We start from the raw sequence: 55,120 nt of genomic DNA, 5'->3' as shown, positions 1-55,120 counted from the left end.
AACGAGGCGGCGATGGTCGCCCTCGCCTTCGTGCTGGCCTATGCGCTGGGTCGGTTCGCGTCGGTTGCCTTCAACAATATCCGCAATATCGCGTTCGAACGTGTCGGTCAGGACGCAACCCGAACGCTGGCGCAGGACGTGTTCGCGCGCCTGCACCGCCTGTCGCTGCGCTTTCACCTGTCGCGCCGCACGGGCGAGGTGACCAAGACCATCGAACGCGGAACCAAGAGCATCGATACCATGCTCTATTTCCTGCTGTTCAACATTGCCCCTACGGTGATCGAGCTGATCGCGGTCGGCGTGATATTCTATGTGAATTTCGGCTGGACGCTGGTGATCGCCACGGGCCTTGCCGTCATTGCCTATATATTGGCGACGCGCTGGATCACCGAATGGCGCACCAAGCTGCGCATGCAAATGAACGCCCTCGACGGGCAGGCGCTCAGCCGCGCTGTCGATTCGCTGCTCAATTATGAAACCGTCAAATATTTCGGCGCCGAACAACGCGAGGAGGAGCGCTATGGCCGCTCGGCCCGCGCCTATGCGGATGCCGCGGTGAAGAGCGAGAACTCGCTGGGCCTGCTGAATATCGTGCAAGGCTTCATCACCAATGCACTGATGGCAGGCGCGATGGGCTATACCGTCTGGGGCTGGAGCAAGGGGCAGCTGACCACCGGCGATCTGGTGCTGGTCAACACCTATTTGACCCAACTTTTCCGGCCGCTCGATTTGCTGGGCATGGTCTATCGCACGGTGCGTCAGGGCCTGATCGACATGGCCGAGATGTTCGCACTGGTCGATACGCCGGTCGAGGTGGCCGATGCTCCGAACGCCCCTGCCCTGATCATGCGCCAGCCGACCGTGCGGTTCGATCAGGTCCGTTTCGGCTATGATCCCGACCGGGAGATCCTGAAAAGCCTGTCCTTTCGGATCGAAGCCGGCGAGCGGGTCGCCATCGTCGGCCCGTCAGGCGCTGGCAAGTCGACCATCGGGCGATTGCTGTTCCGCTTTTACGACCCGACGGGGGGCCGCGTGCTGATCTCAGGCAAGGATCTGACCACGGTGACACAGGATTCGCTGCGCGCGCAGATCGGTATCGTTCCGCAGGACAGCGTGCTGTTCAACGACACGATCGGATACAACATCGCCTATGGCAAGGAAGGCGCAACCCGCAGCGAGATCGAGGCCGCCGCGCGCGGGGCCGCCATTGCCGATTTCATCGAAAGCCTACCCGACGGTTACGAGACCGAAGTGGGAGAGCGCGGACTGAAACTGTCGGGCGGAGAGAAGCAGCGCGTGGCGATCGCGCGCACCTTGCTGAAAAACCCGCCGATCATATTGTTCGACGAAGCGACCAGCGCGCTCGACACGCGGACCGAGCAGGACATCATGCAAACGATCCGCGCCGTTGCCGCCGATCGCACGACGCTGACCATTGCGCATCGCCTGTCGACCGTGGTCGATGCCGATCGCATATTGGTGCTCGATCACGGCAGGCTGGTCGAAAGCGGCAGCCATGGCGAATTGCTCGCGCATGGCGGGCTCTATGCCGAAATGTGGCAAAGGCAGGCCAGCGAAACCGGCGATCAGCCCGAAACCGTCTAGTCACCCGCCCGGATAGCGGTCGAAGCGCGGCAATTCATGCGCCGTCGCTTCCCATGGCAGCGCTTCGGCCATCTGTATATGCGCCGAGGGCGGGTGATCGCCTGCATCGTCCAGCGTGGCCGACTGGATATCGACCAGACCGGGCAGCACACCCTCGTTATAATAGTACAGGCCTGTGCCGCAGTTGGGGCAAAACTGCCTTTCCACCCCTTCGGACGAGGCATAGCTCCTCACCTCTCCGTCAAAGCGCAAGCCTTCGGCAGGGAAGCATATCCACGACACGCCCGCCACGCCCGCGCTGCGCCGGCAATCGCTGCAATGGCAGATCGCGTGATGCGCGACCTCTCCCGAAATCTCATAGCGGACAGCCCCGCAATGACAGCCACCTTTCAGCATCGTCGATTCTCCCCGAATTCCGCATTGGAACATATAGCGAACACGGTGTGCCGGCAAGCCTTGCCTTGTCATTCCGCCGCCTATCCTGCACATGCGGCGCGAACCGGCGGGACGAAACCCGTCCATCGACAAGCATAGATGTCAGGCAGGATCCGACCATGATCGATACAGCCACGCTGCGGCGCGACTGGCTCTCCAACCCGCGCGGCGATATTCTGGCGGGCATCGTCGTCGCACTCGCGTTGATACCCGAGGCGATCGGTTTTTCGATCATCGCGGGCGTCGATCCGCGCGTCGGCCTCTATGCCTCGGTCGCCATCGCCATCGTGATTTCCTTTACCGGCGGACGCCCCGGCATGATCTCGGCCGCGACAGCCGCCGTTGCGGTGGTCGTGGTGCCTCTGGTGCGCGACCACGGGGTCGAATATCTGTTCGCCGCGACGATCCTGATGGGCATATTTCAGGGGATCGCCGCGTTGCTGCGCCTCGACCTGCTGATGCAGTTCGTCTCGCGCTCGGTCATTACCGGTTTCGTCAATGCGCTGGCGATCCTGATCTTCATGGCGCAGCTTCCCGAACTGACCAACGTGACATGGGTCACCTATGCGATGGTCGCAGGCGGTCTCGCGATTATCTATCTGTTCCCCAAAATCACCACCGCCGTCCCCTCGCCGCTGGTGGCGATCATCGTGCTGAGCGTCCTGTCGATCGCGCTGCACGCGCCGGTCAACACGGTGGCCGACATGGGCGAACTGCCCGAAGGCCTGCCCTATTTCATGCTGCCCGACGTGCCGCTGACATGGGAAACACTGACGATCATCACGCCCTATGCGCTGACGATGGCAGCGGTCGGCCTGCTGGAATCGATGCTGACGGCGCAGATCGTCGACGATATGACCCACACCGATTCCAACAAGCAGCGCGAATGCGCGGGCCAGGGCAGCGCGAATATCGTGGCGGCCCTGCTGGGCGGGATGGGCGGCTGTGCGATGATCGGGCAGTCGGTGATCAATGTCACTTCGGGCGGGCGCGGCAGGCTGTCGACCTTTACCGCGGGCGCGGTGCTCCTTCTTCTGCTGGCGGTGCTGGGCCCGTGGGTCGGGCAAGTGCCGATGCCCGCGCTGGTGGCCGTGATGATCATGGTGTCGATCGGCACGTTCAGCTGGAATTCGATCCCCAACCTGCGCCGCCATCCGTGGCAGTCCAGCGTCGTGATGCTGGCGACCGTCGTCGTCGTCGTGGCCACGCATAATCTGGCACTGGGCGTGCTGGTCGGCGTGGTGCTGTCGGGCATCTTCTTCGCGCAAAAGGTGATGGGGATGTTCGGCGTGGTCCGTACGCGCGATGCCGATACGGCGACCTATACGGTCACGGGCCAGATCTTTTTTGCCAGCGTCGACCGGTTTCAGGCGGCGCTTGGACCCGAAAGCGAACAGCCCGATCCGGCGGGCCATGTGGTGATCGATGTTTCGGCGGCCCATTTCTGGGACATCTCGGCCGTGGGCGCGCTGGACAAGGTGGTGGAACGCATGCGCCGCAATGGCCGGTCGGTGCAGGTCATCGGCCTCAATACGGCCAGCGCCGATCTGGTCGACAAATATGCGCTGACCGACAAGACGGGCGTAGAGATCGGCCTTGCCCCCCACCCCTGATCTTGCAGCCCGCATAAAAAAGGCGCCGTTCCGAACCGAACGGCGCCTTTTTTCGTATCAGTCGGAATAGCCCGGCCAGACCACTGCCTGCGCGACGATCACCTGCTCTCCGTTAAAGGTCAGCGCTGGCGATCCGTGCAGCTTCCACCCTTCGTCCAGGGCCTTGGACACGCGCTCGCAAAACGCATGATCGTCGGGGCCGGTCAGGCAGCGATAGGGAAGTCGGCCATCGGGGGGCGAAGTCTCAGCCATGGATCGGGTCCTTACAGGATGTATTTCGAAAGATCGCTGTCACCCGCCAGCTCCCCCAGCCGGTCCTTTACATAGGCGCGGTCGACGGTGACGGTAGTGCCGGTGCGTTCCTCGGCGTCGAAGCTGACTTCTTCCAGCAGCTTTTCCATCACGGTCTGCAAACGGCGCGCGCCGATATTCTCGACACTCTCGTTCACTTGCGCCGCAGTAGAAGCGATTTCCGCGATGGCGTCGGGCGTGAAGTCCAGCGTCACTTCCTCGGTCGCGATCAGGGCGCGATACTGGTCGACCAGATTGGCGCGCGTCTCGGACAGGATGCGGACGAAATCCTCTTCGGTCAGCGCGCGCAATTCGACGCGGATCGGCAGGCGGCCCTGCAATTCGGGCAGCATGTCGCTGGGTTTCGACACATGGAACGCGCCCGACGCGATGAAGAGGATATGGTCGGTCTTCATCGGCCCGTACTTGGTGGCGACGGTCGTCCCTTCGATCAGCGGCAGCAGGTCGCGCTGAACACCCTCGCGGCTGACGGTGCCCCCGCGCTGGTCGGACACGGCGATCTTGTCGATTTCGTCCAGAAACACGATGCCATTCGCCTCGGCATTGGCCAGCGCGACGCGGGCGACATCGTCCTGGTCCATGCGCTTTTCCGATTCCTCATCGACCAGCTTGTCCCATGCCTGCGCCACGGTCAGCTTGCGGCGCTTCATGCGGTTCTGGCCCAGCGCCTTGCCCATCATGTCCGACAGGTTGATCATGCCGATATTGCCGCCCATGCCGGGCAGTTCCATGTTCATGTTCGGCTGGTCCTCGACCTCGATCTCGACTTCCTTGTCGTTCATCGTATCGTCGACGACGCGTAGGCGGAAACTTTCGCGCGTGGCCTCGCTGGCGTTTTCGCCGACCAAAGCGTCCAGCAAGCGCTTCATCGCCGCCTCGCTCGCCGCTTCGCGCACGGCTTCGCGGCGGCGGTCCTTTTCAAGGCGGATCGCTTCCTCGGCCAGATCGCGGGCGATCTGTTCGACATCGCGTCCGACATAGCCGACCTCGGTAAACTTGGTCGCCTCCACCTTGACGAAGGGCGCATCGGCCAGCTTTGCCAGACGGCGGCTGATCTCGGTCTTGCCGCAGCCCGTGGGGCCGATCATCAGGATATTCTTGGGCGTCACCTCGTCGCGCAATTCGGGGGCAAGGCGCTGGCGCCGCCAACGGTTGCGAAGCGCCACGGCCACCGCGCGCTTGGCGTCTTTCTGCCCGACGATATGTTCGTCCAGAGCGGCCACGATGGCCTTGGGGGTCAGGTTTTTCATAAGGGGCTCGTCAATCAGGCGGTGACGGTTTCGACCGTCACATTGTCATTGGTAAAGACGCAGATATCGGCGGCGACCTTCATCGCCTTGCGCGCGATCTTCTCGGCGTCATCCTCGTAATCGGCCAGCGCCTTCGCGGCGGAAAGGGCATAATTGCCGCCCGAACCGATGGCCGCGATCCCGCCTTCGGGTTCCAGCACATCGCCATTGCCGGTGATGACCAGCAGCACATCCTTGTCCGCCACGATCATCAATGCTTCCAGATTGCGCAGATATTTGTCGGTCCGCCAGTCCTTGGCCAGTTCGACCGCGGCGCGCATCAGCTGTCCGCGATATTGCTCCAGCTTGCGCTCCAGCCGTTCGAACAGGGTAAAGGCATCGGCAGTCGCTCCGGCGAAACCGGCAATGACCTTGCCCTTTTCGGGCCCGCCCTCGCCCAGACGCCGGACCTTGCGCGCATTGGGCTTCATCACGGTATTGCCCATCGAAACCTGGCCATCGCCCGCAATCACGGTGCGGTCGCCGCGTTTGACGCCGATGATGGTGGTGCCGTGCCACGGGGTCAGCCCGTGGGCGCTGTTATGATGTGAAAATCCGTCCATGCGGGGCGATATGGGGCCGCGCGAAACGGGTTCAATAGAGGCCGGTTCGATAGAGGCGGGCGATCAGCTGCCGTTCGGCCCCGGACCCGAAGGCCCGCTGGCACCCGCGCCGCCAACCGTACCGATATTGCCGAACAGATCCTGCAGGAAGCTGCGGTCGCGGCCCATCGTCTCGGTCTCGTCACCGTCGGGGCTGATCTTGCGCACGTCTTCCATGCCGGTCTGCGACACGCTGGTCACCGTACCGCTGGCATCGAACGCCACCTTCAGCACCTTGTGCTCTTCGGTCTGCGGAACGCCGAAAACGCGCTGTTCGGTGGTGGAGGACACATAGTAATAGACCGGATCGCCATACTGGCTGGCAAAGCTGGGGTGGCCCAGTGTTCCCTCTACCGACTGTTTGTTGTCGATGCCGGGCTGGATCGCGCCGGTCAGGGCGGGATCGAACAGATAGCCGCGATGGTCGCGGATCGAAGTGCATCCGCCGGTCGCCAGCGCCGCTGCCGATACGGCCGCCAGAACGGCCATTTTGGAAAACTGGAACTGGCGCGTGGACTGCATGATCCGCCTTATCTGTCTTGGTCTTACACGGCAGGCTTCCGCTTCCCGTGCGTTCTTACTATATGCTGCGTGGCAAGCCTTTAGAGCCTGACCCGCAGCCACACAAGTTCGCGCACAGCTTATCACCGCATAGCGCCGCGCGAACAGGGCTGGCAAAGCCGTTGGGGGCCTGCCTTTTGCCGATTTAATCCCCGATGAACGGCGCGCGCGTATTTGGTATCAGCCCCGCGCCCGTATCAGGAGCCTGTCCTTTGAAATCCCTGCTTTCCCGCCTGTTCAAACCCGCAGAGCCCAGCGGCATCCCCGCCTTGTGGCATCAGATCGTCGCCATCGCGCGGGAGCCGGAATGGTATCGGGACGCAGGTGTCGCCGACACGATCGAAGGCCGTTTCGACATGGTCAGCGCCGTGACCGCGCTGGCGATGGCGCGGCTGCAGGATTCGGGCAAACCGCAATATGGCGTGCAACTGACCGAATTGTTCATCACCGATATGGATGGCCAGCTGCGCGAGGAAGGCGTGGGCGATCTGATGGTCGGCAAGCATATCGGCAAGCTTGTCTCGGCGCTTGGCGGCCGCATTTTCGCCTATCGCGAGGGGTTGGACAGCGACGATCCGGCCCTGCTGCAACAGGCGGTGGACCGCAATGTCACCCTGCTGGACGGCGCTTCGCCCGCACCCGTGGCCGAACGCATGCGCGCGCTGTGGGCCGATCTTCGGGCAACGCCGATGGACGATCTGATCGAAGGGCGGGTCGCACGATGAGCGGGGCCGCTTCCGAACTCACCCGCTGGATCGCGGTGCGCCAGTGCGAGGGGCGCACGATCGAAGTCATCGCCAGCGATGCCGAACGCGCCGCGTTGGCCGAACGTTTCGCGCTGGTCTCGGTCGACCGGCTCGCCGCCACGCTCACCCTGTCGCGCGACGGCGAAAAGGTAAGCGCCGAGGGCACATTGAAGGCCGCCATCGTGCAAAGCTGCGCCGTTTCGGGTGAGGATCTGCCTGCCGAAATCGACGAAAAGCTTGTCTTTCTGTTCGTCCCCGCGAAAGGCGACTTCAATTCGGACGAGGAAGTCGAGCTGGACGAAAGCGATCTCGACGAGATCCCCTATGAAGGCGACCGTTTCGATCTGGGCGAGGCCGTGGCCCAAAGCCTCGCCCTCGCCATCGATCCATTTGCCACCGGCCCCGATGCGGACCGCGTGCGCAGGGAAGTCGGGCTGGACGAACCCGAAAAGGAGAACCCCTTCGCCAAGCTAAAGGGGCTCGACCTTAACTAGAGCCGTTCGAGCGCGACGGCCGTCGCTTCGCCGCCGCCAATGCAAATCGCCGCGATCCCGCGCTTGAGGTCGCGCGTTTCCAGCGCGCCCAGCAGCGTCGTCATGATACGCGCGCCCGAAGCGCCGATCGGATGGCCCAGCGCACAGGCCCCGCCATTCACGTTCAGCCTTTCGCGGTCGATGCCCAGTTCCTTTTCCGCGATCAGCGCGACCACGGCAAAGGCCTCGTTCACTTCGAACAGATCGACATCGTCCATGGTCCAGCCGATCCGCTCCATCAGATTGCGCGTGGCATAAACAGGGGCGCTGGTGAACTTGCCGGGTTCGTGTGCAAAGGCGGCATGGCCGACCACTTTGGCAACCGGCTTCATGCCCAGCTTTTCCGCCGTGCTGGCGCGGCACATCACAAGCGCGGCCGCACCGTCCGAAATCGACGAGCTGTTGGCCGCCGTGACCGTGCCATCGGGCACGAAAGCGGGGCGCAGGGTCGGGATCTTTTCGACATTGGCCTTGCCCGGCTGCTCGTCCTGCGTGACCGTTTCCACACCCTTGCGGGTCTTCACCTCGACCGGGGTAATCTCGCGGTCGAAAGCGCCGGTTTCCTGCGCCTTCTTGGCCAGCGTCAGCGACCGGATCGCATATTCGTCCTGCGCCTCGCGCGTGAACTGATATTCCTGCGCCGCGCGATCGGCGAACACACCCATCAGCGTGCCTTGCTCATAGGCGTCCTCCAGCCCGTCGAGGAACATCGAATCCTTGACGACATCATGGCCAAGGCGCGCACCGCCGCGATGTTTTGGCAGCAGATAGGGCGCGCCCGTCATGCTCTCCATCCCGCCCGCGACGACGACATCGGCACTGCCGCCCGCAATCGCGTCATAGGCCATCATCGCTGCCTGCATGCCCGAACCGCACATCTTGTTGACCGTGGTAGAGGGCACATGCTGCCCCAGCCCCGCATGGATCGCCGCCTGACGCGCAGGCGCCTGTCCCAGACCTGCCGGCAGCACGCAGCCCATAATCACCTGATCGACGACACTGCCCTCGATCCCCGCCCGCTCGATCGCGGCCCTGACGGCCGTCGCGCCAAGGTCGGTGGATTTCACATCGGCAAACGCACCCTGCAAACCGCCCATCGGCGTGCGGGCATAGGATGCAATCACGATCGGATCGGTCATGGCATTTTCCTTTTGATTACTCTTGAGAATATAACTTACGTATTGGTATGTCTTGTGACGAAGCGATTATCAGGAGGACGCTTGGCCCAGAACCCCTCGCCTTTCAGGAATGCCGAACAGCGCAGCCGCGACCGGCAGGCCAAGAAACTGGCGCTGATGGAAGCGGCGGTGCGCATGTTCAACACGCGCGGCTTTCACGCGACCTCGCTTGACGATGTGGCCGGATCGCTGGGCGTGACGAAGCCGACCGTCTATCACTACCTTGGCAACAAGGAGAGCGTGCTGGTGGAATGCCTGCGCTTCGGGCTGAAACAATTGCTGGATGCGGCAACCGCCGCCCGCGCCGAAAAGGGCATTGCGGCGGACCGGCTGCGCAGTTTTCTGATCGTCTATGCGCAAGTGAATATGAGCGATTTCGGACGCTGCGTCATCCGCACGCCGGACGAGGCGTTGAGCGAGGAAAGCCGCGAGGTTCTGCGCGGACTGAAGCGCCAGATCCACAATGAAATGCGCAGCCTGATCGCGGAAGGGACCGCCGATGGCTCGATCGCCTGCGACGATCCCAACCTGCTCGCCTTTACCATTGCCGGCGCGCTGAACTGGCCCGCCCGCTGGTACGAAGAAGGCCACGGCCATTCGCCAGAGGAAACCGCGCGCCGACTGGTCGACAATCTCGCCGCGGGCTTCCTGCCCCGCCCCTAAGGGCCCCGATGGCACGTGGGCTTTCACCTCACAACTTGCTCGTAAGCTCGGGCACGGCCTTGTAGAGATCGGCGACGAGGCCGATGTCTGCGACCTGGAAGATGGGTGCGTCTTCGTCCTTGTTGATGGCGATGATGGTCTTGGAATCCTTCATGCCGGCAAGGTGCTGGATGGCGCCGCTGATGCCGATGGCGATATAGACTTCGGGGGCGACGATCTTGCCCGTCTGCCCGACCTGATAATCGTTGGGGACATAGCCCGCGTCCACCGCAGCGCGCGATGCGCCGACGCCCGCGCCGAGCTTGTCGGCAAGCGGCATGATCGTGGCCTCGAACGTCTCGGCATCCTTCAGCGCGCGGCCGCCCGATACGATGATCTTCGCGCTGGTCAGTTCGGGACGCTCGGACTTGGCCAGTTCGGCAGAAACGAAGCTGGACTTGCCCGCATCGCCGGTGGAGGCGACGGCTTCGATCGCGGCGTTGCCGCCGGTGGGTTCCGCCTTGTCGAAGGCGGTGCCGCGCACGGTGATGACCAGCTTTGCGTCAGTGCTCTCGACGGTGGCAATGGCGTTGCCCGCATAGATCGGGCGGGTGAAGCTATTCTCGCTCTCGACCGACACGATATCGCTGATCTGCATCACATCGAGCAGGGCCGCGACGCGCGGCGCGATGTTCTTGCCGGTGGTGGTGGCGGGGAACAGCACCGCGTCATGGGTTTCCATCAGCCCTTGGATCAGCGGCGCGACATTCTCGGCCAGCTGGTGTTCATAGGCAGCATCGTCAGCGACATGGACCTTGCCCACGCCTGCGATCTTGGCGGCGGCTTCGGCAACAGCGCCGCAGGCAGCGCCCGCGACCAGCAGGTGCACTTCGCCCAGCTTCGAGGCCGCGGTCACCGTGGCCAGCGTCGCATCGCCCAGATGGCTATTGTCGTGATCGACATAAACAAGCGTCTTCATCTTACGATTCCTTTGTGGCTTCGCCTTCGCATCCGCTCAGGCGACGCCCATTGCTTTGAGTTTGGCGACCAGCTCGTCGACATCGGCGACCTTCACGCCAGCCTGACGCACCGGCGGTTCGGACACGTTCAGCGTCTTGAGGCGCGGCGCGATATCGACGCCGTAATCAGCCGGAGTCTTGGTCTCGAGCGGCTTCTTCTTCGCCTTCATGATGTTGGGCAGGCTCGCATAGCGCGGCTCGTTCAAACGCAGATCCGTCGTGATGATCGCAGGCGTGGACAGCCGCACCGTCTCGAGCCCGCCGTCGACTTCGCGCGTTACCTTCACGTGGTCGCCGTCCATCTCGACCTTCGATGCGAACGTGCCCTGCGGCAGTTCCATCAGCGCGGCCAGCATCTGGCCGGTCTGGTTGCTGTCGTCGTCGATCGCCTGCTTGCCCAGGATGATCAGGCCGGGCTCGACCTCTGCCGCCACGGCCTTGAGGATCTTGGCCACCGCCAGCGGCTCGACCTCCTCATCCGTCTCGACCAGCACCGCACTATCCGCGCCCATCGCCAGCGCCGTGCGCAGCGTTTCCTGCGCCTTGGCAGGGCCGATGCTGACCGCGATAATCTCTTCGACCTTGCCCGCTTCCTTCAAACGGATCGCTTCTTCCACCGCGATCTCGTCGAACGGGTTCATGCTCATCTTCACATTCGCAAGATCGACACCCGAACCGTCCGCCTTCACACGCGGCTTCACATTGTAATCAATCACCCGCTTCACGGGCACAAGGGCTTTCATGGGCTTGGCTCCTTCCCAAAAATCGCTGCGACCATGCGCCGGCCTTCCAGCGCGCGATCAGTGTTTCTCCATCACATCCCGCATCGGCGCGGGCCAGACCCGGCGTGCGTGAAAACCGCGGTGCGGGTGCGGCCTGCATGCGCCCTGCGACGTCGATATAGGCGCCGCGTTCGCGCATCTGGGGATGCGTTTTGGCTTCGTCCAGCGTCAGAACGGGCACGACACAGGCGTCACTACCGTCAAACAGGGCAATCCAGTGCGCCTGATCCTGTTCCGCGAAACGCGCCGTCAACGCCGCCTCCAGCGCCTGCGCCCTGTCGGGACGTTGACCGTCGGCAAATTCGGGCAGGTCGAGCAAGCGGATCATTTCGGCGAAAAACGCCGGTTCCAGCGGACCGACGCTCATTTCGCGCCCGTCGCTGCATAGATAGCTGCGATACCATGGCGCCGAGCCGCCCAACAGATTGTCGCTGCGGTCCAACGACAGCTGACCAGTACCGCACAGACCGTCGAAAAACGACATCAGCGTGCCAACGCCGTCGATGATCGCCGCATCCACTACCTGCCCTTCGCCCGAACGGCTGCGCTCGAACAGGGCGGCCATGATGCCCATGGCCAGCAACATCGACCCGCCACCGAAATCGCCGACCAGATTCAGCGGCACGCTGGCCGGTTCGCCCGGCTTGCCCATTGCCGCAAGCGCGCCCGACAGCGCGATATAATTGATGTCGTGCCCCGCCGTGCGCGCCATCGGCCCGTCCTGACCCCAGCCGGTCATCCGTCCGTAGATCAGCCGCGGATTGCGCGCCAGAACCGTGTCCGGCCCCAGCCCCAGCCGCTCCATGACGCCGGGACGCATCCCCTCGATCAGAACGTCGGCATGCGCCAGCGCGTCGAGACAGGCCTCGCGCCCCGCATCGCTGCGGATATCCAGTTCAAGCACCGCGCGCCCGCGATCATTGACCGGATTGGGCCATCCGTTACCCCCATTGCGGTCGATCCGCAGCACATCGGCACCCAGATCCGCCAGCATCATCGCGCAATGCGGCCCGGGACCGATGCCGACGAATTCGACGACTTTCAGCCCCTTCAGCGGGCCCTGAGCAGAGGATGGGGCAGTCGCGTTCATGCCACCGGATCGGCCAGCATCGCGCCCAGCCGGTCGCGCATGACGGTTTCGGCATCGGCAACCATGCGGGTCAGCAAATCCTGACAACTCGGGATATCGTGGATCAATCCCTGCACTTGCCCCGCCCAGACGAGGCCCGCATCGACATCGCCCGTTTCCAGCGCCACACGCCCCCGCGCGCCGGAAACCAGCGGCTGAATATCCTTGAACTCGGCCTCTGGCGCGGCGGAAATCTCGACCACCTCGTCCGAAATCGCGTTCCTGGCAACGCGGCCCGTATTCTTGAACTTGCGGAAGATCAGGTTCGTGCCGCGCTCGTCATTGTCGACTAGGAACTGCTTGATATTGTCGTGTATCGGCGCCTCTTTCGTGGCGCAGAAACGGGTGCCCATGTTCACCCCGTCGGCCCCGAGCGCCAGAGCTGCCGCCAGACCGCGCCCGTCGCCGATGCCGCCACTGGCCAGCATCGGGATTTTCACCTTGTCGGCAGCAGCGGGAATCAGGATCAGGCCGGGAATATCGTCCTCGCCCGGATGGCCCGCGCATTCGAACCCGTCGATCGAAATCACGTCCACGCCCATGCGTTCCGCCGACAGCGCATGGCGCACCGCCGTGCATTTATGCAGCACGATAATGCCGTGTTCCTTGAAATGGTCGACATGTTCCTGCGGCTTGTAGCCTGCCGTCTCGACGATCTTCACCCCGCTGTCGATGATCGCCTGCCGGTATTCGGCATAGGGCGGCGGGCTGACCGAGGGGAGGATCGTCAGGTTCACGCCGAACGGCTTGTCGGTCATGCTGCGGCAACGGTCGATCTCGCGCCGCAGATCGTCGGGCGTGGGCTGCGTCAGCGCGGTCAGAATGCCCAGACCGCCCGCGTTCGATACGGCAGCGGCCAGTTCGGCGCGGCCCACCCACATCATCCCGCCCTGAACGATCGGATGTTCGATCCCCAAAAGTTCGGTGATCCTGGTTTTCAGTGCCATCAAAGCGCCTCCACAATGGTGACATTCGCCATGCCGCCGCCTTCGCACATGGTCTGCAACCCGTATTTACCGCCCCGCTTGCGCAACGCATGGACAAGGGTCGTCATCAGCTTCGTCCCGCTGGCGCCCAGCGGATGGCCCAGCGCGATTGCACCGCCATTCACGTTCAGCTTCGCCGGATCGGCATCCAGCGCCTTCAGCCATGCCATCGGGATCGATGCGAAAGCCTCGTTCACTTCGAACAGGGCAATATCGTCGAGCGACATGCCCGCTTTGGCCAACGCCTTGCGCGTGCCGGGAATCGGCTCTTCCAGCATCACCACCGGATCGCCCGCGCTGACCGAGAAATGATGGATGCGCGCCAGCGGCGTCAGCCCATGGGTCTTCAGCGCCGCCTCGCTTGCCACCAGCACGCCCGACGCGCCATCGGTCATCTGGCTGGCATTGGCGGCCGTGATCGTGCCGCCTTCGGCCAGCGGGTCCATCGAACCCATCTTCTCCAGCGAGGCATCGAAGCGGACACCTTCGTCCTGATCGAACATGCCATGTTCGGTGTCGATCCCGACGATCTCGTCCCTGAAGGCGCCTGCCTCGATGGCGGCAGCGGCCTTGCGGTGGCTTTCCAGCGCGAACCGGTCCATGTCCTCACGCGTGAAGCCGTATTTGTCGGCGATCATCTGCGCACCGGCGAACTGGCTGAACGCAGGCACGCCGTAACGCTGCTGGATCGACGGAGCGAAGGGCCCCGTGCCGATCCCCGCCTTTTCATAGACCGACATATTGGAAAACATCGGCACGCGCGTCATGCTTTCCGCGCCCGCCGCGATGACCAGATCCTGCGTACCCGACATCACCGCCTGCGCCGCGAATTGCAGCGATTGCTGGGACGAACCGCATTGCCTGTCGACCGTTACCGACGGCACGCTGTCGGGCAGCCCCGATGCCAGAACGCAGTTGCGGCCAAAGGCGAACGCCTGCTCGCCGCCTTGCGTGACGCAGCCCATCAGCACGTCTTCGATCGCTGCGGGATCGACGCCCGAACGCGCGACCAGCGCGTCCAGCACGGCCGCGCCCATATCGGCGGGATGCGTGCCTGCCAGCATGCCCTTGCGCTTGCCGCCCGCAGTGCGAACGGCCTCTACGATATAGGCCGCGCTCACTTCGGCGACATCCGGATCGCGCCGTCAAGGCGGATCGTCTCGCCATTCAGCATGGGATTGGCGATGATCGATTCCACCATTTGCGCATATTCGGCGGGGTGGCCAAGGCGGCTGGGGAACGGCACTTGCGCGCCCAGTGCGTCCTGCACTTCCTTGGTAAAGCTTTCCATCAACGGAGTCAGGAACAGGCCGGGCGCAATGGTCATGACGCGAATGCCGTAACGCGCCAGTTCGCGGGCGATGGGGATGGTCATGCCGACCACGCCGCCCTTCGACGCGGAATAGGCCGCCTGCCCGATCTGGCCTTCATAGGCAGCGACGCTGGCGGTGCTGATGATGACACCGCGCTCCTCTCCGACCGGTTCGGCATCGTAAATGCGCGCGGCGAACTTCGACAGCACGTTGAAACTGCCGATGAGGTTGATGTTCACGATCCTGGCGAAATCGCCCAGCGGGATCGGATTGCCTTCGCGATCGATCACCTTTTGCGGCGGACCGATGCCCGCGCAATTGACGAGGATGCGGGCCTTGCCGTTCACCGCCTCGGCCTCTTCGATCGCATTGGCGACGCCGGTGTCGTCGGTCACGTCAACCTTGGCAAAGCGTCCACCGATTTTCGCGGCGTGCGCCTCGCCCATTTCGGCATTGAGGTCGAAAATCGTGACCTTGGCGCCCAGCTTCGCCAGATGCTCTGCCGTTGCGCCGCCCAAGCCCGATGCGCCGCCGGTTACGATGGCTGCCAGCCCTTCCACTTTCATCGTCTCGATCCTTCCCCTGCGTTTCGTAAATTCGGATGTCCGGTCAAAGCGCGCGCGCGATCACCATGCGCTGGATGTCGGAGGTGCCTTCGTAAATCTGGCACACGCGCACATCGCGATAGATTTTGGCGACGCCATATTCTTCCAGATAGCCATAGCCGCCCAATGTCTGGATCGCGCCAGACACCACAGCCTCGGCCGTTTCAGATGCCACCAGCTTGGCCATCGACGCCTCTTTCAAACAGGGTTCGCCTGCATCTTTCAGCGATGCGGCATGCAGCACCAGATGGCGCGCCGCTTCCAGCCTTGCCGCCAGATCGGCAAGGCGGAAGCCCACCGCCTGATGCTGGATGATGGGTTTGCCAAAGCTGCTGCGTTCCTTGGCGTAATCGACCGCGATGTCGAGCGCGGCCTGCGCCATGCCGATGCATTGCGCGGCAATGCCGATGCGCCCGACCTCAAGGTTGGAAAGCGCAAGGCCATAGCCCGCCCCTTCCGCGCCCAGCCGCAATTCATCGGGCACGAACAGATCGTCGAAGCGGATCGCACATGTATCCGACGCGCCCTGCCCCAGCTTGTGCTCGACCTTGTCGACCGAATAGCCTTCACTGTCTGTCGGCACGAGGAAGCCCGTGATGCCCTTCTTGCCCGCGTCGGGATCGGTCACCGCATAGACGATGGCCAGTCCCGCGATCCGGCCCGAACTGATGAACTGTTTCGCGCCGTTCAGCACATAGCCGCCGTCCACCCTGGTCGCGCGCGTCCGCATTGCGGCGGCGTCGGAACCCGCGTCGGTTTCGGTGAGCGCAAAAGCGCCGATCATGCGGCCCGCGATCAGATCGGGCAGGAACCGTTCCTGCTGCGCCTGTGTCGCATCCTTGATCAGGCTGGCAACGATCAGGCTGTTCTGGATCGACAGGATGGTCGACAGCGCACCGTCGGCCGCTGCGATTTCGATCAGCGACAGGGCATAGGATATGAAATCGGCTTCGGCCCCGCCAAATTTTTCGGGCGCGGTCATGCCCATCAGGCCGAGCCCCGCCAGCTCTTCGAACAATTCGGGCGGATAGCCGCCCGCAGCCTCGAAATCGAAGCTGCGCGGCCGGATCTGCTCTTGCGCGAAGCTGCGTACGGCGTCGCAGATGGCGCTTTGCGTATCGCTGAGAATCATGCCTCAATCCCGTTTGTTTACTCGTGAGTAGGTAATAGCCTGATCCGTAGAATGTCAATCACATTGGCCGCTTTACAAGATTAGTCCGGACATTTAAAAAGCGAGTCGATCATGCATCGCGGTGCCGGTGGCGATATCGCCCGGGCGTCGTGACACGGCCCGGATTTCGGGCGGTATTCGGGGCGGGAACATAACAGAAAACCGGCCCGCATCGATCGCTGGAGAGGATCATTGCCATGCCCATTGCAGCACTAGTGACCATGTATCCCAAAGCGGGCCATATCGACGAGCTGGAGGCCAGACTGGTCGACATTCTGGCCGACGTCCGGACCGAGCCCGGCAATCTGGCAGCCATCGCCCTGCGCGATCCTGCCAACCCCGACCTGCTGTATGAATTTGCCATCTATCGCGACCAGCAGGCAGTGGAAGATCACCGGCAGGCCGACCATTCGCTGACCAAGGGACCGGTGGTCAAAGCTTTGTTCGACCGGCCGATGGATGTGCGCCTGTTCGAAACATTGGGTGTGGAACAGGGCGCGGACGGCCGGATCGAAACCGCCGGCCGACAAACTTCGTAAAATCCGGACAAATGGATTGACTTTGTCCGGACATCGCAATTAGTCTGGACAAATCAGCTTCGCGGCATGGATGCGACAGGCGGGAGAGGCCCGTCGTTTGCCGTGAACCCCAACAAGACCGACCAAACAAAAGACGAAACGATCTGAGGGAGTGGGAAAATGCGGCTAAAATATATTCTGGGATCGGCCATCGCATTGGGCGCGATGGTTCAGGCACAGGCAGCCATGGCGCAGGACGCGCCGGACAGCGCCGATGCCGCACAGACACCCGCAACCGCCGCGCCGGAACCGGCGGCGGCGTCGTCCAACGAAATCATCGTCACCGCCCGCAAGCGTGCCGAGACTTTGCAGAATGTCCCCGTTGTGGCGCAGGCCTTCCAGCAGGAATCGCTTGAGCAATACGGCACTGATTCCATTGCCGCGCTGACCACGCGCGTTCCCGATCTGCAGGCTGGCACCGGCGTCAACGCGACCGGCACGCAGATTTCCCTTCGCGGCGTCGGCACCACCGCGCTCAATGCCACGATCGACCAGTCGGTCTCGCTCAATATCGACGGGCTGCCGCTGACGCAGGGCCTCGCCTATTCGATCGCACTGTTCGATCTGGGCCAGCTGGAAGTGCTCAAAGGTCCGCAGTCGCTGTTCTATGGCAAGAACAGCCCCGGCGGTGTGATCTCGATGCGCAGCGCCGATCCGACCGACGAGTTCGAGCTGGTCGCACGCGCCGGATACGAATTCGAAGGCGAAGAAAAAGTCGGCGAGCTGATCGTTTCGGGCCCGATCACCGACAGCCTCGGCTTTCGTCTTGCAGGCCGCTATTCCAGCATGAACGGCTATTTCAAGAACGTGGCCGAAGTGCTGCCCGATCTGGGCACGCTGCCCCCGCTGTCCGACCGTTTTCCCAATGCCGATACGATCATACTGCGCGGCACGCTGATGTTCGAACCTTCGGCGTCCTATTCGGCGCGGCTGAAGGTCAATTACGGGCGTTACGAAGAACAGGGATCGGCCACCGCGCTCGACGTCGGCTATTGCCCCGACGGCACCGGCGGCGTGCCGCCCACGGGCCTGCCCTTTATCGGCGGCGACAATTGCAAGATCGACGGAAAGTTCCGCGTACCCACGCCCGATCCCGACGCCTTTGCCATCGCGCGCAACAATGCCGTGCCCTTTTTCCTTGCCGAACAATGGTTCGGCACGCTGGAACAGACGCTGGCGCTGGGCGACGATGCCAGCCTGACCTCGGTCACGACCTATTACAACATCGATTCCTCGACCATCCACCTGGCCAGTTCGACCGGCACGGTGGCAGTAATCCTGCAGGACAACGACTTCTCGAACGAGCAGTTCACGCAAGAATTGCGGATCGAGACCGACATGACCAATTCGCCGTTCAACATGATGATCGGCGCATTCTATCAGGATGCGCAGCTGATGAACCATGTGCGCGTTCCGGCGAATACAGAGCTGATCGATCAGGGCTATATCGCCCTGCCCCCGCTGCTGATGTCGCCGCGCCATTATGTCGATATCGAAAGCTTTTCGGCGTTTGGGCAGGGAATGCTGGACATCACCGACACGCTGGAATTCACCGCCGGTGCGCGCTGGACGGTGGAAGAGCGCAGGCACCGCGAGTTCAACCATTACAATCCCGACGCCCCGTTCGAGGTGCCGCTGCTGGTCCCCAAGCTCGATTCCTCGAATATCTCGCCCGAATTCACGCTGGCCTATCGCCCGACATCCGATCTGACCATTTTCGGATCGTATAAATGGGGCTTCAAATCGGGATCGTTCAACTCGGCCACCTATATCAATTCGACCACCAATGCCTCGTTCAACGACGAAAAGGTGCAGGGTGCCGAACTGGGTGTGAAGTCGCAGCTGATGGACGGCGCGCTGACGCTCAATCTCGCGGGCTATCGCTATATCTATGACGATTTGCAGGTCGGCGCGCTGGAGCTTCAGCAATTGCCCGGCGGCACGCCAACCTATGCGCTGCGCACCATTAATGCGGCAGGGGCCAAGGTGCAGGGTATCGAACTTGAAACAAGCCTGCGTCCGCATGGCATGCCGGGCCTGAACCTGTATGCCGCGGTCAATTACAACCATGCGCGCTATACCGACTTTCCCAACGCGCCCTGCGGCAACGGCCAGCCTGCCAATGCGGGCTGCGACCAGCTGCTGAATCCGTCGACGGGGCGCTATACGGCGCAGGACCTGTCGGGCCGCCGGCTTGTCCGCGCGCCGGACTGGTCCCTGTCGGCCGGTGCCGATTACGAAACGCCGATCGGGTCTGCCCTCACCCTCGTGCTGGGCGGCAATATGTCCTATAATTCGGAATATTCGACCACTCTGGTCGATATGCCGGGCTTCGAACAGGACGGCTTTGCCAAGTTCAACGCCAATATCGCGCTGCGCGGTCCCGACGACCGCTGGGAATTCGCGCTGATCGGCAAGAACCTGTCCGACGAATACACCACATCGCTTTGTTTCAACACCAATCTGCAGAACGCCACCGTGCTGGGCGGGCAGATCAGCGGCGGCGACGTCGGCGGGCCGGCGGGACGCGACGAAGCGGCCTGTGCGGTCGACCGCGGTCGCAGCGTGCTGGCGCGCCTGACTTTCCGGATGTGATTGGACGGACGTGATTGAATGCCTGTCGCCGGTGATCCCTCTTACCGGCGTCAGGCCCAAAGAAGGAGTTTCCAATGAAGGTCAATCTCGGGCTTGGCGCCCATAATTCGCAGGACTGGGAACGGTTTCACGCCAAATCGTGGGACGAGGCGCCCGCCATTCCCGACAGCGAAATCGTGCAGGGCATCATGCGCATCGGCGACATGGCCGAACCGCTGGGTTTCAACGGCATCTGGGCGCCCGAACATTGCGGCACGCCCTATGGGATGACCCCCAATCCGATCCAGATGCTGACCTATTTCGCGGGCCGGACCGAGGAGCTGACGTTCGGCACCATGGTGATCGTCGCTCCGTGGTGGCATCCGGTGCGGCTCGCCCATCAGATCGCCTATCTGGATATTCTGTCGGGCGGACGTTTCGAAACGATCGGCATCGGACGCGGAGTGGCCAAGTCGGAATTCGATGCCGTCGGCGTCCCGCGCGAGGAATCGCGCCAGCGGATGGACGAGACGCTCGACATCCTCGAACTGGCCTTCACGCAGGAACGCTTCGCCTATGACGGAGAGATCTTCAAGATTCCCGAAATGTCGCTGCGACCCAAATTCGTCAGCGACGATCTGGCCACCCGCTTTCACGGCGCATCGTCGACCGGCCCTTCGCTTGAGGCGAACGCACGGCGCGGGCTGACCCCGCTGTTCGTGGGGAACAAGCCGATCGAGCAGGCGGGCGAGGAAGTGAAGCTGGTCAATACCTTCCGCAAGGAAGAGGGGCTTGCCCCATGCCAGCCCAAGAACGTGCTGTTCATGTATTGCACATCGGTCCCCGATGGCGGCGAAATGGCGCAGGAAGTGCTGAACGCCGCGAACCGCGATGTCACGCTGCACTATGGCTTTGGCAATCCCGACAGCTTTGCCGGGGTCAAGGGCTATGAAAGCTATGCCAAGCGCGAAGGCTATGCCACCGCGCCCGATGCGCAGAAACTGTCGGCGCAAAAGGACACGAAAAAATCCCCCGGCTATGACAAGTCCAACCTGCTGATCGGCACGCCCGACCAGATTATCGAGCGGATCGAGGCAGCGCAAAAGGCCTGCTCGTTCTCGGAAATCACGATTCTGCCCAATATCGGCACCATGTCGCTGGATCAGGCGGCCGACAGCGTGAAGCTGTTCGCCAGGGAAGTGCTGCCGGTCGTGCAAAAGATGGATGCGCCGATCCATGCATCGGTCCTGCCCGACGGTGACGGCGACACCCGCACCGCATCGGCAGGCTGAGCCCGGACAACATCGGGAACGATGATGGGCACGCAAGCCATGGAAATGGATCACACAGGGGTAAAGGGCGGCCTGTTGATCGGCGGCACATGGCGCGATGCGCCGCGCTGTATCGCCAATCGCAGCCCGTCCGACATTGACGATGTGATCGGCGAATTCGCGCTGGGCGATGCCGCCGACGTCGAAGAGGCGCTGCACGCGGCACGCACGGCGCTGAAGACATGGGGCCGCAGCAATCCGCAATGGCGTGCAGACATTCTGCGCCGCACTGGCGACATCCTGCTGCGCGAGGCCGGCCGGCTGGGCCGCATCCTCGCGCGTGAGGAAGGCAAACTGCTGGTCGAAGCACGCGGAGAGGTGATGCGCGCGGTCCAGATATTCTATTATTTCTCTGGCGAATGCCTGCGCCCGCCGGGCCAGTTCCTGCCCAGCGTGCGCGACGGTTTCAATGTGACGGTCGCACGCGAACCGGTGGGCGTGGTCGCCGCCATTACCCCGTGGAACTTTCCCATCGCCATACCCGCATGGAAGACCGCGGGCGCGCTTGCCTTTGGCAATACGGTCGTGCTGAAACCGTCCGAAATCACGCCCGCCAGCGCCGCCATCATGGCGGACGCACTGGCAGAAGCGGGCCTGCCCGATGGCGTGTTCAACCTGATCGGCGGTCTGGGCGCAGACATCGGCACGGCGCTGATACGCGGGGCCGATGCCGTCAGCTTTACCGGATCGGGCCCCACGGGCCGCATCGTGCTGATGGAAGCGGCGCGCGCGATGAAGAAGGTGCAGCTGGAACTGGGCGGGAAAAGTCCCATCGTGGTACTGGCCGATGCCGATCTGGACCTTGCCATCGACAATGCGATCGACGGCGCTTTCCGCCAGACCGGGCAGCGTTGCACCGCATCCAGCCGCATCGTGGTCGAAGCGGCGATCCATGACGAATTCGCCGAACGCATGGCCGCGCGCGTTGCCGCGCTGAAAGTGGGCCATGCACTGGAAGACGGGCACGATATGGGCCCCGTCACGACCGAGGCGCAACTGGCCAAGAACATCGCCTTCGTTGGCGAGGCGCAAGGCGAAGGCGCCGAATTATTATGCGGCGGCCATGCGCTGGAACGGCGCACGCGGGGCCATTTTTTCGCCCCCGCCCTTTTCGCGGGCACCGATAATGCGATGCGCCTGAACCGCGAGGAAGTGTTCGGACCCGTCGCTGGCATCATCAAGGTCGGCGATCTGGACGAGGCCATCGCGGTCGCCGCCGACACCGAATATGGCCTGTCCGCCGCGATCTGCACGCGTAACCTGACGGCTGCGGAGAAATTCCGGCGCGAAGTGCCATCGGGCATGGTGGTGATCAACGGCTCCACCTCGGGCTCCGACTATCACGCGCCTTTCGGCGGACGGCGCGGATCGGGTTACGGCATCCGCGAACAGGGCAATGCGGCGGCCGAATTCTTCACCGAGATCAAGACGACATATTTCAACCACGCCCTTGCGCCGCTGGGCGCTGGCGGCGGCGTGAAATTCTAGAAAAAAGGCAGCCAGACCCATGGGTTACGAAACCGAAACACGCGTCTCCAGCAATGTCGATGACGGCGTGTGCACCATCACCATCTGTCGTCCGGAATCGCGCAATGCGCTGACCAAATCCATGTATCGCGCTATCCGCGAGGCATGTACACAGGCAGGCGCCGATCCCGCCGTGCAGGTGATCGTGATCGAAGGTTCGCACGGCTCTTTCGCCAGCGGCGGCGATCTGAAGGAAATTCTGGACGTGCTGGAAAGCGACGATCCGCACGCAATCCTGAATTACGAGGAATTCCTGCCGTTCGATGCCGTGCGCGTGGTGCCCAAGCCGACCATCGCCAAGATCGACGGGCTGTGCATCGGCGGAGGGCTGACCCTTGCCATGATGTGCGACATCGTGGTGGCAAGCGACAATTCGCGCTTTGCCATTCCCGAGGCCAAGGTCGGCATTATCGACGGCCATATGCCACGCCTGCTGCGTGAACAGGTGCCGCCCGCGCGGCTGCGTTACTGGATGTACACGGGCGCGATCTTTTCGGCAGAGGAAGCGCGCGAGGAAGGGCTGGTCACCAAAGTCGTTCCGGCAGAGGAACTGGACGCCGCCGTCGCCAAAATCGCGAACGATCTGAAGAAAAGCTCGCTCGACGCGATTCAGGGCCTGAAGCGCATTTTCAACGAGGTGCGCCCGCTGTCGGAAATGACCGACGCCTATCTCGCCATGCTGAAGCCCGAAGTGCTGGACCGGCTGCGCCAGTTCAAAGCGCGCTGAGGAGGCCCGCGCGATGACGATCTTCCATCGCCTGCTGTCCGACAGGGCCGCCGAACACGGCCCCCGCCCCGCCCTGCTGTTTGGTGCGGAAACCGTGTCCTATGCGCAATTGCTGGCCCGTGCGGAGGGAACGGCGGCGCGGCTGATCGCGCATGGGGTGACGGCGGCGGATAATGTCGCCCTGGTGATGGAAAACTCGATTGCCGCCGTCGATGCGTGGCTGGCGTCCAGCGTGATCGGCTGCACCGAAGTGCCGGTCAATCCGCAATATCGCGGCGAACTGCTGCTCTATCTGCTGTCCGACAGCGACGCGAGCGTGGTGATCGCCGATGCCGCTTTCGCCGGCGAGGTCGCCGCGCTTGCACCCCGCCTGCCGCAATTGCGGCTGATCCTTGTGCATGGCGAAACCGGCAAGACCGGCGGCATCGTCGCCCCGTTCGAACACGGCCCCGCCGATCTGCAGCCCCCGCCCTTGGCCGACGACGCACCCGAACAGATCGTACTTTACACATCGGGCACGACCGGCCCGTCGAAAGGGGTGACCCATACGCAGCGTTCGATGCTGACCCTTGCGCGTTATAATGCCGAGATGGTGGGCTATGGCCCCGGCGACCGGTTGCTCAATTTTTTCCCGCTCTATCACCAGAACGCGCGCTATACCGGCGTGATCCCTGCGATCTGGGCAGGAGCCAGCATCCGGCTGCAACGCAAGCTGTCGACCAGCACGTTCTGGCAAACCTGCCGCGAGGACGGGATTACCGCGTTCAACTATCTGGGGTCGGTGCTGCGGCTGATCCTGAATGTCACCCCGCCCGACTGGACCGCCGCCGACCATACGGTGCGCAAGGCATTCGGAGCGGGCGCTCCTCCGGCGCTGTGGCGAGAATTGCAGGACCGGCTGGGCATCCGCCTTGTCGAGACATACGGGCTTAGCGAAGCGCCCATGGCGACCGTGAACACCAGCGAGGGCGGCCGGTCCGCCACGCTGGGGTCGGCAGGCCGCGCCAGCGATCTGTTCGAAATCGGCGTGGTGGACGAAGGCGACAATCTGCTTGGCCCCGACGAGACAGGCGAAATCGTCATCCGCCCACGCTGCCCCGACGCGATCATGTCGGGCTATCGCAAGAAAGAGGCCGCCACCGTCAGCGCGTTCCGCAATCTCTGGTTCCACTCGGGCGATCGCGGCCGCCTGTCCGCCAGCGGCGAGCTTTATTTCGAGGAACGCGACAAGGACGCGATCCGCCGCCGGGGCGAGAATATCTCGGCATGGGAAGTCGAAAGCGTGCTCGAACTCCATCCCGATATCGCCGAATGCGCGGTCTATGCGCTGCCCGACAGCGAGACAGACGAGGCTGTTGCCGCCGCGCTGATGTTGTCGCGGCCCGACGCCGATCTCGCCGCCATCGTCGCCTTCGCCGCCGATCGCCTGCCGTCCTATGCAGTGCCCAGCCTGATCCGCGTGATGGACGACCTGCCCCGCACTCCCACGCAAAAGGTACAGAAAGCGCGGCTGCGCGAAGCGGGCCGCGATGCCCATCTGGCCGCTGCCGAACTGGCCCGACGCGCCACCATCATAGAGGAAACCCGACCGTGAACGATGCAACCACCTTGACCCGAACCGCCCCCGCGCTCTCGCCCGAAGCCCTGTTCGCCATGCACGGCAGGACCGCGCTGGTGACCGGCGCTTCGTCGGGCATGGGCGAGGCACTGGCCAAGGCGCTGGCCGCGGCGGGCGCGCAAGTGATCGCGGTGGCGCGCCGGATGGACCGGCTCGAAGCTCTGGCCGACGCGCATGACGGCATCGTGCCCGTCAGTTGCGACCTGTCGAGCGAGGACAGCCGCCAGGCGCTGGTCGCGCAGGCAAAGGACATCGGACAGGTCAGCGTGCTGATCAACACGGCGGGCGTGAATGCCACCGTGGTCCCCGCCGAACAGGAAAGCGCAGAGGCGCTGGCCAATACGCTGGAAGTCAACCTGCTCGCCCCGTTTCGCCTGTGTCAGGCATTCGGCCCCGCCATGCGCGAGGCTGGCGAAGGTGCCATTCTGAATATCGCCTCAATCAGCGGCGTCGTCGGCATCGGGCGCATCCCGCAGGCCGCCTATGTGATGAGCAAGTCGGGCCTTGTCGGCGTGACCCGCGAGCTGGCGGCGCAATGGGGCCGCTATGGCATTCGCGTCAACGCGATCGCGGCGGGCTTTTTCCAGAGCGAGATGACGGTCGACATGTATGCGTCGGAAAAAATGGCCGACTGGGTGCGACGCGGCCAATGCCTTCCCTATTTCGCCACGCCAGAGGATTTCGCGGGCGCGGCGCTGTTGCTGACATCCGATGCCGGACGGTTCATCACCGGCCAGACCTATGCGGTGGATGGCGGCTGGACGGCCAAATGACCATGGTCGCCGATCCGCCCGCCCGTACCGGCAGCCCGTCCGGACCGCTGGCCGACGGGCCCGACCCGCTGGCCGGTGTGGACGCGATCGTCGCGCAGCTGGCCGAATTGCGGCCCGTTGTGCTGGTCGAACGGGCAGCGGACGCCAGTGCGGGCATGCTGGTGATCCCGGCGCAGGCGGCCGGACCGGACCAGATCAACTTTATGGCGAAACACTGCCGCGGGCTGGTGATACTGGCGCTGACGCCCGAACGCGTCGCCGCGCTGCGCCTGCCGCCGATGGTGGAGCATAATAATGCGCTCTACCAACAGGGCTTTACCACGTCGATAGAGGCACGGACGGGGGTTTCGACCGGCATTTCCGCGGCCGACCGCGCCCGCACCATCCATGTAGCGATCGACAGCGATTTCGGCCCCGACGATATCGTCACGCCGGGCCATGTCTTTCCCGTCACCGGCCGCAACGGCGGCGTGCTGGCCCGCCCGGGCTTTACCGAGGCTTCGCTGGAGCTGATGCAGCGCGCAGGGTGCCAGAACGCGGCCGTCTTGTGCGCCATTCTGGACGCCGATGGCGCGCTGGCGGACATGGCGGGGCTGACCGTTTTCGCGCGCCGGCACGGCCTGCGCATCGGAGCCATCGACGATCTGGTCGAAACGCGGCTGCATGAAGAACCCCTGCTGGAACCCGCCGGTCGGCGCGGCTTTACCAGCCGCCGTGGCGGATCGTGGGAATTGCGGGGATTTCGCAACCGGATCGACGGTTCGTTTCAGCTTGCTCTGGTCAAGGGGCGCCTTGCCGGTCTGCGCGCGGACGATCCGGTGCCGCTGCGCGTCCATGCGCTCTCGCTGCTCGACGATGTGCTGGAACGCGAAGGGTCCGGCAAGGACCGGCTGGGCCATATGATGGACGGGATGGCAGGGGCCGAGCGCGCCATTATCGTGCTGGTGCGCGACGATGCGGGACTGTTTCCCTTTGACGAGGTCGATCAGCGGCAAAAAGCATATCCCATGCCGCGCCTTGGCCCCGCCGCCATTGCCGCCAAGATCCTGTTGCAACTGGGCGTCGTATCGGTCCGCCTGCATGACTCGGCGTGCGATCTGGCGGACACGCTGGCCAGCTATGGCATTGCGCAAGAAGGGCATCATGGCTGATGCAGGCGCGATGATCGGCGATATCTGGCTGCGCACATCGAAAACGGCCGAACTGGCCGCATTCTATCGCGACGGGCTGGGACTTGATATCTCCGGCCTTCCTGCAGGCGCCGTCCGGCTGTCATTCACGGGGCGGAACTGCGGGGCGGGCCTGTGCCTCATGCCTGCCGGTGCTCCGCCCGAACCGGGGGAAGCCTATGGCCATGTCGCCTTTGCACTGCCCGACATCCGCACCGCTTTCGACCGGCTGACCGCAGCGGGCGCGGCGACACAAATCGCGCCGACCGTTCTGGCCAAGGGCGGGCCGGTCTGCGCCTTTGTCACCGATCCGGCGGGCTATGCCATCGAACTGGTCGAAACCTCCGGCCCGCGCGGCGTGGCGGGGTTCGATACCGGTGACATCATCCTCGGCCCGCGCGACGGGGCGCGGCGGATCGCGCATACCATGCTGCGCATTACCGATATCGACGCGGCGCTGCGCTTTTATGTCGAGGCGCTGGGCATGACATTGCGCGAGAGGATCGACATCGACGCACGCGGCGGCGTGACTGCCCTGTTCGTCGGATATGACCATGGCGATGCAGGCCGCCTGATTGAACTCAGCTTCTATCGCGCGCACAAAGGCCCCTTCGCGCAAGGCAACGGGTTTGCCCATATCGACCTGTATTTGCCCGATCCGGCCCTGGCAAGATCGCGCCTCGCCGCACTGGGTTTCGACGTCGATGGCGACATTCTGCGCGATGCCGACGGCCACCGGTTCCGGATCGTCGCGCCACAGATATAAAACCAAGGGAAGAGGCCATGTTTCTCGAAAACCAGTACCAGATCGCCTATGTAACCCCCGACCTCGACCAAGCGGTCACCCTGCTGAAGGAGCGTCTGGGCGTCACCGGTTTCAAGGGGCTGTCCAGCGCCGGTCCGGTGGTCGAAAATACGGTCACCACGCCCGACGGCGAAGTGTCGATCGGCATGCGGGTGGTGATCGCGATCATGGGCAATCTGACGTTGGAGGTGATGCAGCCCGTATCGGGCGCAACCGGCATTTTCGACGAGATGATCGTGCCCGGCCAGATGTTGCGCCTGCATCATCTGGGCATGCGCTGCGACGATCTGGAGGCGATGCGCGCCGCCCATGAACGGGCGGGCCGCAAGGTGGTGATGGAAGGCAGCTATGGCGCGGCCAGCTTCATCTATGTCGATGCGCGCGAGACGATGGGTCATTTCCTTGAATATGCCTGCGCGCCCGCATCCTATTGGGACCGTTGAGGGCTAGCATGATCACCACCGAAAAGCGCGGCCACATCACCATCGTCACGATTGACCGGCCCGAACGGCGCAATGCGCTGGACGCCGAGGCACAGGCCGAGCTGAACGCGATATTCGACGCCTTCGAAGCCGACGACGATCAGAGGGTCGCCATCGTCACCGGCGCGGGGGACAAGGCATTCTGCGCCGGCCACGACCTGTCCACGCCCGCACCGGAATGCCCCGACGACATGCCGCGTGGCGGCTTTGGCGGGCTGACGGCCCGCTTCGCCATGCGCAAGCCGGTGATCGCGGCGGTTAACGGATTTGCCGTCGGCGGCGGTTTCGAAATGGTTCTCGCCTGCGATATCGTGGTCGCCGCGCCGCATGCGCGCTTTGCCCTGCCCGAAGTCAGGGTCGGGATGATGCCGCTCGCGGGCGGAATCCTGCGGCTTTACCGGCTGGCAGGCCATCACCGCGCGATGACCATGCTGCTGACGGGCCGCATGATCGACATGGCGGAGGCCGAGGGGATCGGGCTGGTCGCCGAAGTCGCCCACTCGCGCCCCGTGCTCGATTGCGCGCTGGAATGGGCGACACGCATTCTGGAGGCGAGCCCGCTGGCGGTGCAGGCGACCAAGGCAGTGGCCACACGCTTTGCCGACCAGCCGCTGGGCAGCGCGATGGACGCGCAATGGACCCTGCCCGAAGTGATCCGTGCGCAACAGTCGCAGGATGCCGCCGAGGGCCCCGCCGCTTTCATCGAACATCGCAAACCGCATTGGCGCGGTTGTTGAATGACCGACGCTCCCCGAACCGGCCCCATACCAAAGCGCGATAGTAAAAAGGACCCTCGATCCATGAATATTTCCAGCAACCCCCTCACCTATCGTCATGGCGAGACCGTGATGAAGGGCGAGTTCGTGTTCGACAGTGCACGTTCTGGCCCCCGCCCCGGCGTGCTTGTGGTGCATGAGGCATTCGGCCTTGGCGACCGTGCGATGGCCTCGGCGCGGCGGCTGGCAGAGGCGGGCTATGCCGCTCTGGCGGTCGATTTATGGGGCAACCGGACGCAGCTGACCGAAATGGAAAATGTGATGCAGACCATTGGCGGGCTGGTCGCCGATCCCGCCGCATGGATGGGCAGGCTGGATGCCGCGCTCGCCGCGCTGAACGGGCAACAGGGGGTCGATCCATCGCGCAGCGCGGCCATCGGATATTGTTTCGGCGGCGCCAGCGTTCTGGAATTCGCGCGGCGCGGCGCGGCGCTGAAGGGGGTGGTCAGCCTGCATGGCGCGCTGGGACCGGTGGGCGATGCCTGGTCTGCGGACACTGTTGCCGCACGCATTCTGATGTGCGTCGGTGCCGACGATCCGCTGATCCCGCGCGATGCGATCACCGGATTCCAGCAGGCCGCGGACGGCAGCGGCGTGGATTACGAAATCGATATCTATGGCGGAACCCTGCACAGCTTTACCAATCCCGCCGCCGACGGCCCCGGCATGCCCGATTTCGCGGCCTATAACGCCCGCGCCGACCGGCGGTCGTGGACGCGCACGGTGGATTTTCTGGCCGAGATCTTCGCCTGACTTCGCTGCTACGGTTGCATGCGGGACTGTGTTGCCTGTTATTCGCACAGCGGCTAATCGGTTAGTTCCAGACAAATTTTCGCGTCCGGACCGCCGATTGCCGCATGACTGCGCCGATCTGTCCGGCCCTTTGGCGCGAATGACGGGGTAATGCATGACGGCCAAGGTGAATGGCGAGGACCCGCTTTACGTGCAGATCGCACGCAAATTGAAGGCCGAGATGATGGACGGTCTCTATCCGGTCGGTTCGCAAATGCCGACAGAGAACGAGCTGTGCGACCGGTTTTCGGTCAGCCGCTATACGGTGCGCGGCGCCATCGGCATGTTGCGCGACGAAGGGCTGGTCGCGGCGCGGCGGGGCGCGGGCACCACCGTATTACCGCCTCCGCCCATGGGCCTGCGCAATTTCGGCGCCATGTCGATCGAGGATCTGCTCCATTTCGCGCAAGGCTCCTACATAGAGATCGAGAGCATTGCGATGCGCAAGATCGACCGGCAGCACGCCCGCCAGACCGGCATCCCGCAGGGCGAGGAATGGCTGAACGTGTCCGCGCTTGGCCGCGAGAAAGAGACAGGCGCGATCCTTGGCGTGGCCGAATATTGGATCAACCGGAAATTCGCGGGCGTCAGCCGCCTGCTGGAAAGCCACAAGGCGCCGATCTTCCCGCTGATCGAGGATCTGTTCGGCGTGGTCATGACCGAAGTGGAGCAGACGATCAGCGCCTGCGTGCTCGACCCCGAAACCGCCGCCAAGCTTGAGGTGGAGCCCGGATCACCCGCGCTGGAAGTGCGCCATGCCTATCGGCTGGAGGATGGCACGCTGGCGCAGCTGGCGATCAATACGCATCCCTCCGAACGCTATCGCCATCGCGTCAGGATGCAGCGGGTGAAGCCTAGCGCCCCGTAAAGCGCGGTGCGCGCTTTTCGCGCAGCGCGGCAATCCCTTCGCGGTGGTCGGCAGTGCGGACGCTGACCGATTCATACGCGATGCCCGCATCCAGCAGGGCGGCACCCGCGCGGCGCAGTTCCATATTGGTCAGCACCTTGGTCCAGCGCAGCGCATTGGTCGCGCCGTTCAGCAGCTTTTGGCAATATTCCTCGCACACCGCGTCCAGCCGGTCCGCCGGTACGCTGCGGTTGATCAGGCCGATACGCTCCGCTTCGGGCGCTGCGACCAGTTCGGCCGTCAGCAGGAATTCCTTGGCCCGCGTCAGCCCGATGCGGGCCGCCCAGATCAGCGCGCCGCCATCGCCCGCGACAAGGCCGATGCCGACATGCGGATCGCCGATCTTCGCATGGTCCGCTGCCACGATGATATCGCCCATCAACGCGACCGTTGCGCCCAGTCCCACCGCATGGCCGTTCATGCGCACCACCAGCGGCTTTTCCATGTCGAGCATGGCCTGAACGATGCGTTTGGCCTGCCGCGCCTCGTGGTCGAACAGATGCGGGTTGTTGGCGTTATGCTCCATATGGTCGATATCGCCGCCCGCCGAAAAGGCGCGCCCCGCGCCGGTCAGCATGATCACGTCGCTGCCCGGATCGGCGGACGCAAAGGCCATCGCCTCGGGCAATTCGTCGTGCAGGGTCAGGTTCACCGCGTTCAGCGCATCGGGCCGGTTCAGCGTCAGCACCAACAGGCGCCCGCGCCGTTCCAGCAGGATCGTTTCGAATTCCGGCATGCTCATGGCTGGGCTCCCTCCTCTTCGGCCTGACTCTGAAGAGCCGGCGCCGGCCCGGTTATCCTGCCCGGCGACTTCGAGAAATCCACCGGGATGCCGGGATAGCGAATATCGCCCCAGCGGGACGGCACCGTCTGGAAAAATCCGCTCTCTTCCAGATGCGGATCGTGCAGCAATTCGTCGGTCGTGCGCAATGGCGATGCCGGAATGCCCAGCCCGACCAGCAGGTCCAGCCATTCCTGCGTCGTGCGGGTCAGAAAGGTTTCGGCCAGCAGGCCATAGATCCGGTCGATCTGCTTTGCCCTTTGCGCCAGCGTGGCCATGTCGTCCGTCACCCATTCGGGCTGTACCGCATCGGTGAACAGCCGCCAGTGCTTGTCGTTATAGATCAGCGCCGCGACATAGCCGTCCCTGGTGCGATAGGGCCTGCGATTGCGCCCGACCGCGCGCGGATAATGCGCTTCGCCCAGCGGCGGATCGAACAATGTGCCATTGGCATGCTCGACCAGCATGAAGGCGGCCATCGTCTCGAACATGGGGACCTCGACTTCCTGCCCCTCGCCCGTGCGTTCGCGGTGATACAGCGCCATCACGGTGGCATAGAGCGCGGTCATACCCGCAATCTTGTCCGCCATGATCGATGCGACAAAGCCCGGCTCTCCGTTCAGCAAGGCCTGCACCGCGGTCAGCCCGCATTCGGCCTGTATCGTATCGTCATAGGCAGCCTGATCGCGATAGCGCCCCTTGCGGCCATAGCCATAGCAATTGGTATAGACGATGCGCGGATTGACCTTGACGAGCGAGGCATAATCCAGCCCCAGCCGCGCGATCGCCTTGGCCCGCATCGAATGGATGAACACATCGGCCCCCGCGATCATCTCCAGCAAAACCGCGCGGTCTTCGTCCTGCGTCAGATCGAGAACCATGCCGCTTTTGCCGCGATTCACATTGGCGAAAATCCCGCCCATGTCGGGCGAAGGACCGACCGAGATATAGCGCGTGCCATCGCCGCCCGGCGGCTCGACCTTGACCACGTCGGCACCCATGTCGGCCATGATCTGCGTGGCATAGGGACCCATCACCATGGCGGTCAGGTCGATCACCTTCACGCTCTTCAATGGCCCCTGCTTTGCCGCTGCTGCCCTATCCTCAGCCACTCTCACCCGTTCCTTTCGCTTCTGGCCCGTCTGTAACGCCCCAACGCCGCGCTGTCATTCATATTTTCACCCATTGAACGAATATACGCATAGTGCTACGCGACGGGAAACCGATTTGACATCGGACGGATCTGACATGGGACGAGGGCCGGATATGGATTTCACCTTCTCTGCCGAACAACAGGAAATCCGCGACGCGATCCTGAAGCGCTGCGCCGCGTTCGACGACGATTACTGGCTCAGCCGCGACCGCGACGGCATTTTTCCCGAAGATTTCTATCGCGCCATGGCGGACGAGGGCTGGCTGGGCATCGCCATGCCCGAAGAATATGGCGGCGCGGGTCTGGGCATTACCGAAGCGGCGATCATGATGCAGGCCATCGCGGAATCGGGCGCAGGGATGACGGGGGCATCGTCGATCCACATCAATATCTTCGGCCTGCAACCGATGATCCTGTTCGGCACAAGGGAACAGTGCGACCGCCATATCCCGCGCATCGTTTCGGGCGAGGACAAGGCCTGCTTTGGCGTAACCGAACCCAATGCGGGGCTTAACACCACGCGCATCACCACGCGCGCGACCAAGGTCGATGGCGGCTATCGCGTATCGGGAGAGAAGATCTGGATCTCCACCGCGCAGGTGGCGAACAAGATCTTGCTGCTGGCCCGCACCACCCCGCTTGAGGATGTGACCAGCAAGACGGGCGGGCTGTCGCTGTTCTATACTGATCTCGACCGGTCGAAGATCGATGTCAGGCTGATCCACAAGATGGGCCGCCACGCGATCGATTCGAATATGCTGTTTATCGAGGATCTGTTCATTCCCGACGAGGATCTGATCGGCAAGGAAGGCGACGGTTTCCGGATCATCCTCCATGGCCTGAACCCCGAACGGGTCCTGCTGGCGGCAGAGGCCGTCGGGCTGGGACGCGCCGCGATCCGGCGGGCCAGCGATTATGCGCGCGAACGGATCGTGTTCGACCGCCCCATCGGCCAGAATCAGGCAATCCAGCATCCGCTGGCCAAATGCTGGGCCCAGCTGGAAGCGGCGAACCTGATGGTCATGAAGGCCGCGACCCTGTTCGACGCGCGCAAGGATTGCGGGACCGAGGCCAATGCCGCCAAATATCTGGCAGGCGAATTCGCATTCGAGGCATGCCATACCGCCATGCTGACACTGGGCGGCATGGGATATGCGCAGGAATATCATGTGGAACGCTATTTGCGAGAGGTCTTGATCCCGCGCACCGCGCCGGTAAGCCCGCACATGATCCTGAACTTCCTGTCCGAAAAAGTGCTGGACCTGCCCCGCTCGTACTGAGCCGCAGACGAGCTGAAAGAGAGAGCGATGACCGAGACGATCAACACGCGTTCATGGCTGTTCGCCCCGGGCGACAGCGAGCGCAAGATGGCGAAATGCGCCGATAGCGCCGCCGATGTCGCGCTGTTCGATCTGGAAGACGCGGTAACGGTGGACCGGAAACCCGCCGCGCGAACCATGGTGCGCGAATTCCTGCAATCGCAGGAAACCGGCCACGAACGGCTGTGGGTGCGGATCAATCCGGTCGACGGGCCCTTCGCGGTCGACGATCTGGCCGCCGTGATGCCCGGCAAGCCCGGCGGCATCATGCTGCCCAAATCGCGCGGCCGACACGATGTGGAACTGCTCGATCATTACCTGACCGCTCTGGAAGCGGCGAACGGCATCGAACAGGGATCGACCAAGGTGATCGCCCTTGTGACCGAGGCTGCCGAAGCCATGTTCACGACTGGCGATTACGCGGGCGCACCGCGGCTGATCGGCATGACGTGGGGCGCGGAAGATCTGGCCGATGCGCTGGGCGCCAGCAACAACCGCGACGCCAGCGGCGATTACGATTTTACCTACAAGCTGGCCCGCAGCCTGTGCCTGATCGGCGCGGCGACCGCCAATGTGCTTCCGATCGAGACGATACACGGCGATTTCCGCGACATCGACGGGCTTCGCGCCCGCGCCGAAAAAGTGCGCGCCGACGGCTATCGCGGCATGCTGGCGATCCATCCCGCGCAGGTCGAGGTAATCAACGAAGCCTTCACGCCAAGCGAGGACGAGATCGCCGCCGCGCAGGAAATCGTCGACATCTTCGCCGCCAATCCGGGCGTCGGCGCGATCGGGTACAAGGGCGGGATGCTCGACCGGCCCTATCTGGCCCGCGCCGAAACCGTGCTGCGACTGGCGGGCAGGCTGTGACAATGATCGTCGATCCCGCCAGCCTCGATCTGGCGCAATATATCCGGCCCGGCGACCATATCGTGCTGGGGCAGGCCTGCGGAGAGCCGACCACCCTGGTCGAGGCACTGCTGGATCAGGCGGCCCGCATCGGCGGGGTCACCGCGTTTATTTCGACCAGCTTTTCGGGCCTGTTCCAGCCCGACCGCTGCGAAGGGCTGACCCTGTCGAGCATGGGCGCGATCGGCGCGCTGCGGTCGATGGCCAAGGCAAACCGGCTGACCGTCATTCCCGTCCACGTCGGGCAAGTCGGCCCGCTGATCGAAGCGGGGGTGATCGGCTGCGACATCGCGATGCTGCAACTCAGTCCCGCCGACGCGAACGGCAACCACAGCTGCGGGCTGATTTCCGACCATGCCCGCGCCGCTGCCGACAAGGCCCGCGTCGTCATTGCCGAAATCAACGAACAGACCCCGTTCACCATGGGAGAGAGCATTCCCGCCGCCATGGTCGATGTGGCGGTCCCCGTATCGCGTCTGCCGGTCGAAGTGCCGCCCGCGCCGATTTCCGAAACCGACCGGCTGATCGCGGGCCATGCCGCCGCCTATATCCATGACGGCTGCGTCATCCAGACGGGCGTGGGCGCGATCCCCGATGCGATCCTGCGGCAATTGACCGACCGGCGCGATCTGGGCGTGCATTCGGGCATGCTGGGCGACGGGCTTGTCGACCTGATCGAGGCTGGCGTCGTGACCAATGCGCGCAAGACCATCGACCGGGGCGTGTCGATCAATGGCGCGCTGATCGGCACCAATCGCCTGTATCGCTGGGCCGACCGAAATCCCGCCATGCGCATGTGTGCGGCGACCTATACCCATTCCGACGGCATTCTGGCGCAGGTCGAAGGTCTGGTATCGATTAATTCGGCGGTGGAGGTCGATCTGACGGGACAGGTCAATGCCGAACAAAGCGGATCGGCCTATCTGGGCGGCACCGGCGGGCAGGTCGACTTCGTCCGCGCAGGCGCCCGATCGCCCGGTGGCCGCTCTCTGATCGCCATGCCCGCGACCGCGCGCGGGGGCAGCGTCAGCCGCATTACGACCGCGCTGTCGGGCCCCGTCACCACGGGACGGACCGAGGTGGATGTGATCGTCACCGAATATGGCGCGGCGGAGCTGAAGGGCATATCGCTGGCCGAACGGGCACAGCGCCTAGTCTCTATTGCCCACCCCGATTTCCGCGAGGAGCTGGACCGCGAGGCCCATGCCATTCGCCAGAGAGGTTTCTAAGATGTCAGATGCCGTTACCCTGACCAGCCCCGAAGCGGGCATCGCCGTCATCACCATCAACCGGCCCGAGCAGCGCAATGCCCTGTCGGCCGAGGTTCGCGCCGGCCTGTTCGACGCATGGCGCGCGTTCGAGGCCGGTCCGGCCTATCGCATCGCGATCCTGACCGGCGCGGGGGACAAGGCATTCTGCGCGGGCGGCGATCTGAAGGAAATGGTCGAAAAGCAGCTTCGGGTGCCACCGCGCGACATGTTCCCGGTGCCCTATGACAATATCGAACTGAGCAAGCCGACCATCGCCGCCGTCAATGGCGTGGCATTCGCGGGCGGCTGGATGATTGCGCAGGCCTGTGACCTGTGCGTTGCCAGCACGGCGGCCCGTTTCGCGATTACCGAGGTGAAAGTGGGCCGCAGCTCGCCATGGGCCGCGCCGCTGATCCATATGATCCCGCAGCGGATCATGATGGAGATCATCCTGACCGGCAAGCCGATCACTGCCCAGCGCGCGTACGAGATCGGCCTCGTCAACCGACTGGCCGAACCGGGCCAGACGCTGGAGGTCGCGCTGGAACTGGCGCGCGACGTGCTGGAAGGTGCGCCGCAATCGGTGCGCGCGGGGCGCGAAACGGTGATGCTGGCGACACAAATGGGGCGTTCTGCCGCGCTGGAAGCGGCACGCCATGCGTCCGAATGGGCCTATCGCTGCGAAGACGCACAGGAAGGCCCACGCGCCTTCGCCGAAAAGCGCAAGCCCGACTGGTCGTCCTACGACTAACCGCGATAGCCGAGGCTGCGCGATATGGCCGACGCAGCTGTGGCCACCTGATCGCGCAGCAAAGCCAGCCGGTCCTGCGCCCGCGCGGTCGGCGCAGCCAGCACCAGCGCGCCCAGCATGTGCCCAGCCGCATTGCGGATCGCCGCCGCCGTGCCCGTCGCGCCATTGGCGGCCTGATCCGTCGTTTGCGCCACGCCCGTCTTTCGCGCCCCGGCAATGGCAGCGCGGATCGCCGCAATATCGGTAACGGTCGCGCCCGTATGCGCCTGCGGCGTCAGCGCCGCGAGATAGGCATCGACCGCTTCGTCTTTCATGCCCGCCAGCAAGACCCTGCCCCCTGCCGTGCAGTAAAGATCGCGCCGGTTGCCGACCGCAATGGTGAAACGCACCGTTTCGCGGCTTTCGATCACATCGACATAGGTGATGCTGGCGCCATCCTCGTTCAGCACGGCGAAGATCACCGTCTCGCTGCTGGCGCGGGCCAGATCGGCCATGCCCTTGTGAATCAGCTCTGACGATTGCACTTGCCCGCGCGCAGCCACCAGCGCGCTGCCCAGCCCGAATGCGCCCGGACCCAGCCGCCAGCCATTATCCGCAGCCTGCACGAAACCCGCTTCCTCCAGCCCCCGCAGCAGCGAGACGACGCTGCTTTTGGGCGCATCCAGCTGGCGGCTGATGTCGGCCAGGCTAACCGGATCGGCGCTGGCGCACAGCGCTTCCAATATGCGGATTACCCGGGTGACCGATTGGGGCGAATGCACCTTGTGGCCGGTCTGCGCGGGCGGGCTGGTCTGGTCGGGCTGGCTGCTCATCGAAAGGCCGCTGGCTGGGGCGGGCCCGATGGCGCCGCGCATGTGGGACAATATCTCTAACCAACCGTGCCATATCGCACTTGTCCCGCAACGCAAATTGCCGCGCTATCCCTTATCGCGCCCCGCACCACGCCCCGCCCCACGCCCCGCATAGAAATCGGCAAGCCGCGCCGGATCGGCATCGAAATCGTCCGCCAGCCGCACATCGGCCACATTGCTGGTCAGCGAGACGACGACATAGAGGCCCATCGCGGCGATCAGCTGCATCAGCCCTTCATGGCCGAAAACACCCACAAATGCATCGCGCATCGCAGGGGGCAGTGTGGCCCGTTCCAGCAATTCCACCACTGCATCGTGGACCAGCCCGTCGCGCGGCGCGGCAAACACGGGCCGCTCTTTCGCGCGCAAGGCCGCGATCATATCGTCGCCGATCCCCTGATCGCGCGCCATCGGTGCATGGAAATCGAACTCCACCATGCTGCCCATGCGCGCCGATACCAGCAGGATGATCAATTCGCGCGACCGTCCGTCAAGCCGGTCGGCTGCGCGGATGGCGTCCGCCAGTTGCAGCATCGCATGGCCGAGGGCGGGAAAGTGCAGCCATGCGTTGTAAAGATCGGGCAAGCGCGTCGCCTCTGCCCCGCCAGCATAGAAGCCGCGCGGCCCCAAGGTGATCGCATCCCACAGGCTGCGCTGCAGCGGATCGAGAAGGTCCGGGGAAAGGATTGGAAACGCTGTCATGCAATGGTCTCCCTAGCAAGAATATGTCCATACATTTAAGCCGAAATCAATGCGCGCAACAAGCCCTGCCCGAGAGCCTCCACCACATGGCTACTATGCCCGCCACATAAACATCCGGACAAATATTTTGCCCGACCTGCCTCGTTTCATTTGATCGGACAAACCAAAGCTGGCTTATTGTGACGACAGACAACGCCCCGCTCGACGGGTCGGAAAGGAGACGGGATGCAGGACGCCAGCGCGACCATGGGCAATGCGGCGAATGACCGCGAGACTGCGGATACAGGGCCGCAAGCCGGAACTTCGACCGGTCCCGCCAGCCCGTACCCGCCGCTGGCGCTCAGGGCTCCATGGCTGGGCATCGTGTTCCTGATGCTGATCGGCCTGCTCAACTATCTCGACCGCGTATTGCCCTCTATTCTGGCAGAGGCGATCAAGCGCGATCTGGTGCTGTCCGACATGATGATCGGGCTGATCAATGGCCTTGGCTTTCTGGCGATCTATGCGCTGGCATCGATCCCGATTGCCACCATGTCGGACCGCGGGCGGTATAATCTGGTGATCAGCGGGGCTCTGGCGATCTGGAGCCTGATGACCATGGTCGGCGGCATGGTCGCCAATGGCTGGCAACTGGCGCTGACCCGTTCGGGCGTGGCACTGGGCGAAGCGGGCGGCATGCCTGCCGCCCATGCGTTCATCACCCGCCATATTCCCGCAGGCAGCCGCGCCCGCGCGCTTTCGCTTTACACCGCGTGCGTGCCGCTGGGCACCATGTCGGGCTTTGTCGTGGGCGGGGTCATCGGGGAATGGCTGGGGTGGCGCAATACGTTCCTGCTGATGGGCGGGATCGGCGCGGCGCTGGCGCTGCTTTCGCTGCCCATGTTCGGGGTAAAACGCCTGCAACCTGCCAGCAATGGCCCCGAAACGGAGGCACCGGCACCCAGCATCGCCCCGCTGCTGCGCAAGCGCAGCCTGTATCTGATCCTCGCGGGTGCGTCCTTCATGGGCATGGGCGGCTATACCGCGATGGCCTTTTCGCCCGCATTCCTGATCCGCATCCACCAGATGTCGATGGGACAGGCCGGCATCATTTTCGGCATCGCGGGGGGCTGCCTTGGTATTGCGGGGCTGTTCGTCACCGGCTGGCTGTCAGACCGTCTATCACAACGCGACCGGCGCTGGTGGCCGGGGCTGGTGATCGCGACCAATATCGTCGCCCTGCCGCTGTCGATCGCGGGGTTCATGGCCGATCACCTGTGGCTGGCAATGACGGGGCTGGCCGCCAATATCGCGCTGGCCACCATATTCCAGGTCCCGCTGATCGGCGCCCTGCATGCGCTGGCGCCCGTGGCCCTGCGCGCGCGGGTGTCGGCGCTGCTGTTACTGGCAACGGCGGTTTTGGGCGGCCTCGGCCCGCTGGCGGCAGGCATCCTCAGCGACCATCTGCAACCCGCGCTGGGGGACGAGGCGCTGCGCTATGCCCTGTTGCTGGTGCCGGGGGCGTTCATCGCAGCCTCGCTATGCCTGCTGGCGGCCATCCCCTTTTTCGCGGGCGAGATCCACGGCGGCGAAGACGAATAGGGATGAAGCGGTTCAGGCCAGCCGCTCGACCGTCACCGGATGGGCGGGCACGCCGTCTGCCTGAAAATGCGAAAGATTGGCGATCGTGGTCGCCGCGATCGACTCTAACGCCTCGCGCGTGAAAAACCCCTGATGGCCGGTGATCAGCACATTGGGAAAGGTCAGCAGGCGGGCGAACACATCGTCCTGCAACACCTTGCCCGACAGGTCCTCGAAAAACAGATCGCCCTCCTCCTCGTACACATCCAGCCCGACATGGCCGATCCGGCCGTTTTTCAAACCGTCGATCAATGCCCTCGCGTCCACCACCGCCCCGCGACTGGTGTTGATCAGCATCACCCCCCGCTTCATCGCGGCGATCGAGCCATGGTCGATCAGATGATGCGTCTGCGGGGTCAGCGGGCAATGGAGCGAGATGATGTCGGACTGCGCCAGCAATTCGGGCAGCTCGACATAGCGCCCGCCCAGCGCCGCCAGCGCATCGTTGGGGCACGGATCGCTGGCCAGCACGCGGCAACCGAACCCGCGCAGGATCGCCGCGACCCTGATTCCGATTTCGCCGGTCCCGACGATGCCAGCGGTCTTGCCGTTCAGGTCGAACCCCAAAAGACCTTCCAGTGCGAAGTTTCCTTCGCGCACGCGGGCATAGGCGCGATGGATCTTGCGATTGAGCGACAGGATCAGCGCCAGCGTATGTTCCGCAATCGCATCGGGGGAATAGGCAGGCACGCGGGCCACGGCGATACCGCATTCCTGCGCGGCAGCCAGATCGACATTGTTGAACCCTGCGCAGCGCAGCGCGACCAGCCGCACGTCGGCGCTTGCCAATGTCGTCAGCACCTCGCGGTCCAGCACGTCGTTGACAAAGGCGCAGGCGGCTTCGGCCCCTTCGGCCATGCGCGCGCTTTGCGCGGACAGGTGCGTTTCGACGAAGTCCAGCGTATGGGGCGCGCCTGCCGCCTCATTCGCCGCCGACAGGAATTCGCGGTCGTAATCCCGCGTGCTGAAGACTGTCGTGCGCATCGAGACCCTCCTGCCCTGCCTAAAGTGGCTAGACCATGTCACGGCCCGCGGGCTAGGAAATTCCCGATGGACAGTCTGGATTACCGCTCACCCGGCGGCATCATTTTCGACATCGGCGGCCTGTTCGCACCCTTCGGGACGACTGTTCCTGCGGGATGCAAGACAATGCCGGTCGGCCCCGAACACAGCATGGCGTTTTGCCTTCGCCTGGCGTCAATTGCCGGCGTGGCGGTGCTGCAATGCGAGTGCAGCAGCCTGACCGTGAAGCCCGTCATTGTCGATGAGCGGAGTATCGCAGGGGAACCCACTTCCACATTCGTCGTCCTCGGCCCCGCTAGCGACTGGATCTATATTCATTCCGAAATCGATGAGATCGGACTGTTGTTCACCTATCAGGCCCTCCCCCTCGCACTTACGGATAAGGGGCGCGCAGAAATGGACGAAGCCTATCGCAGCTATGTGGGCCATGAAATGTCGTCGTCCCGATCGACGAGCGATGCAGCGCGTTTCGACATGTGGAGACGATTGGCAGGTTAAACGAGAAAACGCCCGCCGGTCGCGATGACCGGCGGGCGTTGAAACTTGCAACCGAAAGGCTGGCGCGATCAGAACGGAATATCGTCGTCCAGATCGTCATAGCCGCCGCCCGACGAACCGCCAGAGCTGCCGCCCGAACCGCCACCCGAACCGCCGCCCTGATTCCAGCCGCCACCGGAACCGCCCGACGAACCGCCGCCCTGGTTCCAGCCCCCGCCGCCACCGCCGCCGCCCGACGATCCGCCCCAATCGCCGCCACCGCCGCCGCCGCGATTGCCGCCGCCCTGCGCGCCGTCCAGCATGGTCATCACCCCGCCAATGCCGCCTACCGAAATCTCGGTCGTGTAACGATCATTGCCCGACTGGTCCTGCCATTTGCGGGTACGCAGCTGACCTTCGATATAGACCTTGCTGCCCTTGCGCAGGAATCGTTCGACCACGCCGACCAGACCGTCGGACTGGATAACAACGCTGTGCCACTCGGTACGCTCTTTCCGCTCGCCGGTCTGACGGTCCTTCCAGCTTTCGCTGGTCGCGATGCGCAGATTGGCGATCCGGCCACCGTTCTGAAAGCTCTTGATCTCCGGATCGGCGCCCAGATTGCCGATCAGCATGACCTTGTTGAGTGAACCCGCCATTGTTTCGTCCTTGGAGAATCGCTTTGGAAATAATTCCCCACTGACCTAGGGAGCCGCGCGCCCCATCGCCAGACTGTCGCGGGTCGATTTCCCCACATTCGGGTCCAGCGGTTTGCCGGCGTGCCCCCTAAAGCCCCGCGCCCACCGCTATCCAATAGGTCGCAAAGGCCGCCAGATAGGCAAGCGCGAAAAGATAGGCGAGCATGAAGGCCGGCCATTTCCAGCCATTCGTCTCGCGCCGTGCGACGGCAATGGTGGACAGGCACTGCGGCGCGAACACGAACCATGCCAGAAAGGACAGCGCCATCGGCAGGGTCCAGTCGTTCGCCAGCCGGTCGCCCAGTGCCTGCGCGGTCTCGTCCTCGTCGTCGCTCGACACCGCATAGGTCGTGGCGAGCGAGGACACCGCCACCTCGCGCGCGGCCATGGCGGGGATCAGCGCCAGCGCCATATCGCGGTTGAAGCCGATGGGTTCGACCACCACGGCCAGCCCGTTGGCGATCTTCCCCGCGATCGAGACATCCACCTGATCCTCGCCCGGTCCCGCCTGCGGGAACGACAGCAGCAGCCACAGCACCACCGTGACCGAGAAGATGATCGTGCCCGCGCGGCGCAGGAATATCCATGCTCGCTGCCACAGGCCCAGCAACAGGTCGCCGATGCGCGGCCACTGGTATCGCGGCAGTTCCATGATGAAGCCCGAAGCCCCGCCCTGCGCCACCGAACGGCGCAGCACCCATGCCACCAGCATCGCTCCGACGATTCCCGCGACATAGAGCGCGAACAGGACAAGCCCCTGCAGCCCGATCCCCCAGCCGACATTGCGTGCCGGAATGAACGCCGCAATGATCACCGCATAGACGGGAAGCCGCGCCGAACAGGTCATCAGCGGAGCGATCAGGATCGTCGTCAGCCGGTCTTTCGGATCGCTGATCGACCGCGTCGCCATGATGCCCGGAATGGCGCAGGCAAAGCTGGACAGCAGCGGAATGAAGCTGCGCCCCGACAGGCCGACAAAGGCCATCATCCGGTCCATCAGGAAAGCGGCGCGGGCCATATAGCCCGTCGCCTCCATCAGCAGGATAAAGAAGAACAACACCACGATCTGCGGCAGGAACACGACGACCGAACCGACGCCTGCCAGCAGCCCCTCTGTCACCGCGTCGCGCAGCAGGTTTTCGGGGAAAGTGGCCACCACCCAGTCCGAAACCGCCACCACGGCACCGTCCAGCGCATCGGCAAACGGGGTTGCCCAGGCAAACACCGCCTGAAAGATCACGAACAGCAGGCCCAGCAGGATCACCGGCCCCGCCCACGGGTTCAGCAACACGCGGTCCAGCCCGCGATGCAGGCGGCGCTGGCGCGTTTCGGACAGGATCGTGCCCCTGGCCATGGCGCGCGCGGAAATGCGGCGTTCGGCCATGTCGAGATCGTCGGAAATAATCGCCTCGATCCGGTGGCCGTCGGCAGCTTTGGCCAAAGCCTCGCCCAGTTCGCCAAGGCCGCGGCGGCGCACGGCGACGGTTTCCACCACCGGCACGCCCAGCGCGTTTTCCAGCGCCTTGGGATCGAGCACCAGCCCGTCGCGCTTGGCCAGATCGACCATGTTGAGCGCCACCACCACGGGCATGCCCAAAGCGATGACTTCCTGCGCGAACACAAGATGCTGTTCCAGATTATTGGCATCGAGCACGAGGATCAGCGCATCGGGCTGCCGCTGCCCTTCCTGCGCGCCGGTGATGACCTTGCGCGTGACGTCTTCATCGGGGCTCGACGGGTCGAGCGAATAGGAACCGGGAAGGTCGATCAGCTCGGCCGGTTCGCCATTGGGCAGTGCCATGCGGCCTGCCTTGCGTTCCACCGTAACACCCGGATAATTGGCGATTTTCTGGCGCGCACCGGTCAGCGCATTGAACAATGCGCTCTTGCCCGAATTAGGGTTGCCGACAAGCGCGACGGTCTGGATCGGACGGCTCATGCCGAAGCCCCCGCCTGTGTGCCATCGACGGGATCGGCGGCGGGATGCGGCGCTTCTTGCGGAGCGGGTTCGACCGTGACCGCCAGCGCATGGCTGCGGCGCAGGGCAATGGTCATGCGCCCGATTTCCAGCGCGATCGGATCGCGGCCCACGAAAATGCCGCGATGCGCCAGTTTCAGCACGGCACCCGCATCAAGACCCAATGCGCGCAAACGGCGCCCCTCTGCCGGATCGAGACTGTCCCAATCCACCGCGACGACGCGAACGGTGGTACCAAGGCCGCAATCGGCCAGTGAATCGCCATGCTGAATCATATCGGCTGCGGCGCTCGCACAGTCGGACGAGAATTGCAACTCGTTCGCAATATTGATTGCCAGCCGGTGCGCTTTCCGGCGGGCGGCGTTCAGCGGGCGGGGTAACGCAAACGGCCCAGCAAGCGCATGGGCGAAAAACGCTCGGCATCGTCGCGTTTGAAACGCGCGGTGAATTTTCCGAAACCGGCCACGTCCTTCAGCCGCCTGTCGAGAAAGGCGTAGGTGTCGGCAAAACCCTCGCTCTCGTCCTGCGAGAACACGGCCAGCGTGCTGGCATAGACCGAGGACAGGATGGCGCGCTTGGAATAATGGTTGAAATCCGCCGCCGTGTCGCCCGCCATGCGCCACATCAGATCGGCGCTGCGCCAGCCCGTTTTCGCGCTGCGCTTTACATTCTGCGGCATGGCCATGATCGCCATCGCGCGGCGAAACGCCTCGTGCCTTGGGGTCAAAGCCTCCAGCCGGAACACCAGCATTGCGCGGATACGCTGGCCGACACCCATATTTTCCAGAGCGGTGGCAGGCAGGGCCTGCGCCAAGGCGGCATCGATCGATGCGATCCATGCCGCGATCATATCCATCGCCCCGCCCGGAAAGGCCAGCAGCGCGACATCGGGATCGACACCCTCCATTCCGGCCGCGGCGCGCACGGCCAGCAGGGTCCAGCCATCGAACACCGCGGCATCGGCAATTGCGGGGGCCAGCGCGACGGCCAGCTGGTCGAGCGTGAGATCGTCGGCTGCAATACCCATCAGTGCATCACCGGCCCGTATTGGTCCGCCGCATCGGCATCGGCGCTTTCGATCAGGTCGAGCACCGGATTGCGCTCCCCCTGTCTGGCATAGTCGCGCGCCGAACGGCCCGAACGGTCGGCGCGGTCGGGATCGGCACCCTTGTCCAGCAGGATGCGCGCCAGCGACACGTTCTGCATCAGGGTCGCGGTGATCAGCGGCGTTTCGCCCGTCGCATTGGTCGCATTGGGATTGGCACCCCCGTCCAGCAGCGCCTGAACCCCGTCCTGAAAATTGAGCGACACCGCGATCTGCAGCGGCATCACGCCTTTTTTGTCGGCGATATTCGGATTGGCGCCCTTGTTCAAAAGGAACCGCGTCCATGTCGCGTCGCGACGCGACACGGTAATGTGCAGCGCGGTTTCGCCGCTGGTCAGGTCGCGCGTGTTGACGATGGTGCTGGACGGATCGGACAGCATGTCGATCACATCGTTGCCTTCGGACTTTTTCACCGCTTCCAAAAATTTATAGCCAGCCGAAAACTGCGCCTGCGCGGGCAGCGCCGACAGGGCGCAGGCCATCGCGGCAACCGCCGCCAGAATGCGAATAACTGGGCGCTTGGCCCGCTGCGATGTAAAGTCAGACACGCGAATTCTTTCCGTTCCTATCGACCCGTTCCAACCCCGCCCCGTCGCATATGGGGACGGTCCGGCGCAATTCATGCACGCCGCAGGGTCGTTTCGTCCTTGCCAGCAGGGCCTTAGCACGACATGAACCCGCCTGCCATGACGCGTAAAAAATCCCTTTCCCTTCGCCAAGCCCTGATCGCTCCGCTGCTGGCGGCCACGCTGGCCGTGACCGGCTGCAACAGCGCCCCGTCTGCCCCGTCGGAAGCCGACTGGCCGCTGGCGGGCGCAACCATCGGCGGCGATTTCACGCTGGTGGATAAAGACGGCAAGACAGTCATCTGGCAGGATTTCGCGGGCCAGTGGCGCATCGTCTATTTCGGCTTCACCTTTTGCCCCGATGTCTGCCCGGTCGACGCGGCTGCCATCGGCGGCGGATTGAACCGGTTCGAAGAGATGGACGCGGCGCGCGCTGCCAAGGTCACGCCGATCTTCATCTCGGTCGATCCGAAACGCGATACGCCCGAGGTGGTGGGCGAATTCGCCGCCGCGTTCCACCCACGCATGGTCGGGCTGACCGGCACGCCCGAACAGGTCGCCGCTGCCGCAAAGGCATTCGTCGCGACCTATAGCTATGGCGAGCCGGACGAGACGGGCTATTACCGCGTGGACCACACGGCGATGACGCTGCTGTTCGATCCCGATGGCAAGCCGGTCGCCATTCTGGAAACGCATCAGGGGCCGCAAGAGCTTGCCGACGAGCTGGCGAAATGGGTGCAGTGACGCAGGATACCGCCGGCGAGACGCCGTTCTGGGAACGCCCGCTCGACCTGATCAGCGATGCCGAATGGGAAGCCTTGTGCGACGGCTGCGGTCAGTGCTGCATTCACAAGCTGGAAGATGCCGATACGGGGGAAATCTATCCCACCAATGTCGCCTGTCGCCTGCTGGATACGGCCACGGCGCGCTGCATGGATTACCCGAACCGCAAGCGCCATGTGCCCGACTGCCTGCAACTGACGCGCGCGACGGCGGGCACGCTGCCATGGCTGCCGGAAACCTGCGCCTATCGCCTGCGGGCCAGCGACCGGCCCTTGCCCGACTGGCATTATCTGATCAGCGGCGACCGCGATGCCGTCAGGCGCGCAGGCGTGTCGGTCGCGGGGCGCGTCATTTCCGAGGACGAGGCAGGCCCGATCGAGGAACATGCGTTGATCGAGGGGTTCACCCTGGTCGAAGCACCTGAAGAGTTCGAAGCACCCGACGGGGATGAAACCGAATGAAGGACCGCGCGCGCCGGGGCCTTGAAAATTTCCTGTCGCGCCGCGCCCGCCCTCCGCGCGAATTGCGCGAGGAACTGCCGCTGGCGGATGGCCCGCTTCCACTGCTGGTGCGCCCCCATGCCACCGCCCGCCGCATGACCCTGCGCCTGTCGCCCGACGGGAACGAGGCGCGCGTGACCGTGCCCCTGGGCGTGCCCTTGCGCGAAGGGGCGAATTTCGCCCTGTCGCGCCTGAGCTGGCTGGCAGCGCAACGCACCGCCGCGCCCGAACGCAAACCGGTCGGTCATGGCGACACGGTGCCGTTTCGCGGCGATGAGTTGCGGATCGAATGGCATGCGGCGGCCAAGCGGATGCCCGTCGCCAGCGAAGGGACCCTGCGGCTGGGCGGACCGCAGGACAATCTGGACCGCCGCATCCAGCGCTGGCTGGAAGCCGAGGCGCTGGCGCTGTGCCGCGCCGATCTGGCCGAATATTGCCGCGCAGCGGGCGTTGCCATGCCCGATCTGCGGCTTAGCCGCGCGACCCGCCGCTGGGGCAGCTGTTCGACCAGCGGGACGGTGCGGATCAACTGGCGGCTGGTGATGGCCCCCGATGCGGTGCGCCGGTCCGTCGTCGCGCATGAAGTCGCCCATCTGGTGCATTTCGACCATTCGCCACAATTCCACGCCTTGCTGGCCCGCCTGTTCGGCGCGGGCCTTCCCGCTGCCGACCGCTGGCTCAAGCGCGAAGGGCGCACGCTTTACCGGTATTTCGGTTAGGGCCCGAATCTCCGCTAAGGCTGGCGAAAGCCGCGCCGCGCTATTATCTGGGCCACCATGTTCTCACTCTCCCGCTTTTTCCGCCTGTTCAATCCGGTCGCAGCCGTGCGCGATTTCCGCGATGTCTGGGTACAGGAAAACCCCGTCCGGCTGCGCGTGCTGCTGCTGTCGGGCGCGGCGACCTTTGCGATTTTCGGCACGATGTTCGGCGAATCGCACATGATCCAGCCCCGTCCGCCCGAAATCACCTATATCACCAGCTATCAGGGCGACCGGACCGATGCCGAGATCATCGCCGAAAACATCGCCAACCAGCAGGAAAAGAACGAACGCTTTGCCGAGGCGGATGCCCGCCGCGCCGCCGCTCGCGAAGCGTATGAGACGGTCGGCAATGCCACCGGCGTGGATACGTCCGAAGCCCGCGCCGAGGGCGAGGCCGAGCGGCGCCAGTACGAACGCGATCTGGCAGAGGCGCGGGCCAAGGCCGTCGCCCGCTGGGGCACCATCGATCCCGCGACCGGCCAGATCGTAAGCCCGAAGGAACAGCAGGCCACCGTTGATACAGGCGAGTAAAACGCAGGCGAACAACGCGCGGGCGAATGGGGCCGGCCCGCAGGACCGCCGCTGGCTGGCGGCTGCGGCGGCGCTGGCCATGCGCGGGCGCCCCCTGTCGCGGCCCAATCCCGCGGTCGGTGCCATCGTGGTCAGGGACGGCAAGGTCATCGGTCGCGGCTGGACGGCCGAGGGCGGACGCCCTCATGCCGAGGCCGTCGCCATCGCAGAAGCAGGCGATGCGGTGCGCGGCAGCACGATTTATGTCACGCTGGAACCCTGCGCGCATGAAAGCCGCCGCGGCCCCGCCTGCGCCAGCCTGTTGGCCGAGGCGCGCCCCGCCCGCGTCGTCATCGGCTGCGGCGATCCCGATCCGCGCACCAACGGGCGCGGCATCGCGCTTTTGCAGGATGCGGGGATCGAAGCGGTGCTGGCCGATTGCGAGGCCAGCCGCCTTTCGCTGGCGGGATTCCTGATGCGCGAGACACGGGGCCGACCGCATGTCACGCTGAAGCTTGCTCTGTCGCTTGACGGGTGCATCGCCATGGCCAGCGGCGAAAGCCAATGGATCACCGGCCCCCAAGCGCGCGCGCATACCCATATGCTGCGCGCGATGAGCGATGCGATACTGGTCGGCGGCGGCACTCTGCGGGCTGATGCGCCGCGTCTGGACGTGCGGCTGAACGGCCTGGACCATTGCGGCCCCGCGCGCTGGGCGCTGACGCATGGCGATGTGCCCGATGGCTGGCAGGCCCTGCGCAATGCGGCGGATCTGTCCCCGATGATGCCCGCGCAATATCTGCTGGTCGAAGGCGGAGCCAAGGCGGCGGCGGCCTTTCTGGCGGCCGATATGGTCGACCGGCTGGCGATCTATCGTGCGCCCGTCATCATCGGCGGCGGCATGGGCGGGATCGGCGATATCGGCCTTGCCTCGCTCGATCGGGCGCACGGGCGATGGCGGATGGCGGACAGCCGGATGCTTGGCAAGGACCAGTTCTGCCTTTACGAGCGCACGCCATGTTCACCGGAATAATCACTGCCATCGGCACCGTCAGCACGGTCGCACAGCAGGGCGACACGCGCCTGCGCATCGCCTGCCCCTATGACACGTCCGCCATCGATATCGGCGCTTCCATCGCCTGTTCGGGCGTGTGCCTGACGGTGGTGGAGCGGGGCGAAGGCTGGTTTGCCGTCGATGTCAGCGGGGAAACCCGCAGCCGCACCACGCCGGGCCAATGGACCGAAGGTCGCCGCCTGAATCTGGAACAGGCGATGAAGCTGGGCGACGAGCTGGGCGGCCATATCGTGACCGGCCATGTCGATGCGGTCGGCACCGTCGCCATTCGCGAGGAACGCGGCGGATCGATCCATTTCGAAATCGACGCCCCTGCCGATATGGCCCCGTTCATCGCGGGCAAGGGCAGCATCACCGTCGATGGCGTTTCGCTGACGGTGAATGCGGTTCAGGACCTGCCCGGCGGCACGGCCCGCTTTGCGCTGAATATCATTCCCCACACTGCCGAAGTGACAACGCTGGGTGCATTGGCCGTGGGCGATATCGTCAATCTGGAGATCGACGTGCTGGCCCGCTATTTGAAGCGGATGCAGTCGCTTCAGACCTAGGCCTGTACGGCAGCTTTGATCTGCATTGTTAAAGAGCGGGCAGGCGTGGCTTCATGCCTGCCCGCTCAGTTCCGATCAGGTGTTGGCGTCAGGCGCTAACCGTGGCCACTGCCTTGATGAACTTGTCGATATTGCCCATCGTCAGGCCCGCGATATTGATGCGGCCCGATCCCGCCATATAGATCGCGTGATCGCTGCGCAGCGCGGCGATCTGTTCTTTCGAGAGCGGCAGGATCGCGAACAACCCGCGTTGTCCGGCCAGCGGGCGCAGGTCGACGCTGCCGGCGACGCCTGCTTCGGCCAGCCGGGCGCGAACCTGGTTGATGCGGGTTCGCATCGATTCCAGCTCGTCCTTCCACTCTGCGGTCAGTGCCGCATCTTCCAGAATGGTGCGCACCGCAGCCGCGCCGTGATCGGGCGGCATCGACCAGTTGGCACGCGCCAGCGCGGCACCGTTCGACGCGATGCAGGGCAGGCAATCCACCCCCTCGCCCATCATATAGATCGCGCCCACGCGGTCGCGGTACAGGCCGAAATTCTTGTCGCAGCTATAGGCGATCAGCGCTTCGGGCACGGCTTCCAGCACAAGACGGACACCGGCCGCGTCTTCTTCCAGCCCGTCGCCCAGGCCCTGATAGGCAAGGTCGAGGATCGGCAGCATGCCCTTTCCTGCAAGCAGGCGGGCGATTTCTTCCCAATCGGACAGCGTATAATCGATGCCGGTGGGGTTGTGGCAGCAACCGTGCAGCAGGATGGCGTCGGTGGGCGCCGCCGCGGCGATTGCCTCGCGCAGGCCCGCCATATCGGCCGTGCCATCGGCGGAGGCATGGTTGAACGTGCCGACTTCTACGCCAAGGTCTTTCATGATCTGCGCATGGTTGGGCCAGCTGGGCGTGCCCATCCAGATTTTCGTAACGCCCGCCGCCTTGGCCAGTGCCGCCGCCAGACGCACGCCGCCGGTGCCGCCCGGCGTCTGCATTCCGTCGATCTGGTCAAGCTTGGAAAAACCGGCACCGAAGATGATCGGCTTCAGCGCCTCGACAAAGCCCATGTCGCCTTCGGGACCGAGATAGGCCTTGGAATCCTGATGATCGACAAGGATCTGTTCGGCCTTTTTGATCGAGGTAAAGACCGGCGTGTCGCCCTGCCCCGTGCGATAGACGCCGACGCCAAGGTCGATCTTGTCCGCACGCTCGTCAGCCGAATAGAGCTTGATCAGCGCAAGCAGCGCGTCAGGGGGCTGTTGGGTGAGCTGGGCAAGCATGGTCATGGCAATCCTGTTCGCTTGGGAATCGATTCGTGACCCGACCGCGTCGGGGCGGGCGCTCCATGCCGGTGCTTTGCCCGTCGGGCAAGCCCCGAACGCCCCGCAGCAGTGCGACTTATCTTGAAATCGGAAAGCCCCCTTCCCACATCAACCTTGCGGGCCGGGCCCCTCTGGCGTGCATTCGTTGCAGAATGCGCGTGATGTCGGACCGCATCGGATCATCCGATGCGCGATCGACGGGCCGAACTTCCTGCTTCCCCACATCGCATCGATGACCGGTCGAACAGCCTCGATCAAGGAGCGATAGATGAAGGGCCGTATTTTCAGACTGACCGAACTTTTGCAAAAGGTGGATCGCCATCTGCGCATGGAAAAGCAGCGGTGTGATCCGGATGCGTGGAACATGCTGCGGCTTCGCCTGTTGCGTCATCGCATACGGGCCGCCTTGCACCGTTCCGCCGCCAGCCGGTTCACGCCGCGCCGCGCCAAAGACACCCAAACGGCGTGGCCGGCGCTGCCTGCGTGACACGCAATGCACAACCGGACGCATAATTGAGAGCATTATTGTCGTGATACTGACCCTGCTGACGCTCGCCATCGGTCTCGCCGGACTGTTGGCGGGCGGCGAATTGCTGGTGCGCGGCGCCGTGCGCCTTGCCGAAAGCGCGGGCGTGTCGCCGCTGATCGTGGGGCTGGTGATCGTCGGCTTTGCGACGTCCGCGCCCGAGCTGGTCGCCAGCCTTCAGGCCGCGCTGGCCGGTTCGCCCGCCATCGCGTGGGGCAATATCGCCGGATCGAACATCGCCAATACCCTGCTGATACTGGGTTCGGCGGCACTGATGACCCCGATCGTCATCCGCGCCGACATCGCCAGCCGCGACACGGGCGTCGCGCTCGCCGGTTCGGCAGCGCTGGTTTTGCTGGCGTGGTCGGGCTGGGGCGCGACATGGATCGGGCTCGCCATGCTGGCCGCGCTGATCGCCTATATCGCACGCTGTTATCAGGAAGAATTGCGCGACCGTTCGGTTTCCGTGCCCAATGCCCCCTATGAACGGGCCGAAGCGGCAGAGATGAAGGAACCGCCCCTGCACGCCAGCGGCAAGGGCTGGACCATTCCCGTGCTGCTGACCCTGGGCGGGCTGGCCCTGCTGGTCGTCGGGGGGCGGTTCATGGTCGATGCCGCCATCGAACTCGCGCGTATCGCGGGATTGAGCGAAACCGCCATAGGATTGAGCGTGATCGCCATCGGCACATCGATGCCCGAACTGGTCACATCGGTCATGGCCGCGCGCAAGGGCGAAACCGAGGTGGCGTTCGGCAATGTGGTCGGATCGAATATCTATAATCTGCTGGGCATCGGGGGCGTCACCATGGCGATCGCCCCCGCCCCGCTGCCCGCCGGCCTGCTGCCGTGGGATCTTGGCCTGCTCACGCTCAGCGCTGCGGGCCTGCTGTTCGTCGCGCTGCGCTGGCGCAGGGTCGGGCGCAGTCTGGGCGGCGCGCTGGTGCTGGCCTATACCGTCTATCTCACCTGGCTGCTTGTGACCGCATGAGGGTCAGGCCCCCCGGTCAGAACGGCAGCCAGTCCTGTTTCTTGCTGAATTTCATATAGCCCGCGTTGATGCCCAGCCGCGCACCGGCGCCAAGCCGGATCGGGATCAGCACCACATCGCCCTTGCGCATATAGCTGGCATTCAGCCCGCCCACGACATAGGCCGCGCCCTCGCCCGCCGGATAGCGGGTGAACAGCTCCTCGCTGTCCCACAGATTATAGACAAGCACGAAGGTCGAAGCCGCGTTCGCGCCAAAGTCGAAGCCGACCGACGGACCGGTCCAATAGACAGGCCGGTTGCCCTCGACCTTGTGATACATGGTGCCCGATCCATAGCGGACACCCGCGATGAACGCACCGCCAGCCTCGCGCCCGACGATATAGGCATTGGGCTCGCCCTGATCTTTCAGGATTTTCTCGATCAGGCCCGCAAGACCTTCGGCACCTTCGCCGAACACGCCCTCGGCCGCCCCCATCAGATCGTCTTCCTGATAGGTCGAGGATGTCGACGCCTGACGCGCGGCCTGTTCGGCGGGCACCACATCGGTGGGCGCACCCTCTGCAACCGGCGCGGCATAGGGATCGTATGGCGCGCCCTGTTCCGGGGCAGGCGGTGCATAGGGATCCTGTGCCGGCGATGGGGCCGGAACCGGTGCCGGTGCTGGCTGTACCGCATAGGGGTCACCCTCCATCGCATCGCCCGACACGGGCGGCAATTCGCCGTTCAGATCACCATCGATCGCCCCGCCGGACGATTGATAGGCGCCGGAGTTATAGGTCGTGTTCGGATCGATCGTCTGGATCTGCGCCAGTGCGGGCTGGGCCGCCAATCCGAAACCGGCCAACCCGAAACCGGCCAATCCGAAAGCGATCGGCAAAAGCGCCGATGCCCGCCTGGCAAAGTTGGAGCGCATGTTCATCGGTAATACCCCGTCGTGTTCGTGTCCGCATCCTGCCGGACCGGCGCCGTGGCGACCTGTCCGCATTGCGATGCCACGCATGTCGTTCGTGGCTGCCTGAATCCATGCAGCCATTCCGGCAATGAATGGGCGGTGAATCGAATCCATTTCGCGCCGGATCGAGTCCCCCGCCCCACTTATCCGCCGCTTTCTGCAAGCTTTGCCCGCAATGGCAAAAGCAGCCTTGATGGCCGCGATAACGCTCGCTATAGGCCCCCTTCTTCCGGAGACGTGGGTGAGTGGCTGAAACCAGTTCCCTGCTAAGGAACCAGACGGGGTAACCTGTCTCGAGGGTTCGAATCCCTCCGTCTCCGCCACCTATACCATCCCAAGAGATCCCAGAAAGTCCCTGAACGCCGCAGAAATCTGCGGTTTTTTGGACTTGCATCGGAATCTCTAGTTCTTATTTTGTTCTAACCTTTCCCACACTTTCTACCCACCATTGTGGGAGCAGATGTGGGAAGAGAACCAGGATGGATGGCTATGGGAAAACTTTCCGCCGCTCAGATTCGAGCTCTCACTAAACCGGGCCGCTACATGGATGGCGATGGCATGTCGCTGCTGCTCACCGCCCCAAAAAAGGGGTATTGGGTGCTGCGCGCGACCATAAACGGGCGCCGAAGGGACATCGGCCTAGGGCCACTAGACTTAGTTACATTGGCTGAAGCCCGCGAACTCGCGATCGACATGCGCCGCGATATTCAGCGAGGCATTGATCCGATCGAAGAGCGCAAGCGCCAGAAAATCGAGATTCTAACCTTTAAGGAGGCTGCGACGAAGGTTCACTCTGAGCAAAAGGCGACCTGGAAAAATGGGAAGCATCAGGATCAATGGATCAATACACTCGAAACCTATGCCTTCCCGAAGCTTGGCGACAGACTCGTTAACGACATCGAGGGACCGCTCATCCGTGAAGTGCTGCTCGATTTCTGGCTGGAAAAGCCAGAGACGGCTCGCCGGGTAAAGCAGCGGATAGGCGTTGTGTTGGATTGGGCATACGCAAACGGAATGCGCGCGACCGAAGCGCCAATGCGCTCGCTGAGCCGCGCACTGCCACGACAGCCGAAGCAGGACGGCCATTTCGCTGCGATGCCCTATGAGGATGTCCCAACTTTCTTGAAGCATCTGCACAAGCGAACGAGTGTCGCACGGCTCGCGTTTGAGTTCCTGATCCTGACTGCCTCTCGATCAGGCGAAGTGCGGGGTGCTAAATGGGCGGAGATCAATCTGAACGCGAAACTCTGGACTGTCCCTGCGGAGCGGATGAAGGTCGGAAAGGAACACGTGGTCCCGCTGACCGATGCCGCAATCGACCTGCTCGAACGTGCCAGACCTTACTACGCTGAATGCAGCGATCTGGTCTTCCCCGGTCGCAACGTATTGCGCCCGATGTCCGACATGA

Annotated in this window: 58 protein-coding genes and 1 tRNA gene (2 of these 59 cut by a window edge); 34 read left to right on the top strand and 25 right to left on the bottom strand. The window is 64.0% G+C overall.

Features of this window, described 5'->3' with window-relative positions:
• A protein-coding gene (locus tag LOZ74_RS04740; protein WP_230293121.1) for an ABC transporter ATP-binding protein/permease crosses the window boundary here: on the top strand, nt 1-1,605 show its 3' portion. It extends 213 nt beyond the left edge of the window; the window shows 1,605 of its 1,818 coding nt (coding positions 214-1,818); its start codon lies off the left edge, out of view; the stop codon is at nt 1,603-1,605.
• On the opposite strand, the gene LOZ74_RS04735 is transcribed toward LOZ74_RS04740, so the two are convergent.
• Nucleotides 1,606-2,001: a GFA family protein gene (locus LOZ74_RS04735; RefSeq protein WP_230293120.1), complete on the bottom strand. Its 396-nt coding sequence runs from the start codon at nt 1,999-2,001 to the stop codon at nt 1,606-1,608. It abuts the gene before it with no gap.
• 158 nt (nt 2,002-2,159) lie between these two features.
• Here LOZ74_RS04735 and LOZ74_RS04730 point away from each other — a divergent pair, with 158 nt between their 5' ends.
• The gene (locus LOZ74_RS04730; RefSeq protein WP_230293119.1) at nt 2,160-3,653 is read left to right on the top strand and encodes a SulP family inorganic anion transporter; all 1,494 of its coding nucleotides are present in this window, start codon (nt 2,160-2,162) and stop codon (nt 3,651-3,653) included.
• A 57-nt stretch (nt 3,654-3,710) separates the two neighbouring features.
• Here LOZ74_RS04730 and LOZ74_RS04725 read toward each other — a convergent pair whose 3' ends face one another.
• The 4 genes from LOZ74_RS04725 to LOZ74_RS04710 all read right to left on the bottom strand — a co-directional run bounded on the left by LOZ74_RS04725 (nt 3,711) and on the right by LOZ74_RS04710 (nt 6,378).
• Nucleotides 3,711-3,905: a DUF1737 domain-containing protein gene (locus LOZ74_RS04725; RefSeq protein WP_230281634.1), complete on the bottom strand. Its 195-nt coding sequence runs from the start codon at nt 3,903-3,905 to the stop codon at nt 3,711-3,713.
• Nucleotides 3,906-3,916: 11 nt separating this feature from the next.
• Nucleotides 3,917-5,215 carry an ATP-dependent protease ATPase subunit HslU gene (gene hslU, locus LOZ74_RS04720; RefSeq protein ID WP_230281635.1) on the bottom strand — a complete coding sequence of 433 codons (1,299 nt, stop codon included), beginning with the start codon at nt 5,213-5,215 and terminating at the stop codon, nt 3,917-3,919.
• A gap of 14 nt (nt 5,216-5,229) precedes the next feature.
• Complete coding sequence (gene hslV, locus LOZ74_RS04715) at nt 5,230-5,817, bottom strand: ATP-dependent protease subunit HslV (RefSeq protein WP_304505968.1); 588 nt, start codon at nt 5,815-5,817, stop codon at nt 5,230-5,232.
• Between the two features lie 63 nt (nt 5,818-5,880).
• Entirely contained in the window at nt 5,881-6,378 is a 498-nt protein-coding gene (locus tag LOZ74_RS04710) for an outer membrane protein assembly factor BamE (protein WP_230281637.1), read from the bottom strand.
• Between the two features lie 251 nt (nt 6,379-6,629).
• Between LOZ74_RS04710 and LOZ74_RS04705 the strand changes: the two genes are divergently transcribed.
• Both LOZ74_RS04705 and LOZ74_RS04700 read left to right on the top strand, forming a co-directional pair.
• Nucleotides 6,630-7,142: a ubiquinol-cytochrome C chaperone family protein gene (locus LOZ74_RS04705; protein ID WP_230293118.1), complete on the top strand. Its 513-nt coding sequence runs from the start codon at nt 6,630-6,632 to the stop codon at nt 7,140-7,142.
• Entirely contained in the window at nt 7,139-7,657 is a 519-nt protein-coding gene (locus tag LOZ74_RS04700) for a DUF177 domain-containing protein (RefSeq protein WP_230293117.1), read from the top strand. Before LOZ74_RS04705 ends, LOZ74_RS04700 begins: the two co-directional genes overlap by 4 nt.
• Here LOZ74_RS04700 and LOZ74_RS04695 read toward each other — a convergent pair.
• Nucleotides 7,654-8,835, bottom strand: a complete 1,182-nt coding sequence (locus LOZ74_RS04695) for an acetyl-CoA C-acyltransferase (RefSeq protein ID WP_230293116.1) — start codon at nt 8,833-8,835, stop codon at nt 7,654-7,656. The genes LOZ74_RS04700 and LOZ74_RS04695 overlap by 4 nt on opposite strands.
• 81 nt (nt 8,836-8,916) lie before the next feature.
• On the opposite strand from LOZ74_RS04695, the gene LOZ74_RS04690 reads away from it, so the two are divergent.
• The gene (locus tag LOZ74_RS04690) at nt 8,917-9,537 is read left to right on the top strand and encodes a TetR/AcrR family transcriptional regulator (RefSeq protein WP_230293115.1); all 621 of its coding nucleotides are present in this window, start codon (nt 8,917-8,919) and stop codon (nt 9,535-9,537) included.
• A 28-nt stretch (nt 9,538-9,565) separates the two neighbouring features.
• On the opposite strand, the gene LOZ74_RS04685 is transcribed toward LOZ74_RS04690, so the two are convergent.
• From LOZ74_RS04685 to LOZ74_RS04655, 7 genes are read right to left on the bottom strand one after another with little or no spacing between them, the layout of a single operon-like run.
• Nucleotides 9,566-10,495 (bottom strand): electron transfer flavoprotein subunit alpha/FixB family protein, encoded by a 930-nt coding sequence (locus LOZ74_RS04685; RefSeq protein WP_230293114.1) that lies wholly within the window; start codon nt 10,493-10,495, stop codon nt 9,566-9,568.
• 36 nt (nt 10,496-10,531) lie between these two features.
• Nucleotides 10,532-11,278 (bottom strand): electron transfer flavoprotein subunit beta/FixA family protein, encoded by a 747-nt coding sequence (locus tag LOZ74_RS04680; RefSeq protein ID WP_230293113.1) that lies wholly within the window; start codon nt 11,276-11,278, stop codon nt 10,532-10,534.
• A complete protein-coding gene (locus tag LOZ74_RS04675) occupies nt 11,244-12,407 on the bottom strand; it encodes a CaiB/BaiF CoA-transferase family protein (protein WP_230293112.1) in 1,164 nt (387 codons plus the stop codon). Before LOZ74_RS04675 ends, LOZ74_RS04680 begins: the two co-directional genes overlap by 35 nt.
• A complete protein-coding gene (locus LOZ74_RS04670; RefSeq protein WP_230293111.1) occupies nt 12,404-13,393 on the bottom strand; it encodes a nitronate monooxygenase family protein in 990 nt (329 codons plus the stop codon). Before LOZ74_RS04670 ends, LOZ74_RS04675 begins: the two co-directional genes overlap by 4 nt.
• Complete coding sequence (locus LOZ74_RS04665; RefSeq protein WP_230293110.1) at nt 13,393-14,553, bottom strand: acetyl-CoA C-acetyltransferase; 1,161 nt, start codon at nt 14,551-14,553, stop codon at nt 13,393-13,395. Before LOZ74_RS04665 ends, LOZ74_RS04670 begins: the two co-directional genes overlap by 1 nt.
• Nucleotides 14,550-15,311, bottom strand: coding sequence for an SDR family NAD(P)-dependent oxidoreductase (locus tag LOZ74_RS04660; RefSeq protein WP_230293109.1), 762 nt, complete (start codon nt 15,309-15,311; stop codon nt 14,550-14,552). Before LOZ74_RS04660 ends, LOZ74_RS04665 begins: the two co-directional genes overlap by 4 nt.
• A gap of 43 nt (nt 15,312-15,354) precedes the next feature.
• Nucleotides 15,355-16,482 (bottom strand): acyl-CoA dehydrogenase family protein, encoded by a 1,128-nt coding sequence (locus LOZ74_RS04655; protein WP_230293108.1) that lies wholly within the window; start codon nt 16,480-16,482, stop codon nt 15,355-15,357.
• A 236-nt stretch (nt 16,483-16,718) separates the two neighbouring features.
• Between LOZ74_RS04655 and LOZ74_RS04650 the strand changes: the two genes are divergently transcribed.
• The 13 genes from LOZ74_RS04650 (at nt 16,719) to LOZ74_RS04590 (ending at nt 30,541) form a co-directional block, all read left to right on the top strand.
• Nucleotides 16,719-17,060 carry a putative quinol monooxygenase gene (locus LOZ74_RS04650; RefSeq protein WP_230293107.1) on the top strand — a complete coding sequence of 114 codons (342 nt, stop codon included), beginning with the start codon at nt 16,719-16,721 and terminating at the stop codon, nt 17,058-17,060.
• A gap of 159 nt (nt 17,061-17,219) precedes the next feature.
• Entirely contained in the window at nt 17,220-19,694 is a 2,475-nt protein-coding gene (locus LOZ74_RS04645; protein WP_230293106.1) for a TonB-dependent receptor, read from the top strand.
• A gap of 74 nt (nt 19,695-19,768) precedes the next feature.
• Complete coding sequence (locus LOZ74_RS04640; protein ID WP_230293105.1) at nt 19,769-20,965, top strand: LLM class flavin-dependent oxidoreductase; 1,197 nt, start codon at nt 19,769-19,771, stop codon at nt 20,963-20,965.
• Between the two features lie 21 nt (nt 20,966-20,986).
• Nucleotides 20,987-22,492 (top strand): aldehyde dehydrogenase family protein, encoded by a 1,506-nt coding sequence (locus tag LOZ74_RS04635; protein ID WP_230293104.1) that lies wholly within the window; start codon nt 20,987-20,989, stop codon nt 22,490-22,492.
• A 19-nt stretch (nt 22,493-22,511) separates the two neighbouring features.
• Complete coding sequence (locus LOZ74_RS04630) at nt 22,512-23,258, top strand: enoyl-CoA hydratase/isomerase family protein (protein WP_230293103.1); 747 nt, start codon at nt 22,512-22,514, stop codon at nt 23,256-23,258.
• Between the two features lie 13 nt (nt 23,259-23,271).
• Nucleotides 23,272-24,852: an AMP-binding protein gene (locus LOZ74_RS04625; RefSeq protein WP_230293102.1), complete on the top strand. Its 1,581-nt coding sequence runs from the start codon at nt 23,272-23,274 to the stop codon at nt 24,850-24,852.
• Complete coding sequence (locus tag LOZ74_RS04620; RefSeq protein WP_230293101.1) at nt 24,849-25,649, top strand: SDR family NAD(P)-dependent oxidoreductase; 801 nt, start codon at nt 24,849-24,851, stop codon at nt 25,647-25,649. The genes LOZ74_RS04625 and LOZ74_RS04620 overlap by 4 nt, the downstream gene beginning before the upstream one ends.
• The gene (locus LOZ74_RS04615; protein WP_230293100.1) at nt 25,646-26,800 is read left to right on the top strand and encodes a 3,4-dihydroxy-2-butanone-4-phosphate synthase; all 1,155 of its coding nucleotides are present in this window, start codon (nt 25,646-25,648) and stop codon (nt 26,798-26,800) included. Before LOZ74_RS04620 ends, LOZ74_RS04615 begins: the two co-directional genes overlap by 4 nt.
• Entirely contained in the window at nt 26,793-27,584 is a 792-nt protein-coding gene (locus LOZ74_RS04610; protein WP_230293099.1) for a VOC family protein, read from the top strand. The genes LOZ74_RS04615 and LOZ74_RS04610 overlap by 8 nt, the downstream gene beginning before the upstream one ends.
• 17 nt (nt 27,585-27,601) lie before the next feature.
• Nucleotides 27,602-28,066: a VOC family protein gene (locus LOZ74_RS04605; protein ID WP_230293098.1), complete on the top strand. Its 465-nt coding sequence runs from the start codon at nt 27,602-27,604 to the stop codon at nt 28,064-28,066.
• Between the two features lie 8 nt (nt 28,067-28,074).
• A complete protein-coding gene (locus tag LOZ74_RS04600; RefSeq protein WP_230293097.1) occupies nt 28,075-28,842 on the top strand; it encodes an enoyl-CoA hydratase-related protein in 768 nt (255 codons plus the stop codon).
• Between the two features lie 63 nt (nt 28,843-28,905).
• A complete protein-coding gene (locus LOZ74_RS04595) occupies nt 28,906-29,634 on the top strand; it encodes a dienelactone hydrolase family protein (protein WP_230293096.1) in 729 nt (242 codons plus the stop codon).
• Nucleotides 29,635-29,788: 154 nt separating this feature from the next.
• Entirely contained in the window at nt 29,789-30,541 is a 753-nt protein-coding gene (locus LOZ74_RS04590) for a GntR family transcriptional regulator (protein ID WP_230293095.1), read from the top strand.
• On the opposite strand, the gene LOZ74_RS04585 is transcribed toward LOZ74_RS04590, so the two are convergent.
• Nucleotides 30,528-31,322, bottom strand: a complete 795-nt coding sequence (locus LOZ74_RS04585) for an enoyl-CoA hydratase/isomerase family protein (RefSeq protein ID WP_230293094.1) — start codon at nt 31,320-31,322, stop codon at nt 30,528-30,530. The two genes, LOZ74_RS04590 and LOZ74_RS04585, sit on opposite strands and share 14 nt — an antisense overlap.
• Complete coding sequence (locus tag LOZ74_RS04580; RefSeq protein WP_230293093.1) at nt 31,319-32,473, bottom strand: CaiB/BaiF CoA-transferase family protein; 1,155 nt, start codon at nt 32,471-32,473, stop codon at nt 31,319-31,321. The genes LOZ74_RS04585 and LOZ74_RS04580 overlap by 4 nt, the downstream gene beginning before the upstream one ends.
• 136 nt (nt 32,474-32,609) lie before the next feature.
• Between LOZ74_RS04580 and LOZ74_RS04575 the strand changes: the two genes are divergently transcribed.
• Genes LOZ74_RS04575 through LOZ74_RS04560 form a run of 4 tightly spaced genes read left to right on the top strand, consistent with a single transcriptional unit; the run spans nt 32,610 to nt 36,743 of the window.
• Nucleotides 32,610-33,794 carry an acyl-CoA dehydrogenase family protein gene (locus LOZ74_RS04575; protein ID WP_230293092.1) on the top strand — a complete coding sequence of 395 codons (1,185 nt, stop codon included), beginning with the start codon at nt 32,610-32,612 and terminating at the stop codon, nt 33,792-33,794.
• Between the two features lie 27 nt (nt 33,795-33,821).
• Nucleotides 33,822-34,703, top strand: coding sequence for a CoA ester lyase (locus LOZ74_RS04570; RefSeq protein WP_230293091.1), 882 nt, complete (start codon nt 33,822-33,824; stop codon nt 34,701-34,703).
• 2 nt (nt 34,704-34,705) lie between these two features.
• On the top strand, nt 34,706-35,971 hold the full coding sequence (locus LOZ74_RS04565; protein WP_230293090.1) for an acetyl-CoA hydrolase/transferase family protein: 1,266 nt from the start codon (nt 34,706-34,708) through the stop codon (nt 35,969-35,971).
• Between the two features lies 1 nt (nt 35,972).
• Nucleotides 35,973-36,743: an enoyl-CoA hydratase/isomerase family protein gene (locus LOZ74_RS04560; protein WP_230293089.1), complete on the top strand. Its 771-nt coding sequence runs from the start codon at nt 35,973-35,975 to the stop codon at nt 36,741-36,743.
• Here LOZ74_RS04560 and LOZ74_RS04555 read toward each other — a convergent pair.
• Nucleotides 36,740-37,555, bottom strand: coding sequence for an IclR family transcriptional regulator (locus LOZ74_RS04555; RefSeq protein ID WP_230293088.1), 816 nt, complete (start codon nt 37,553-37,555; stop codon nt 36,740-36,742). The two genes, LOZ74_RS04560 and LOZ74_RS04555, sit on opposite strands and share 4 nt — an antisense overlap.
• 105 nt (nt 37,556-37,660) lie before the next feature.
• Nucleotides 37,661-38,296: a carboxymuconolactone decarboxylase family protein gene (locus LOZ74_RS04550; protein WP_230293087.1), complete on the bottom strand. Its 636-nt coding sequence runs from the start codon at nt 38,294-38,296 to the stop codon at nt 37,661-37,663.
• A gap of 225 nt (nt 38,297-38,521) precedes the next feature.
• Between LOZ74_RS04550 and LOZ74_RS04545 the strand changes: the two genes are divergently transcribed.
• Nucleotides 38,522-39,877 carry an MFS transporter gene (locus tag LOZ74_RS04545; protein WP_230293086.1) on the top strand — a complete coding sequence of 452 codons (1,356 nt, stop codon included), beginning with the start codon at nt 38,522-38,524 and terminating at the stop codon, nt 39,875-39,877.
• A gap of 12 nt (nt 39,878-39,889) precedes the next feature.
• Here the strand turns inward: LOZ74_RS04545 and LOZ74_RS04540 are convergent, their stop codons facing one another.
• Nucleotides 39,890-40,900, bottom strand: coding sequence for a 2-hydroxyacid dehydrogenase (locus tag LOZ74_RS04540; RefSeq protein ID WP_230293085.1), 1,011 nt, complete (start codon nt 40,898-40,900; stop codon nt 39,890-39,892).
• A gap of 66 nt (nt 40,901-40,966) precedes the next feature.
• Here LOZ74_RS04540 and LOZ74_RS04535 point away from each other — a divergent pair, with 66 nt between their 5' ends.
• A complete protein-coding gene (locus LOZ74_RS04535; RefSeq protein ID WP_230293084.1) occupies nt 40,967-41,437 on the top strand; it encodes a hypothetical protein in 471 nt (156 codons plus the stop codon).
• A 68-nt stretch (nt 41,438-41,505) separates the two neighbouring features.
• On the opposite strand, the gene ssb is transcribed toward LOZ74_RS04535, so the two are convergent.
• The 5 genes from ssb to LOZ74_RS04510 all read right to left on the bottom strand — a co-directional run bounded on the left by ssb (nt 41,506) and on the right by LOZ74_RS04510 (nt 45,745).
• A complete protein-coding gene (ssb, locus tag LOZ74_RS04530) occupies nt 41,506-42,075 on the bottom strand; it encodes a single-stranded DNA-binding protein (protein ID WP_230293083.1) in 570 nt (189 codons plus the stop codon).
• 127 nt (nt 42,076-42,202) lie between these two features.
• Nucleotides 42,203-44,053, bottom strand: a complete 1,851-nt coding sequence (locus LOZ74_RS04525) for a ferrous iron transporter B (RefSeq protein WP_230293082.1) — start codon at nt 44,051-44,053, stop codon at nt 42,203-42,205.
• Nucleotides 44,050-44,367 (bottom strand): FeoA family protein, encoded by a 318-nt coding sequence (locus LOZ74_RS04520; protein WP_230293081.1) that lies wholly within the window; start codon nt 44,365-44,367, stop codon nt 44,050-44,052. The genes LOZ74_RS04525 and LOZ74_RS04520 overlap by 4 nt, the downstream gene beginning before the upstream one ends.
• Nucleotides 44,368-44,456: 89 nt before the next feature.
• Nucleotides 44,457-45,119, bottom strand: coding sequence for a COQ9 family protein (locus LOZ74_RS04515; RefSeq protein WP_230293080.1), 663 nt, complete (start codon nt 45,117-45,119; stop codon nt 44,457-44,459).
• Nucleotides 45,119-45,745, bottom strand: coding sequence for an ankyrin repeat domain-containing protein (locus tag LOZ74_RS04510; RefSeq protein WP_230293079.1), 627 nt, complete (start codon nt 45,743-45,745; stop codon nt 45,119-45,121). The genes LOZ74_RS04515 and LOZ74_RS04510 overlap by 1 nt, the downstream gene beginning before the upstream one ends.
• A gap of 138 nt (nt 45,746-45,883) precedes the next feature.
• Here LOZ74_RS04510 and LOZ74_RS04505 point away from each other — a divergent pair, with 138 nt between their 5' ends.
• The 6 genes from LOZ74_RS04505 (at nt 45,884) to LOZ74_RS04480 (ending at nt 49,940) form a co-directional block, all read left to right on the top strand.
• Nucleotides 45,884-46,507, top strand: coding sequence for an SCO family protein (locus LOZ74_RS04505; protein WP_230293078.1), 624 nt, complete (start codon nt 45,884-45,886; stop codon nt 46,505-46,507).
• Nucleotides 46,495-47,007, top strand: a complete 513-nt coding sequence (locus tag LOZ74_RS04500; protein WP_230293077.1) for a YcgN family cysteine cluster protein — start codon at nt 46,495-46,497, stop codon at nt 47,005-47,007. Before LOZ74_RS04505 ends, LOZ74_RS04500 begins: the two co-directional genes overlap by 13 nt.
• Nucleotides 47,004-47,765, top strand: coding sequence for a M48 family metallopeptidase (locus LOZ74_RS04495; RefSeq protein ID WP_230293076.1), 762 nt, complete (start codon nt 47,004-47,006; stop codon nt 47,763-47,765). Before LOZ74_RS04500 ends, LOZ74_RS04495 begins: the two co-directional genes overlap by 4 nt.
• Nucleotides 47,766-47,822: 57 nt before the next feature.
• Complete coding sequence (locus tag LOZ74_RS04490; protein ID WP_230293075.1) at nt 47,823-48,338, top strand: hypothetical protein; 516 nt, start codon at nt 47,823-47,825, stop codon at nt 48,336-48,338.
• A 79-nt stretch (nt 48,339-48,417) separates the two neighbouring features.
• The gene (ribD, locus tag LOZ74_RS04485) at nt 48,418-49,350 is read left to right on the top strand and encodes a bifunctional diaminohydroxyphosphoribosylaminopyrimidine deaminase/5-amino-6-(5-phosphoribosylamino)uracil reductase RibD (RefSeq protein WP_230293817.1); all 933 of its coding nucleotides are present in this window, start codon (nt 48,418-48,420) and stop codon (nt 49,348-49,350) included.
• A complete protein-coding gene (locus LOZ74_RS04480; RefSeq protein ID WP_230293074.1) occupies nt 49,335-49,940 on the top strand; it encodes a riboflavin synthase in 606 nt (201 codons plus the stop codon). The genes ribD and LOZ74_RS04480 overlap by 16 nt, the downstream gene beginning before the upstream one ends.
• Nucleotides 49,941-50,028: 88 nt before the next feature.
• Here LOZ74_RS04480 and LOZ74_RS04475 read toward each other — a convergent pair whose 3' ends face one another.
• On the bottom strand, nt 50,029-51,204 hold the full coding sequence (locus LOZ74_RS04475; RefSeq protein ID WP_230293816.1) for an aromatic amino acid transaminase: 1,176 nt from the start codon (nt 51,202-51,204) through the stop codon (nt 50,029-50,031).
• A gap of 310 nt (nt 51,205-51,514) precedes the next feature.
• Between LOZ74_RS04475 and LOZ74_RS04470 the strand changes: the two genes are divergently transcribed.
• Complete coding sequence (locus LOZ74_RS04470) at nt 51,515-51,733, top strand: hypothetical protein (RefSeq protein WP_230293073.1); 219 nt, start codon at nt 51,515-51,517, stop codon at nt 51,731-51,733.
• Between the two features lie 43 nt (nt 51,734-51,776).
• Nucleotides 51,777-52,760, top strand: a complete 984-nt coding sequence (locus tag LOZ74_RS04465) for a calcium/sodium antiporter (protein ID WP_230293072.1) — start codon at nt 51,777-51,779, stop codon at nt 52,758-52,760.
• Nucleotides 52,761-52,776: 16 nt separating this feature from the next.
• Here the strand turns inward: LOZ74_RS04465 and LOZ74_RS04460 are convergent, their stop codons facing one another.
• A complete protein-coding gene (locus tag LOZ74_RS04460; protein WP_230293071.1) occupies nt 52,777-53,679 on the bottom strand; it encodes an EipA family protein in 903 nt (300 codons plus the stop codon).
• 264 nt (nt 53,680-53,943) lie between these two features.
• On the opposite strand from LOZ74_RS04460, the gene LOZ74_RS04455 reads away from it, so the two are divergent.
• Both LOZ74_RS04455 and LOZ74_RS04450 read left to right on the top strand, forming a co-directional pair.
• Nucleotides 53,944-54,035: transfer RNA gene (locus tag LOZ74_RS04455), tRNA-Ser, on the top strand.
• Nucleotides 54,036-54,201: 166 nt separating this feature from the next.
• Nucleotides 54,202-55,120, top strand: the 5' portion of a protein-coding gene (locus tag LOZ74_RS04450) for a site-specific integrase (protein WP_230293070.1). 230 nt of this gene lie beyond the right edge of the window; the window shows 919 of its 1,149 coding nt (coding positions 1-919); the start codon lies at nt 54,202-54,204; its stop codon lies off the right edge, out of view.

The organism is Croceicoccus sp. Ery5 (assembly GCF_020985325.1).
Lineage (GTDB): Bacteria > Pseudomonadota > Alphaproteobacteria > Sphingomonadales > Sphingomonadaceae > Croceicoccus.
Note: the sequence above shows the minus strand (reverse complement) of the source record. Positions and strands in the feature narration are given on the sequence as shown.

Bases quoted from the DNA above. Each gene is read 5' to 3' on its own strand.
- LOZ74_RS04505 (WP_230293078.1), top strand. From the start codon at position 45,884: ATGACGCGTAAAAAATCCCTTTCCCTTCGCCAAGCCCTGATCGCTCCG.
- LOZ74_RS04470 (WP_230293073.1), top strand. From the start codon at position 51,515: ATGAAGGGCCGTATTTTCAGACTGACCGAACTTTTGCAAAAGGTGGAT.
- LOZ74_RS04475 (WP_230293816.1), bottom strand. From the start codon at position 51,204: ATGCTTGCCCAGCTCACCCAACAGCCCCCTGACGCGCTGCTTGCGCTG.
- LOZ74_RS04515 (WP_230293080.1), bottom strand. From the start codon at position 45,119: ATGGGTATTGCAGCCGACGATCTCACGCTCGACCAGCTGGCCGTCGCG.
- LOZ74_RS04560 (WP_230293089.1), top strand. From the start codon at position 35,973: ATGTCAGATGCCGTTACCCTGACCAGCCCCGAAGCGGGCATCGCCGTC.
- LOZ74_RS04645 (WP_230293106.1), top strand. From the start codon at position 17,220: ATGCGGCTAAAATATATTCTGGGATCGGCCATCGCATTGGGCGCGATG.
- LOZ74_RS04670 (WP_230293111.1), bottom strand. From the start codon at position 13,393: ATGGCACTGAAAACCAGGATCACCGAACTTTTGGGGATCGAACATCCG.
- LOZ74_RS04735 (WP_230293120.1), bottom strand. From the start codon at position 2,001: ATGCTGAAAGGTGGCTGTCATTGCGGGGCTGTCCGCTATGAGATTTCG.
- LOZ74_RS04605 (WP_230293098.1), top strand. From the start codon at position 27,602: ATGTTTCTCGAAAACCAGTACCAGATCGCCTATGTAACCCCCGACCTC.
- LOZ74_RS04555 (WP_230293088.1), bottom strand. From the start codon at position 37,555: ATGAGCAGCCAGCCCGACCAGACCAGCCCGCCCGCGCAGACCGGCCAC.
- LOZ74_RS04590 (WP_230293095.1), top strand. From the start codon at position 29,789: ATGACGGCCAAGGTGAATGGCGAGGACCCGCTTTACGTGCAGATCGCA.
- LOZ74_RS04725 (WP_230281634.1), bottom strand. From the start codon at position 3,905: ATGGCTGAGACTTCGCCCCCCGATGGCCGACTTCCCTATCGCTGCCTG.
- LOZ74_RS04635 (WP_230293104.1), top strand. From the start codon at position 20,987: ATGATGGGCACGCAAGCCATGGAAATGGATCACACAGGGGTAAAGGGC.
- LOZ74_RS04730 (WP_230293119.1), top strand. From the start codon at position 2,160: ATGATCGATACAGCCACGCTGCGGCGCGACTGGCTCTCCAACCCGCGC.
- LOZ74_RS04610 (WP_230293099.1), top strand. From the start codon at position 26,793: ATGGCTGATGCAGGCGCGATGATCGGCGATATCTGGCTGCGCACATCG.
- LOZ74_RS04695 (WP_230293116.1), bottom strand. From the start codon at position 8,835: ATGACCGATCCGATCGTGATTGCATCCTATGCCCGCACGCCGATGGGC.
- LOZ74_RS04655 (WP_230293108.1), bottom strand. From the start codon at position 16,482: ATGATTCTCAGCGATACGCAAAGCGCCATCTGCGACGCCGTACGCAGC.
- LOZ74_RS04570 (WP_230293091.1), top strand. From the start codon at position 33,822: ATGACCGAGACGATCAACACGCGTTCATGGCTGTTCGCCCCGGGCGAC.
- LOZ74_RS04575 (WP_230293092.1), top strand. From the start codon at position 32,610: ATGGGACGAGGGCCGGATATGGATTTCACCTTCTCTGCCGAACAACAG.
- LOZ74_RS04615 (WP_230293100.1), top strand. From the start codon at position 25,646: ATGACCATGGTCGCCGATCCGCCCGCCCGTACCGGCAGCCCGTCCGGA.
- ssb (WP_230293083.1), bottom strand. From the start codon at position 42,075: ATGGCGGGTTCACTCAACAAGGTCATGCTGATCGGCAATCTGGGCGCC.
- LOZ74_RS04710 (WP_230281637.1), bottom strand. From the start codon at position 6,378: ATGCAGTCCACGCGCCAGTTCCAGTTTTCCAAAATGGCCGTTCTGGCG.
- LOZ74_RS04565 (WP_230293090.1), top strand. From the start codon at position 34,706: ATGATCGTCGATCCCGCCAGCCTCGATCTGGCGCAATATATCCGGCCC.
- LOZ74_RS04460 (WP_230293071.1), bottom strand. From the start codon at position 53,679: ATGAACATGCGCTCCAACTTTGCCAGGCGGGCATCGGCGCTTTTGCCG.
- LOZ74_RS04680 (WP_230293113.1), bottom strand. From the start codon at position 11,278: ATGAAAGCCCTTGTGCCCGTGAAGCGGGTGATTGATTACAATGTGAAG.
- LOZ74_RS04600 (WP_230293097.1), top strand. From the start codon at position 28,075: ATGATCACCACCGAAAAGCGCGGCCACATCACCATCGTCACGATTGAC.
- LOZ74_RS04520 (WP_230293081.1), bottom strand. From the start codon at position 44,367: ATGATTCAGCATGGCGATTCACTGGCCGATTGCGGCCTTGGTACCACC.
- LOZ74_RS04550 (WP_230293087.1), bottom strand. From the start codon at position 38,296: ATGACAGCGTTTCCAATCCTTTCCCCGGACCTTCTCGATCCGCTGCAG.
- hslV (WP_304505968.1), bottom strand. From the start codon at position 5,817: ATGGACGGATTTTCACATCATAACAGCGCCCACGGGCTGACCCCGTGG.
- LOZ74_RS04490 (WP_230293075.1), top strand. From the start codon at position 47,823: ATGTTCTCACTCTCCCGCTTTTTCCGCCTGTTCAATCCGGTCGCAGCC.
- LOZ74_RS04535 (WP_230293084.1), top strand. From the start codon at position 40,967: ATGGACAGTCTGGATTACCGCTCACCCGGCGGCATCATTTTCGACATC.
- LOZ74_RS04625 (WP_230293102.1), top strand. From the start codon at position 23,272: ATGACGATCTTCCATCGCCTGCTGTCCGACAGGGCCGCCGAACACGGC.
- LOZ74_RS04525 (WP_230293082.1), bottom strand. From the start codon at position 44,053: ATGAGCCGTCCGATCCAGACCGTCGCGCTTGTCGGCAACCCTAATTCG.
- LOZ74_RS04595 (WP_230293096.1), top strand. From the start codon at position 28,906: ATGAATATTTCCAGCAACCCCCTCACCTATCGTCATGGCGAGACCGTG.
- LOZ74_RS04660 (WP_230293109.1), bottom strand. From the start codon at position 15,311: ATGAAAGTGGAAGGGCTGGCAGCCATCGTAACCGGCGGCGCATCGGGC.
- LOZ74_RS04585 (WP_230293094.1), bottom strand. From the start codon at position 31,322: ATGAGCATGCCGGAATTCGAAACGATCCTGCTGGAACGGCGCGGGCGC.
- LOZ74_RS04675 (WP_230293112.1), bottom strand. From the start codon at position 12,407: ATGAACGCGACTGCCCCATCCTCTGCTCAGGGCCCGCTGAAGGGGCTG.
- LOZ74_RS04700 (WP_230293117.1), top strand. From the start codon at position 7,139: ATGAGCGGGGCCGCTTCCGAACTCACCCGCTGGATCGCGGTGCGCCAG.
- LOZ74_RS04480 (WP_230293074.1), top strand. From the start codon at position 49,335: ATGTTCACCGGAATAATCACTGCCATCGGCACCGTCAGCACGGTCGCA.
- LOZ74_RS04545 (WP_230293086.1), top strand. From the start codon at position 38,522: ATGCAGGACGCCAGCGCGACCATGGGCAATGCGGCGAATGACCGCGAG.
- hslU (WP_230281635.1), bottom strand. From the start codon at position 5,215: ATGAAAAACCTGACCCCCAAGGCCATCGTGGCCGCTCTGGACGAACAT.
- LOZ74_RS04540 (WP_230293085.1), bottom strand. From the start codon at position 40,900: ATGCGCACGACAGTCTTCAGCACGCGGGATTACGACCGCGAATTCCTG.
- LOZ74_RS04495 (WP_230293076.1), top strand. From the start codon at position 47,004: ATGAAGGACCGCGCGCGCCGGGGCCTTGAAAATTTCCTGTCGCGCCGC.
- LOZ74_RS04640 (WP_230293105.1), top strand. From the start codon at position 19,769: ATGAAGGTCAATCTCGGGCTTGGCGCCCATAATTCGCAGGACTGGGAA.
- LOZ74_RS04500 (WP_230293077.1), top strand. From the start codon at position 46,495: ATGGGTGCAGTGACGCAGGATACCGCCGGCGAGACGCCGTTCTGGGAA.
- ribD (WP_230293817.1), top strand. From the start codon at position 48,418: ATGCGCGGGCGCCCCCTGTCGCGGCCCAATCCCGCGGTCGGTGCCATC.
- LOZ74_RS04650 (WP_230293107.1), top strand. From the start codon at position 16,719: ATGCCCATTGCAGCACTAGTGACCATGTATCCCAAAGCGGGCCATATC.
- LOZ74_RS04685 (WP_230293114.1), bottom strand. From the start codon at position 10,495: ATGAAGACGCTTGTTTATGTCGATCACGACAATAGCCATCTGGGCGAT.
- LOZ74_RS04630 (WP_230293103.1), top strand. From the start codon at position 22,512: ATGGGTTACGAAACCGAAACACGCGTCTCCAGCAATGTCGATGACGGC.